Origin of the sequence: Citrobacter sp. C13, from assembly GCF_014596815.2 — a bacterium.
Classification (GTDB): domain Bacteria; phylum Pseudomonadota; class Gammaproteobacteria; order Enterobacterales; family Enterobacteriaceae; genus Citrobacter; species Citrobacter portucalensis.
The window spans coordinates 974,376-1,032,046 of the sequence record NZ_CP115024.1; the positions used below are offsets into that span (position 1 = coordinate 974,376).

The following is a 57,671-nucleotide window of genomic DNA, read 5'->3' on the forward strand; positions in this document are numbered from 1 at the left end:
TTACCGGCCAGGCAGAGCGTGGTTGAGCGGTCAACGAGAACATTAGGGTTAAGATCGAGGCTGATATGGAACCAGAACGTGGAGCCCCGGTTCGGCTGGCTGTGAAAGGAGATATCCCCACCCATTTCGTTGACCAGTTTTTGCGTAATGACCAGGCCTAGCCCGGTTCCGCCATGACGCCGGGAAATACTGGCATCCGCCTGGCGGAAGGCCTGGAACAGACGGGATTGATCGCGCTCAGGAATACCGATCCCGGTATCGCGGATTTGTACTTCAATTTGCACTTTCGTGTTACTAAGGGCTCGCTTCTCGACCAGGATGTCGATGTTGCCGCCTTCGGTAAATTTGATGGCATTGCCGACCAGATTGGTGATCACCTGCTGTAAACGCAACGGGTCACCGATGACGTTGTCCGGTACGTCATTCTTAATATTCAGCGTCAGCTCAAGCCCTTTATCATGGGATGAATGTGCTAACAGTGTGACGACATCATCCAGCGTGCTGCGCAGCGGGAACGGAATGCTTTCCAGAATCAGCTTGCCCGCCTCAAGTTTGGAGAAGTCGAGTACATCATTGATGATGGCCAGCAGATTGTTAGCTGAGCGTTCAATGGTATTCAGGTGATCGCGCTGTGTGGTGTTGAGTTCGGTTTTTAGCGTCAGACGGGTGAAGCCAATCACGCCATTCAGCGGTGTTCGCAGCTCGTGGGACATGTTTGCCAGAAACTCAGACTTAATACGTGCCGCTTCCTGGGCGCGTTTCTTCGCCAGATCCAGCTCGACGTTCTGAATTTCCATCTGCTCTAGCGTTTCGCGCAGGTCAGAGGTGGCCTGATCGATGTTGTGCTGCATCTCTTCATGGTAAGCCGCGAGAGACATCGCCATCGAGTTGATGCCATTTTTAAGCATATCCAGCTCGCCCAGCATGAAACCTTCCACGCGGCTGTCGAGCTGTCCTCTACGTATTCGGTCAACGGTATTCACCATATTGCGAATCGGGCCGGTCACGTCGCGCATAAGACGCCAGCCGAAAATTAACGCGATACCAATACAAAACAGCATCATTACGCTGGAGATAAAGATCTCTTTGTACTGCTGCAATCGTACGGACTTAAGGTCCAGCTCAAGCGCCACATACCCCAGCATATTTTTGGTGTTTTTGGCGTCGCTTACGGCGGATTCATCCGGTGAATAGCTTTCCGATATAATAGGGGTTCGCAGGATCATGATATCCCCGTGCCGGGTGACGCTCAGCTTACGGGGAAACGGTGAACCGGTCGCCAACTGCATTTCAGACGGATCGAGATGAAAATTAGAGGTGACGAAAAGTCGGTTATTTTCGTCATAAACAGAAATTGCCCGCACGATATCGGAATGGCGACGATGCAGCACGCTGATAAGCTGGCCGATGGATTCCCTGTTTTGCAGGTTCATGCCATATTCGCTGGAGACCGCGAGTGGTTCAATGATGCTGGCACCAGCATCTTCCAGTTGACGCTGCAAGTCGTTATAGCGATGCACAACAAAAAAGATACTGAGCAACAAACCTATCAGGACGGTCGGGGCCAGGATCAGAATCATCATGCGTGCGCGCAGGCTGTAGTTGGTCATGGAGTTCCGTTATGGGACAATTAGGGTCACACTGTTAAATAGAGAAATATCTCGTCGATGGCGCAATTCTACTCTGCAAAACGACGCGTGACGACGCGTCAGATCATAACCGTTACCGTCAATGACCTCGATCCTTTTGGTCAGGGCGTCGCTCGCCATAACGGAAAGGCGTTGTTTATACCGGAATTGCTACCCCAGGAAAGCGCCGAGGTGGTGATTACCGAAGATAAAAAACAGTTTGCCCGCGCGCAAGTAAAACGACGTTTAAACGACAGCCCACAGCGTGAAGTGCCACGTTGCCCGCATTTTGGCGTGTGCGGCGGTTGCCAGCAGCAGCATGCCAGCATCTCATTGCAGCAGCGTAGCAAAAGCGCGGCGTTGTCGCGTTTAATGAAATGTGAGGTGTCGGATGTTATAGCTGATGCCCCGTGGGGCTATCGTCGTCGCGCACGTTTGAGCCTGAACTATCGGCCAAAAGAACAAAAATTGCAGATGGGGTTTCGCAAATCCGGTTCCAGCGACATTATCGATGTCAAACAATGCCCTATTTTGGTGCCCCAGCTTGAGGCGTTATTGCCCCATCTCAGAGCGTGTCTGGAAAGTCTGCAAGGGTTACGCCATCTAGGCCATGTTGAGCTGGTACAGGCGGGAAGCGGAACCCTGATGATTTTGCGCCACACGGCGCCATTGAGTGCTGCGGATAAAGAAAAACTGGAATGCTTTTCGCATTCTCAGGGGCTGTCTTTGTTTCTGGCCCCGCAAAGCGAGATACTGGAATCAATATCAGAAGAATCGCCCTGGTATGACTCAAATGGACTACGGTTAACCTTCAGCCCGCGCGATTTTATTCAGGTCAATGAAGGGGTAAACCAACAAATGGTCGCCCGTGCGCTGGAATGGCTCGATGTACAACCTGAAGATCGTGTACTCGATCTGTTCTGTGGCATGGGCAATTTTACCCTACCGCTGGCAACTCGGGCAGCAAGCGTGGTTGGTGTGGAAGGTGTTCCTGCGTTGGTGGAAAAAGGCCGAGAAAACGCGCTGAATAACGGATTACACAATGTGACATTCTTTCATGAAAACCTTGAGGAAGATGTTACCCGACAGCCGTGGGCGAAAAACGGATTCGACAAAGTATTGCTCGATCCTGCGCGTGCGGGGGCTGCAGGTGTGATGCAACATATTATAAAATTAGAACCTATACGCGTTGTTTATGTATCCTGTAACCCAGCAACGCTGGCTCGTGACAGCGATGCTTTGCTCAACGCTGGATACGCCATACGGCGACTGGCGATGCTCGATATGTTTCCGCACACTGGACACCTGGAATCAATGGTCCTGTTTGAGCGTTTGTAATGAATTTTGTACCCATTGGATTTCGGGTTGTAATGCAGCATGAAAGACAATGGGTAGGGCTTGTCGACTTCGACAGGCCTGGCCCCTTAAGGAGAGGACAATGGTTGCGGTAAGAAGTGCACATATAAATAAAGCTGGTGAGTTTGATCCAAAGAAATGGATCGCGAGTCTGGGGATCTCCAGCCAGCAGTCGTGTGAACGCTTAGCCGAAACCTGGGCGTACTGCCTCCAGCAGACACAGGGGCATCCGGATGCGGATCTGCTGCTGTGGCGTGGCGTGGAGATGGTAGAAATTCTCTCTATGTTGAGCATGGATATCGACACGCTGCGTGCAGCAATGCTGTTCCCTCTGGCTGATGCCAACGTGGTCAGTGAAGACATCCTGCGCGAGAGCGTGGGCAAATCTATTGTTCATCTTATCCACGGTGTGCGTGATATGGCGGCGATACGCCAGCTTAAAGCCACGCATACCGATTCAGTTTCTTCCGAGCAGGTCGATAACGTCCGCCGCATGCTGCTGGCAATGGTAGATGACTTCCGCTGTGTGGTCATCAAGCTGGCAGAGCGGATTGCCCATCTGCGTGAAGTGAAAGACGCGCCGGAAGATGAACGCGTTCTGGCGGCAAAAGAGTGCACCAATATTTATGCGCCGCTGGCCAACCGTTTGGGAATCGGGCAATTAAAATGGGAGCTGGAAGATTATTGCTTCCGTTATCTGCACCCGGCTGAATACAAACGCATAGCCAAGCTGCTGCATGAACGACGTATCGACAGGGAACATTACATTGATGAGTTCGTCGGTCATTTGCGCTCAGAGATGAAAACGGAAGGCGTCAAAGCTGAAGTGTACGGACGTCCGAAGCATATCTACAGCATCTGGCGCAAAATGCAGAAAAAGCAGTTAGCCTTCGATGAACTGTTCGATGTACGCGCAGTGCGTATCGTGGCAGAGCGTTTACAGGACTGCTATGCCGCACTCGGGATAGTACATACTCACTATCGCCATCTGCCGGATGAGTTCGATGATTACGTTGCTAATCCGAAACCCAATGGCTACCAGTCAATCCATACGGTTGTGCTGGGGCCGGGCGGGAAAACCATCGAAATTCAGATCCGTACCAAACAGATGCACGAAGATGCCGAACTGGGCGTCGCGGCGCACTGGAAGTACAAAGAGGGTACCGCTTCAGGCGCGGCGCGTTCTGGTCATGAAGATCGCATTGCGTGGCTGCGTAAGCTGATTGCCTGGCAGGAAGAGATGGCGGATTCCGGTGAAATGCTGGATGAAGTCCGTAGCCAGGTCTTTGATGACCGCGTGTACGTCTTTACGCCAAAAGGCGACGTTGTAGACTTACCTGCGGGCTCCACGCCGCTCGATTTTGCTTACCACATTCATAGCGATGTGGGGCATCGATGCATTGGCGCGAAAATTGGTGGGCGCATTGTACCGTTTACCTACCAGCTGCAGATGGGCGATCAAATTGAAATTATCACCCAGAAACAGCCAAACCCAAGCCGCGACTGGTTGAACCCTAACCTTGGCTACGTAACCACCAGTCGTGGGCGTTCGAAGATCCACGCCTGGTTCCGTAAACAGGACCGTGATAAGAACATCCTTGCAGGTCGCCAGATCCTCGACGATGAGCTGGCGCATTTAGGCATCAGCCTGAAAGAGGCGGAAAAACACCTGCTACCGCGCTACAGCTTCAATGAACTGGATGAACTGCTGGCGGCGATTGGCGGAGGAGACATCCGCCTCAACCAGATGGTGAACTTCCTGCAGGCGCAGTTTAATAAGCCAAGTGCTGCCGAACAGGATGCCGCCGCGCTGAAACAGCTTCAGCAGAAAACGCAGGCACCGCAGAGTCGTCGTAAAGACGACGGTCGTGTGGTGGTGGAAGGGGTAGGTAACCTGATGCACCACATCGCCCGCTGCTGCCAGCCTATTCCAGGCGATGAGATTGTCGGGTTTATTACCCAGGGACGCGGTATTTCCGTGCACCGGGCGGATTGTGAACAGCTGGCTGAGCTGCGCTCCCATGCGCCGGAACGTATTGTTGATGCGGTCTGGGGCGAAAGCTACTCGGCAGGGTATTCGCTGGTGGTTCGCGTCCAGGCCAACGATCGCAGCGGCTTGTTACGTGATATCACCACGATCCTCGCCAACGAGAAGGTGAACGTGCTGGGAGTTGCCAGCCGAAGTGATACCAAACAACAGCTGGCCACCATCGATATGACCATCGAAATTTATAACCTGCAGGTGCTCGGGCGCGTGCTCGGCAAGCTGAACCAGGTACCGGATGTGATCGACGCACGTCGCTTGCACGGTAATTAATGATTTTGTAGGCCGGATAACCTTGTAGGCCTGATAAGACGCGTTAGCGTTGCCATCAGGCATTGCTATGTTGCCGGATGTCGGTTGTCGCGTTATCCGGTCTACTATATTGAAATTTCAGGACATTCCAATGAATCAAATCGACCGACTGCTCGGTATTATGCAGCGCCTGCGCGACCCGGAAAACGGCTGTCCGTGGGACAAAGAGCAGACATTCTCCACTATTGCCCCTTACACCCTCGAAGAAACCTATGAAGTGCTGGACGCGATTGCGCGTGAAGACTTTGACGACCTGCGCGGAGAGCTGGGCGACCTGCTGTTCCAGGTGGTGTTTTACGCCCAGATGGCGCAGGAAGAAGGACGCTTCAACTTTGATGATATTTGTGCTGCGATAAGCGATAAGCTTGAACGCCGTCATCCACATGTTTTTGCTGATGTTTCTGCCAGTAACAGTACTGAGGTTTTGACCCGCTGGGAAAAAATCAAAAGTGAAGAACGCGCCCAGAAGGCACAGCATTCCGCACTCGACGATATTCCCCGCAGTTTACCGGCATTAATGCGCGCCCAAAAAATCCAGAAACGCTGCTCAAATGTTGGCTTCGACTGGAAAACATTAGGACCGGTTGTTGACAAGGTTTACGAAGAGATCGACGAAGTCATGTTTGAGGCTAAGCAGGCTGTTGTCGACCAGGCTAAACTGGAGGAGGAAATGGGCGATCTGCTGTTTGCTACGGTCAATATGGCCCGGCATTTAGGCACTAAAGCAGAGACCGCATTGCAGAAAGCGAACGAGAAGTTTGAGCGGCGTTTTCGTGAAGTTGAGCGAATTGTGGCTTCGCGCGGTCTGGAAATGACTGGTGTTGATCTGGAAACTATGGAAGAAGTCTGGCAACAGGTAAAACGGCAGGAAATTGATCTCTAAGGGATTTCGTCGGTCAAGGGCGATTTGTGTGATTTTTTAAATAACAAGCGCTTGATTTACGTCAAAAACATTTACCCCAAAGGGGCTATTTTCTCACTCCCGATGTTAATGTGAGCCTGGTGAAGAGGAGGAATAATGAAAGTTTGTGGCGCTCGTCATGTTCGGGTATACTACTTTCCCGTCTTGGTAATTCCATCGTTTCACCCTAACTTCTCAGGTCCAGCATGACAACGAACTATATTTTTGTGACCGGCGGGGTCGTATCCTCTCTGGGAAAAGGCATTGCCGCAGCCTCCCTGGCAGCCATTCTTGAAGCCCGTGGCCTCAATGTAACCATGATGAAACTGGATCCGTACATCAACGTCGATCCAGGTACTATGAGCCCAATCCAACACGGGGAAGTGTTCGTTACCGAAGACGGCGCTGAAACCGACCTGGACCTGGGTCACTATGAGCGTTTCATTCGTACCAAAATGAGCCGCCGCAACAACTTCACTACGGGTCGTATCTACTCCGACGTTCTGCGTAAAGAACGCCGTGGCGACTACCTAGGCGCAACAGTTCAGGTTATCCCGCACATCACGAATGCCATTAAAGAGCGCGTTCTGGAAGGCGGTGAAGGTCATGATGTTGTTCTGGTCGAAATCGGCGGAACCGTTGGGGATATCGAATCTCTGCCGTTCCTTGAAGCGATTCGCCAGATGGCCGTAGAAATTGGCCGTGAGCACACGCTGTTTATGCATCTGACGCTGGTTCCGTACATGGCGGCGGCAGGTGAAGTCAAAACTAAACCGACTCAGCACTCTGTAAAAGAGCTGCTTTCTATCGGTATTCAGCCAGATATCCTGATTTGCCGCTCCGATCGCGCAGTTCCGGCTAATGAACGTGCAAAAATTGCATTGTTCTGTAACGTTCCGGAAAAAGCGGTGATTTCTCTGAAAGATGTCGATTCCATCTATAAAATCCCGGGCCTGTTGAAATCTCAGGGCCTTGACGATTATATTTGTAAACGATTCAGCTTGAACTGTCCGGAAGCTAATCTGTCAGAATGGGAACAGGTTATCTACGAAGAAGCGAATCCGGCAGGCGAAGTGACTATCGGTATGGTCGGCAAGTACATTGAACTGCCGGATGCCTATAAGTCAGTTATCGAAGCGCTGAAGCACGGTGGTCTGAAGAATCGTGTCACCGTCAACATCAAGCTGATCGATTCGCAAGATGTCGAAACGCGTGGCGTTGAGATCCTGAAAGGTCTTGATGCAATCCTGATCCCTGGCGGCTTCGGCTACCGCGGTGTTGAAGGTAAAATCGCGACGGCGCGTTTTGCGCGTGAGAACAATATTCCTTATCTGGGCATTTGCCTGGGTATGCAGGTTGCGTTGATTGAGTTTGCACGTAACGTAGTGGGTATGGACAACGCCAACTCCACGGAATTTGTGCCAGACTGTAAGTACCCGGTGGTGGCCCTGATTACCGAATGGCGCGATGAAGACGGCAACGTCGAAGTCCGTACAGAGAAGAGCGATCTGGGCGGCACAATGCGCCTTGGCGCGCAGCAGTGTCAGTTGAGCGACGATAGCCTGGTTCGTCAACTGTACGGCGCGCCGACAATTGTTGAACGCCATCGCCACCGTTATGAAGTCAACAATATGCTGTTGAAACAGATTGAAGCTGCGGGTCTGCGTATTGCAGGCCGTTCCGGTGATGATCAGTTGGTCGAGATCATTGAGGTACCGAATCATCCGTGGTTCGTGGCCTGTCAGTTCCACCCGGAATTTACTTCCACGCCACGTGATGGGCACCCGCTGTTTGCCGGCTTTGTGAAAGCCGCCAGTGAACATCAGAAGCGTCAGGCGAAGTAAGAAGTAAATAAGTTAGAACGGCAATGCACCCATTAGGGTGCATTGTTTGTCTGGAGTTTTAGTTTAACTTGTACTGAGGAAAATCTAATGTCCAAAATCGTTAAAATCATCGGTCGTGAAATCATCGACTCCCGTGGTAACCCGACTGTTGAAGCCGAAGTACACCTGGAAGGTGGTTTCGTTGGTATGGCAGCAGCTCCGTCAGGTGCTTCTACTGGTTCCCGCGAAGCACTGGAACTGCGCGATGGCGACAAATCCCGTTTCATGGGTAAAGGCGTACTGAAAGCTGTTGCAGCTGTTAACGGCCCAATTGCTCAGGCTCTGCTGGGTAAAGATGCTAAAGATCAGGCTGGCATCGACAAGATCATGATCGATCTGGACGGTACTGAAAACAAATCCAACTTCGGTGCAAACGCCATCCTGGCTGTGTCCCTGGCGAACGCCAAAGCAGCAGCAGCTGCAAAAGGCCTGCCGCTGTATGCACACATCGCTGAACTGAACGGTACTCCGGGTAAATACTCCATGCCGGTTCCGATGATGAACATCATCAACGGTGGTGAGCACGCTGACAACAACGTCGACATCCAGGAATTCATGATTCAGCCGGTTGGCGCTAAGACTCTGAAAGAAGCCGTTCGTATGGGTTCTGAAGTGTTCCACAACCTGGCTAAAGTTCTGAAAGCTAAAGGTATGAACACTGCAGTTGGTGACGAAGGTGGCTACGCGCCGAACCTGGGTTCCAACGCTGAAGCTCTGGCTGTAATCGCTGAAGCGGTTAAAGCAGCTGGCTACGAGCTGGGCAAAGACATCACCCTGGCGATGGACTGTGCAGCTTCTGAATTCTACAAAGACGGTAAATACGTTCTGGCTGGCGAAGGCAACAAAGCATTCACCTCCGAAGAATTCACTCACTTCCTGGAAGAACTGACCAAACAGTACCCGATCGTGTCCATCGAAGATGGTCTGGACGAGTCTGACTGGGACGGTTTCGCATACCAGACTAAAGTACTGGGCGACAAAATCCAGCTGGTTGGTGACGATCTGTTCGTAACTAACACCAAGATCCTGAAAGAAGGCATCGAAAAAGGCATCGTTAACTCCATCCTGATCAAATTCAACCAGATCGGTTCTCTGACCGAAACTCTGGCTGCGATCAAAATGGCGAAAGACGCTGGCTACACCGCTGTCATCTCTCACCGTTCTGGCGAAACTGAAGACGCTACCATCGCTGACCTGGCTGTTGGTACCGCTGCAGGCCAGATCAAAACTGGTTCTATGAGCCGTTCTGACCGCGTTGCTAAGTACAACCAGCTGATTCGTATCGAAGAAGCTCTGGGTGAACAAGCACCGTACAACGGTCGTAAAGAGATCAAAGGTCAGGCGTAATCCTGTTCTTTAACTCTTAACGTAAAAACCCGCTGCGGCGGGTTTTTTTATGTCTGTAATTTATTCTTAATTGAAAATTTTGATAAACAATTTGATCTTTCTCACTTTGTTATTATTTTACTAAGAGTAATTTAATGATGTGATTATTTTGTATGTGTTTTTTATATTTATCATTAACAATAATAGAAATATTGAATGAATAACGAATTGGAAGACATACTGGCGAAAGCGGGCATGAAAAAAAAGGATGCTGCTATCCTGATAAAGTTGGCAAAACTGAAAAATATCAGCTTAAGTTGGGCATTTTTTCTCTATGCCTGGACATATTACGCCTGGAGTGCTGCTTTACTATTGGCTGTGATTTTTGCATCGTTTTCTGAGGGGATAGAGTTCTTTATAGTGAACGTTTTCTTCTGTATGGCTGTAGCTCTTGTTTCACTCTTCTTTACGCCCTTTGTCATAAATTTAATTTGGAGCATTAAGATTCAATATAAATTGCTCGGGAAATAACAGGAGGTTATTTTGAGTGGTTATGGATTAATGAATTTGCAACGTGAAAAAGAAAAGATTGACCGACTTGTCTATGATATTAGTTTTCAATATATTCATGATCCGGCTATACGTTCAAAATATATGATTGAGGAACGTAGGGTTACATCACATTACCTTGATGAATATCGGTATGGGAAATTAGATTTCGGCAAGGCATTGGATAGATTACGTGAATATCATATGTCTTTAACTAAACATCAAATGAATTTAAGAATGGGGAGTGTTAAATTATATGCAATAGCTAAGCGTGAAAGAGTAAAACATTCCATTCTAACAATATCATTAAAACAAGTTGGATTCGTTAGTGGGGCAATGCAAGTTATCGGTGGGTTTGGTTTGTGTAAAGCAAGCCTTGGTGCTGCATGTAAAAATTATGGAGTTCCTTTAATGATGCAGGGAAGCGAGAATGTATGGGAAAATGGTTATTATTTACTATATCATGAAGATCCCAAAAAAATGCCTTTGAGGTATGCCTACCGCCAGGCTGCAAAGCTTTTGGGTGGGGATGACAAGGATGGTGATATTGCTTTTTCAACGGGAGATCTTATTCTGTCTTTCGGTTCAGCCTCAACGCGGACGTTGAGAACAGATTCATGGAAATTATTCCACTATATACAGGAAGATTATATTCGCAACTGGAGAACATTGGGAGTTGCCGGGGGCGCTAGTGAGTTAACCGGTGATGCGGCTAGTGGACTCACTGTTTATCAACTTATTGGAGGTAATAGTACTAACTGGACCGAGTTGAGGGAATAAGGAAATGCTCTTCAAAACATATGATCAGAATGATAAGTCTTTAACTGAAAGAATTAAGCTTGCGGGTTTAAGTGAGTATAAGGCACAAAAACTAATTCGCTTTGCTAATGAAAAAAAAGTCAACATACAAAAAGCCTATTTATTAACAGATGCCAGTGTTATTAGAGGCGATATTATCATGGCTTTTGTTATGTCATTCTTTATATTTTCAATTGGACAAGAAGATTTTAGTGAGTTACGGGCACTCTTTTTAATATTCGGGTTGTTGTTTTTTGTTATTGAGTTAACTTGTCGGTTTCACAAAAATTATTTTAAAGTATGGGGAATTTATATCAAGTTACGAGGGATTTAAATGAGAACCGGGAAATCTTACTTTAAACACTCGCAGCGTAAAACCCTTTCCCAGAATCTGTGAGAATTATTGCTTATCTTCATACTGAGAACGCTAGCAGTATTCATTCACGAGATGTTCCAGGCTTAGCAAGAAGAGGGGGCTTTGCCGGCATCCCCACCATTTCTATTTGTAATCCTGTTCTTTAACTCTTAACGTAAAAACCCGCTACGGCGGGTTTTTTTATGCCTTTAAAGCAGTAGAGGAAGGGTTGCGCTGGCGGTTTGCTGGCTTACATCACTGTACTTTTCATCCAGCGCAATCAGCGACGTGGTGAGAAGTTCTACCAACAGCATCACTCCCACCTTGGCGTTTAGCGCGCCAGCACTCAACGGACCTTCTGGTTTGGCTGCGACCAGTTGAATATCGCTCAGCGAAGCCAACGGGCTGCGCGGCGTATTACTTAACGCCAGTACGCGCACGCCTTGCTTACGCGCCAGTTTAACGACATGCAGTAGATCGCGCGTCGAACCTGAACTGGAAATCGCTACCACCAGCGTGTCTTTGTTAAGCGTTGTGGCGTTCATGGCTGCACGATGCATGTCACTGAACAATTGTGCAGGTTTGCCGAGGCGCAGGAGTTTGTAATGTAAATACTCCCCCAGAATAGCGCTGGCCGCTACGCCATAAATCTGTACCGACTGGGCCTGATGCAGTGCCAAAGCGGCGGATTCCAGTAATGTCCTGTCGAGTAATTTTGCTGTGTCCTGCAACGCTTGTACGGATTCATTGACCACATTGTCAATTTCATCCCCGCTGTGCTCTACCGGCTGTCCTTGCTGGAGATCGAGTGCCAGCGCCATTTTGAATTCGTTATAACCCTTACACCCAAGTGCGCGGCACAGACGTGTGACGCTCGCCTCGCTGGTGTCGCTTTCACGCGCCAGTTCGGTAATCGTCAGGTAGACAACTTTTGCCGGATCGCTGAGCACAAACTCTCCCAGCTTCTGCTGTGTTCGGCTATATCCGTCAACGCCCTGGCGCAATCTCAGCAGCAGGTTTTCATTTTCTGACATGCAAAATCCTTAATGCGTTTCTCTGTTGATAGTGTGGCGGAAAGCAGGGGAGAGATGCCAGTCATTTTAAAAAAGTATGATCGGCTTCCTGGATTTTGATGATAATTTTCATTATCTATATTAAATGTGATAAAAATTTTCATCATTAATCGGAGAGATGAAAAAATGATGCAAATGTTTAGCGGCGCTTCATCGGGCGCATGGTTCGAAAAGGCACAGCGGTTCGGCAAATCGTTCATGCTGCCGATTGCGGTACTGCCTGCTGCGGGGCTGTTGTTAGGGATTGGCGGCGCGCTGTCGAATCCAAACACATTGACTGCTTATCCATTTTTGGACGTTGACTGGTTACAGGCAATTTTCACGATCATGACCAGCGCAGGTTCTATTGTGTTTGCCAACCTGTCGGTGCTTTTTGCGGTAGGTGTCGCAGTAGGACTGGCGAAAACGGATAAAGGCACCGCCGGGCTTGCGGCATTGCTGGCATTTCTGGTGATGAACGCCACCATCAACGCTTTATTGACGCTCAACGGAACGCTGGCGCACGAGAATCCCGGTACCGTAGGCCAGGGGATGACGCTGGGTATTCAGACACTGGAAACGGGTGTGTTCGGTGGGGTGGTGATTGGGCTTGTCACCTGCGCGCTGCATAGCCGTTTCAATAAAGTCTCATTACCTCAGTTCCTTGGTTTCTTCAGCGGTTCGCGCTTTGTACCGATTATTAGCTCCCTTGCCGCGATTGTCGTGGGTGCGGTCATGACGGTGGTTTGGCCGCATTTCCAGAAACTCATTTTTGGACTGGGTGGTCTGGTGGATGCGACAGGCCATCTGGGGACGCTGTTGTATGGCTTCATCCTGCGTATGCTTGGCCCACTGGGTTTACACCATATCTTTTATTTGCCGTTCTGGACGACAGCGCTTGGCGGAAGTGAAATCGTCAACGGCCAGTTAGTTGAAGGTACTCAGCGTATTTTCTTCGCGCAACTTGCCGATCCGAATACGCAGCAGTTCTATGCGGGCACCTCGCGTTTTATGTCCGGGCGCTTCATCACCATGATGTTTGGCCTGCTTGGCGCATGTCTGGCGATGTACCGCACCGCCAGGCCTGAGAACAGAAAACTTGTCGCTGGTCTGCTGTTATCAGCAGCCCTGACCTCTTTCCTGACAGGTATAACTGAGCCTATCGAGTTCTCCTTCCTGTTTGTCGCACCCGTGTTATACGTCATTCACGCCTTCTTCGATGGTCTGGCGTTTATGATGGCGCATATTTTACATATCACCATCGGGCAAACCTTTTCGGGTGGGCTTATCGATTTCCTCCTTTTCGGCGTGCTACAGGGGGAAGCTAAAACCAACTGGATGTACGTCCCCATGGTGGGGATCCCGTGGTTCTTCCTTTACTACTTCACCTTCCGCTATTTGATTAACCGCTTTAACTGGTTGACACCAGGTCGTGAAAACGCAGCGCCGACTGAATCCGGCCTGCCGCAGAGTGAGCGAGCAGCGGCAGTGATCGCCGGGCTGGGAGGCAAAGAGAATCTGGAAGAGGTGGATTGTTGCGCCACACGCCTGCGCGTGACGGTGAAAGAGAGCAGCAAGGTCGATGAAGCGGCGCTGAAAGCGACCGGAGCCCGTGGCGTAATTATTCGCGGCAACGGGGTTCAGGTGATTTATGGCCCGCATGTCACCATCATTAAAAACGAAGTCGAAGAGATCTTATCGTAATGAAAACTGTACTGGATTCCCTGAAAGGTAAATTAATTGTCTCCTGTCAGGCGCTGGAAAATGAGCCCCTGCATAGCCCATTTATTATGTCACGTATGGCGCTGGCGGCAGCGCAGGGTGGTGCGGTAGGTATTCGTGCGAACAGCGTGGTGGACATTCGCGCGATCAAAGAGAGCGTCTCCCTGCCGGTGATTGGGATTATCAAGCGTGATTATCCGGGGAGCGATGTGTTTATCACGGCCACTTTACAGGAAGTCGATGAACTGATGACCGTTGAGCCGGAAATTATTGCTCTGGATGCGACAGCGCGCCCGCGCCCCGGTGGGCAATCGCTGGAAGAACTGGTCACGCAAATCCGCGCTCGCTATCCGTCCGTACTGCTGATGGCGGATATTGCCACCGTAGACGAAGCGGCGACCGCCGAGCGCCTGGGTTTTGACTGTGTGGGCACCACGCTCTACGGTTATACCGCTGACACTGCCGGGCATGTGCTGGCGGAAAACGACTGCGGTTTTTTACGTGATGTGTTGGCTGCGGTCAGCGTCCCGGTTGTGGCGGAAGGGAACGTTGATACCCCTGAACGTGCTGCACGATGCCTGGCATTAGGCGCTCATACCGTGGTGGTTGGTGGAGCTATCACGCGCCCGCAGCAGATAACGGCACGCTTTGTCGCGGCGATCGCCTCGTAAAGCATCGATGGGGCATGATACTTTGGCGGGGATCTGCGATAATTATCGTTTATCCCCATATTGAGAGCGCTATGCAGTACCCGATTAACGAGATGTTCCAGACCCTGCAAGGTGAGGGTTACTTTACCGGCGTCCCCGCCATTTTTATTCGTTTACAGGGATGCCCGGTTGGCTGTGCCTGGTGCGATACCAAACACACCTGGGATAAGCTTGAGGATCGGGAAGTCTCCCTGTACAGCATCCTGGCCAAGACCAAAGAAAGCGATAAATGGGGCGCTGCGAGCAGCGAAGATCTGCTGGCGGTCATTTCGCGTCAGGGCTATACCGCCCGTCACGTGGTGATCACTGGTGGTGAGCCCTGCATTCATGACCTGATGCCGCTGACTGACCTGCTGGAAAAGAACGGCTTTAGCTGCCAGATTGAGACCAGCGGCACGCACGAAGTACGCTGTACGCCGAATACCTGGGTGACCGTATCGCCGAAGGTGAATATGCGCGGTGGCTATGATGTGCTGTCACAGGCACTGGAGCGCGCGAATGAAATCAAGCATCCAGTTGGCCGTGTCCGCGATATTGAAGCGCTGGATGAACTGCTGGCGACGTTGAGTGACGATAAACCGCGAATCATCGCCTTACAGCCAATCAGCCAGAAAGAGGATGCAACGCGTTTGTGCATTGATACCTGTATTGCGCGAAACTGGCGTCTGTCGATGCAAACCCATAAGTATCTGAATATTGCCTGATAACTGTGCCGGGGGCGTTTCGCTTACCCGGCCATAGTTTATTGCTCAATGCAGGCCGGAGAAGATGCGTTGCCATCCGGCAAGCCTACAATCACTCGCCGCGATAAACGCAGCCCGCTGTGCAGGTCTCTTTCACCATTACAGCACTCAGCAGAGGGACCACAGGTTTAACCTGATCCCAAATCCATTTGGCCAGCACTTCGCTGGTTGGATTTTCTAAGCCAGGAATATCGTTCAAATAGTAGTGATCGAGTCTGTCGTAAGTCGGCTTAAACGCGGCTTTTAACTCAGCAAAATCCATGATCCAACCGGTATGCGGATCGACTTCACCGGTAATTTCAAGACGCACCATAAATGAGTGACCATGCAGGCGGCCACACTTATGCCCTTCCGGTACATGCGGCAGGTGGTGAGCGGCTTCGAAGGTGAAATCTTTAAACAAGGTGGTGGACATTATTTACTCTCAAGAATGCGAAAAACCGCGGTAGGGTACCGTAAAGAGGAAATTTTATCATTATTTAAAAGGGTGCTGAGTATCAGAACGATTCATTCATGACGTTAATATTTGGTAATTTTTTATATATCAAATGCTTATATAATCTGTTTTGCAGTTAATAACTATAACTAAAACAGGTTAGTCCATTTGGTTATTTGTTATTTCCATCCCTTCTTTAGTTGTTACTATCCCCGCCGTTAACCTTATCTTCAGTTTGGGTTTTATTGCTGAAATCCGCTTTGCTTACTGGAACATGACAACGCATGACGACACAGGCCCCACCTTCTGCTTTGCTACCGCTAAACCCGGAGCAACTGGCACGCCTTCAGGCGGCCACGACCGATTTCACTCCCGCACAGCTTGCGTGGGTTTCTGGCTATTTTTGGGGCGTGCTGAATCAGCAGCCTGGCAGCAACGCGGTGGCGCCTGCGCCTGTCGCTGAAATGCCAGGCATTACGCTTATCTCCGCCTCACAAACCGGTAATGCGCGCCGTGTGGCGGAAGCCCTGCGCGATGATCTGATCGCCGCGAAGCTCAACGTCACTCTCATCAACGCTGGCGACTATAAATTCAAACAAATCGCCAATGAAAAACTGCTGATCGTGGTGGCGTCAACGCAAGGGGAAGGTGAGCCGGCGGAAGAAGCCGTGGCGTTGCATAAATTCCTGTTCTCGAAAAAAGCGCCGAAGCTTGATAACACCGCTTTTGCCGTGTTTGGTCTTGGCGACACCTCTTATGAATTTTTCTGCCAGGCAGGAAAAGACTTCGATGCGAAACTGGCTGAGCTGGGTGGTGAACGTCTGCTCGATCGTGTAGATGCCGATGTCGAATACCAGGCCGCGGCTGCGCAGTGGCGTGCCCGTTTGGTTGATGTCCTGAAAGCGCGTGCGCCTGCGGCACCGTCTGTGCAAGTTGCCGCAAGCGGTGCAGTAAATGAAGTACACACCAGCCCATACACCAAAGAAGCGCCGCTGACGGCGTCGCTTGCGGTGAATCAGAAAATTACCGGCCGCGACTCTGAAAAAGACGTGCGCCATATTGAGATTGATTTAGGCGATTCCGGCCTGCGTTATCAACCGGGCGATGCGCTGGGCGTCTGGTATCAGAATGACCCGGCTCTGGTTAAAGAACTGGTTGAACTGCTGTGGCTGAAAGGTGATGAGCCGGTCACGGTTGAAGGCAAAACCCTATCGCTTGCTGAAGCGTTGCAGTGGCATTTCGAGCTGACGGTTAACACCGGCAATATCGTAGAAAACTATGCCACCTTAACCCGCAGCGAAACTTTGCTGCCGTTAGTGGGTGACAAAGCACAGTTGCAGCATTACGCCGCAACCACGCCCATCGTCGATATGGTGCGCTTCTCTCCGGCGCAACTGGATGCTCAGGCGTTAGTTGATCTTCTGCGTCCGCTGACGCCGCGTTTGTACTCCATTGCTTCTTCCCAGGCGGAAGTGGAAAGCGAAGTGCACGTTACCGTGGGTGTGGTGCGTTATGAGATAGAAGGTCGCGCCCGTGCTGGTGGTGCTTCCAGTTTCCTTGCCGACCGCGTGGAAGAAGAAGGTGAAGTTCGTGTGTTCATTGAACACAACGACAACTTCCGTCTGCCGGCGAACCCGCAGACGCCGGTAATTATGATTGGACCGGGTACGGGGATTGCGCCGTTCCGTGCATTCATGCAGCAACGTGCGGCTGACGGAGCCGAAGGCAAAAACTGGCTGTTTTTTGGTAACCCACACTTTACCGAAGATTTCCTGTATCAGGTGGAATGGCAGCGTTACGTCAAAGAGGGCGTACTGAGCCGTATCGATCTCGCCTGGTCCCGCGATCAAAAAGAAAAAGTCTACGTACAAGATAAACTGCGCCAACAGGGCGCGGAACTGTGGCGCTGGATTAACGACGGTGCGCACATTTATGTCTGCGGCGACGCCAATCGCATGGCGAAAGACGTTGAGCAGGCGTTGTTGGAAGTGATTGCCGAATTCGGTGGTATGGATATCGAAGCGGCGGATGAATTTTTAAGTGAGCTGCGCATTGAGCGCCGTTATCAGCGAGATGTCTACTAATGAGCGAAAAACATCCAGGACCATTGGTGGTCGAAGGCAAACTGTCCGACGCTGAGCGTATGAAGCTGGAAAGCAACTATCTGCGCGGTACCATTGCCGAAGATTTAAACGACGGCCTGACCGGCGGGTTTAAAGGCGACAACTTCCTGCTGATCCGTTTTCACGGTATGTACCAGCAGGATGACCGCGATATCCGCGCCGAACGTGCCGAGCAAAAGCTGGAGCCGCGTCACGCGATGCTGCTGCGCTGTCGTCTGCCGGGTGGGGTGATCACCACCAAGCAGTGGCAGGCGATCGACAAGTTCGCCCATGACAACACTATTTACGGCAGCATTCGTCTGACCAACCGTCAGACCTTCCAGTTTCACGGCATTCTGAAGAAGAATGTTAAGCCAGTACACCAGATGCTGCACTCCGTCGGCCTGGACGCGCTGGCGACAGCCAACGACATGAACCGTAACGTGCTGTGCACCTCCAACCCGTATGAATCTGAGCTGCACGCCGAAGCCTACGAGTGGGCGAAAAAGATCTCCGAACATCTGCTGCCGCGTACCCGCGCCTATGCAGAGATCTGGCTGGATCAGGAAAAAGTCGCGACTACCGACGAAGAGCCGATCCTCGGTCAAACCTATCTGCCGCGTAAGTTTAAAACCACGGTCGTGATCCCACCGCAGAACGACATCGATCTGCACGCCAACGACATGAACTTTGTGGCGATTGCGGAAAACGGCAAGCTGGTGGGCTTCAACCTGCTGGTCGGCGGCGGTTTGTCGATTGAGCACGGCAACAAGAAAACCTACGCCCGCACAGCAAGCGAATTCGGCTATCTGCCGCTTGAGCATACGCTGGCGGTCGCGGAAGCGGTGGTGACGACTCAGCGCGACTGGGGTAACCGTACCGACCGTAAAAATGCCAAAACCAAATACACCCTTGAGCGCGTCGGCGTCGACACCTTCAAGGAAGAGGTTGAGCGCCGGGCGGGGATCAAGTTTGAGCCGATCCGTCCGTACGAGTTTACCGGTCGCGGCGATCGTATCGGCTGGGTGAAAGGGATCGACAATAAATGGCATCTGACGTTGTTTATTGAAAACGGCCGTATCCTCGATTATCCGGGCCGACCGCTGAAAACCGGTCTGCTTGAGATCGCGAAGATCCACAAAGGTGAGTTCCGCATTACCGCGAACCAGAACCTGATCATTGCCGGTGTTCCTGAGAGTGAAAAGGCGAAGATCGAAAAGATTGCGCGCGATCACGGTCTGATGAATGCGGTGAAGCTGCAGCGCGAAAACTCCATGGCCTGCGTGTCGTTCCCGACCTGTCCGCTGGCGATGGCGGAAGCCGAACGTTTCCTGCCGTCATTCACTGACAAAGTGGAATCGATTCTGGAAAAACACGGCATTCCTGAAGAGCACATCGTGATGCGCGTGACCGGCTGCCCGAACGGCTGTGGCCGTGCGATGCTGGCGGAAGTTGGTCTGGTGGGTAAAGCTCCCGGGCGTTATAACCTCCATTTAGGGGGCAACCGTATCGGAACCCGAATTCCCCGGATGTTTAAAGAGAACATCACCGAGCCGGAAATTCTGGCATCGCTGGATGAACTGATTGGGCGCTGGGCGAAAGAGCGCGAAGCGGGTGAAGGCTTCGGCGACTTTACGGTGCGTGCGGGCATTATTCGCCCGGTGCTCGATCCAGCGCGTGATTTCTGGGAATAACCTGAATTGCCGGATGGCGGCATAAATGCCTTATCCGGCCTACAGCCTGCGTAGGCCTGATAAGCGAAGCGCCATCAGGCAAGGCATACAGTGAGGAACTTATGTCCCAACTCGATCTAAACAAGCTAAACGAACTGCCAAAAGTGGATCGCGTATTAGCGCTGGCCGAAACCAACGCCCAGCTGGAAAAATTGAGCGCCGAGGATCGCGTAGCGTGGGCGCTGGAAAACCTGCCTGGTGAATATGTACTGTCATCAAGTTTTGGTATCCAGGCGGCAGTGAGCCTGCATCTGGTAAATCAGATTCGCCCGGATATCCCGGTGATCCTCACCGATACTGGCTACCTGTTCCCGGAAACCTATCAGTTTATTGATGAGTTAACGGACAAGCTTAAGCTTAATCTGCAAGTCTACCGGGCGAAGGAAAGTGCGGCCTGGCAGGAAGCGCGCTACGGCAAACTTTGGGAGCAGGGCGTTGAGGGCATTGAAAAATACAATGACATCAACAAAGTCGAGCCGATGAACCGGGCACTGCAGGAGTTGAACGCGCAGACCTGGTTTGCCGGTCTGCGTCGAGAGCAATCGGGCAGTCGTGCGCATTTGCCGGTGCTGGCTATCCAGCGCGGCGTGTTTAAAGTTCTGCCGATCATCGACTGGGATAACCGTACGGTTTATCAATATCTGCAAAAACATGGCCTGAAATACCATCCGTTGTGGGATCAGGGCTATCTGTCGGTAGGTGATACCCACACCACCCGTAAATGGGAGCCGGGTATGGCGGAAGAAGAGACGCGTTTCTTCGGATTGAAGCGTGAGTGCGGACTGCACGAAGGGTAACAGGAAAGGGGGCCGGTAAGATTTACATCCTACCGGATCCCTTCTTCAGGATTTACCCGCTTTTGCCAGTTCTTTTACCAGTGGCAGCATAATGCGTACCACGTCGCGGCTACGGTGCTCTATCCGGCCCGGTAACGCTTTATCGATATGCTGCTGGTTATCCAGTCGCACATCGTGCCAGCTGTTGCCTGCCGGGAATGAGGCGCTTTTGGCGCGCTGCTGATAGCCATCTTTCTTGCCCAGGTTCCAGTTGGTCGCTTCAACGGAGAGAACGGCAATCCCCGCGTTGTCGAAGACCTCTGCATCGTTACAACATCCAGTGCCTTTCGGATAGCCTTTGTTCAGACCTGGATTGGTGCTGGCAACGATACCGCGGCTGTGCGCGATAGCCAGTGCCCGGTCGCGCGTCAGTTTTCGCACCGCTTCCGGGGTTTTCTTACCGCTATTGAAATAGAGCTTATCGCCGACGATCAGATTATCGAGGTTGATAACCAGCAGCGTGTTTTTCTTCTCGGCGGCGCTCATTCGCTTCAGGATGTTCTCCGCGCCCAGTTTTCCTTCTTCCTCGCCGCTGGTGGCGATAAATCGAATACCGTACTGCGTCGGCACGTTTTTGAGTTTTTCTGCCAGTTCCAGCATTACGCCAACACCTGCGGCGTTGTCATCGATACCTTGCAGGGTTAATCCACCCAGATTGGCATCGGAATCGGCGTCGCTTTGTGCGGCGTAGGTGTCGAGGTGCGCCATAATAATAATCTGCTGCGGCGCTTTGCCTTCATGTGCAGCAATAACGGTGCTTCCCGTTACGTTATGCCAGTTTTTACGGTTATCTTTGGCGGTATAAACATAACGGCTATTAAACGTCCGAATATCGCTGCTATAACCCATCTGCTGAAATTGTTGACGTATATAATCAGCAGACAACATTTCAGCCGGAGATCCCGTCACGCGGCCTGGGAAAAACGTTGCGATATATCGAGCCTGGGTATTTGCGATATCTCCGGGCTTCGAAGATGTTGCCTGTGCGGGAAGGATGAAGCACGCGCCGAGCGCCATGGCTGCAAGAAGGTGGCGCGATGCGAGAAACATGATGAGTCCTTAAATACCAAGCAGAAATTTTTAGCCGCTAGTATGAAACCGTGATCGAGGTAAAACAATTTCATTTGCTCCTAAATGCCCGAATTCCGGTAGCTTAAGCACTTTTTGATATTTGCTTTTCCGGATCGTTATTCCTTTGAGGAACTACTCATTCCAATTCGTAATTTCATTCGCCCTCTTGCCCTCCCTATAGTCAGGTTATCTGAGCATCGTTAGCAAAATAACGGCATTACATAGGAACGGTTATGGATCAAAAACGACTTACCCACCTGCGGCAACTGGAAGCGGAGAGCATCCATATCATTCGTGAGGTGGCCGCCGAGTTTTCTAATCCGGTGATGATGTATTCCATCGGCAAAGATTCCAGCGTAATGCTGCATCTGGCGCGTAAAGCGTTTTATCCGGGCACGCTGCCGTTCCCATTGCTGCACGTTGATACCGGCTGGAAATTCAGCGAAATGTACGAGTTTCGTGACCGCACGGCGAAAGCCTACGGCTGTGAACTGCTGGTGCATAAAAACCCGGAAGGGGTGGCGATGGGCATCAACCCGTTCGTTCACGGCAGCGCCAAGCATACCGACATTATGAAAACCGAAGGGCTGAAGCAGGCGCTGAATAAATACGGTTTCGATGCCGCGTTTGGTGGTGCTCGTCGTGACGAAGAGAAATCACGTGCCAAAGAGCGCATTTACTCTTTCCGCGATCGTTTTCATCGCTGGGACCCGAAAAACCAGCGCCCGGAGCTGTGGCATAACTACAACGGGCAGATTAACAAAGGCGAAAGCATTCGCGTCTTCCCGCTCTCTAACTGGACTGAACAGGATATCTGGCAATACATCTGGCTGGAAAATATCGACATCGTGCCGCTATATCTGGCGGCGGAGCGTCCGGTGCTGGAACGCGACGGCATGCTGATGATGATTGATGACGACAGAATCGATCTGCAGCCCGGGGAAGTGATTAAAAAACGCATGGTGCGTTTCCGTACGCTCGGCTGCTGGCCGCTGACAGGCGCGGTGGAGTCGAATGCGCAAACGCTGCCGGAAATTATCGAAGAGATGCTGGTCTCAACCACCAGTGAACGTCAGGGCCGCGTGATTGACCGCGACCAGGCGGGCTCCATGGAGCTGAAGAAACGTCAGGGGTATTTCTAAGGAGCCGCCATGAACACGACACTTGCACAACAAATTGCTAATGAAGGCGGCGTTGAAGCCTGGATGGTTGCCCAGCAACACAAAAGTCTGCTGCGTTTTTTAACCTGCGGTAGCGTGGATGATGGGAAAAGTACCCTGATTGGCCGCCTGCTGCACGACACGCGTCAGATTTATGAAGACCAGCTTTCATCGCTGCACAATGACAGTAAACGTCACGGCACTCAGGGCGAAAAGCTCGATCTGGCGTTATTGGTTGACGGCTTGCAGGCCGAGCGCGAGCAGGGCATCACCATCGACGTGGCGTACCGTTATTTCTCTACCGAGAAGCGTAAATTTATTATTGCGGACACTCCCGGGCATGAGCAGTACACCCGTAATATGGCGACCGGTGCGTCGACCTGCGACCTGGCGATCCTATTGATCGATGCGCGTAAAGGCGTGCTGGATCAGACTCGTCGTCATAGCTTTATCTCCACGCTGCTTGGGATCAAACACCTGGTGGTGGCGATCAACAAAATGGATCTGGTGGACTTTAGCGAAGAGACATTTAACCGCATTCGCGAAGACTATCTTACTTTTGCTGAACAACTGCCGGGCAACCTGGATATCCGGTTTGTGCCGCTCTCTGCGCTGGAAGGCGATAACGTTGCTTCGCAAAGCGCCAGTATGCCGTGGTACAGCGGTCCGACGCTGCTGGAAGTGCTGGAAACCGTTGAGATCCAGCGCATTGTTGATACTCAGCCGATGCGCTTCCCGGTGCAGTATGTGAACCGACCGAATCTGGATTTCCGTGGTTATGCCGGAACGCTGGCCTCCGGTAGCGTGAAGGTCGGACAGCGCGTCAAAGTGCTGCCGTCCGGCGTGGAGTCGAGCGTGGCGCGGATCGTAACCTTTGATGGCGATTTACAGGAAGCGCATGCGGGTGAAGCGATCACCCTGGTGCTGAAAGATGAGATCGATATCAGCCGGGGCGACCTGCTGCTTGATGCCAGTGAAACGCTGCCGACAGTACAAAGCGCAGCTGTTGATGTGGTGTGGATGGCGGAACAACCGTTGTCGCCCGGGCAGAGTTACGACATAAAAGTCGCAGGCAAGAAGACCCGCGCACGCGTAGATAGCGTGCAGTATCAGGTCGATATAAACAACCTGACCCAACGTGACGTTGAAGCGCTGCCACTGAATGGTATCGGTCTGGTTAATCTGACTTTTGATGAGCCGCTGGTGCTGGATACCTATCAGCAGAATCCGGTTACGGGCGGGCTGATTATCATTGATCGCCTGACTAACGTTACCGTTGGCGCGGGGCTGGTGCGTGAGCCAATCGTCCAGGAGCTTGCCACAGCTTCTCAGTTCAGCGCGTTTGAGCTGGAGCTTAATGCACTGGTGCGTCGCCACTTCCCACACTGGGGTGCGCGCGATCTGCTGGGAGGAAAATAATGGCGCTGCATGACGAAAACGTCGTCTGGCATGCCCATCCTGTTACACCGCAACAGCGGGAACAACGCCACGGTCATCGTGGTGTTGTGCTGTGGTTTACCGGGCTGTCAGGTTCTGGTAAATCCACGGTAGCAGGGGCGCTGGAAGAGGCGCTGCATAAGCTAGGGGTGAGCACCTATCTGCTGGATGGCGATAACGTGCGTCACGGTCTGTGCAGCGATCTTGGGTTTAGCGATGCCGATCGCAAGGAGAATATTCGTCGGGTTGGTGAAGTGGCTAATCTAATGGTAGACGCCGGCCTGGTGGTGTTGACTGCGTTTATCTCTCCACATCGCGCCGAGCGAAAAATGGTTCGCGAGCGCGTGGGCGAAGGGCGTTTTATTGAGGTTTTTGTCGATACGCCATTAGCAACGTGTGAAGCACGCGATCCAAAAGGGCTGTATAAAAAAGCGCGAGCGGGGGAATTGCGTAATTTCACCGGAATTGACTCGGTTTACGAAGCGCCTGAATCGCCAGAGATTCATCTTGATGGTGAACAATTGGTAACAAATTTGGTTCCTCAATTATTAGACCTGCTGAGGCAGGAAGATATTATCAGATCCTGAGACACCCGAGCTTGCATGCCCGGTCAGTCACAGTCACAGGATTAGATATGCGTAACAGCCATAACATTACTATTACAGAGTCAGATACCTTCGCTGCCGACGACGAAACTACCTGGTCACTCCCAGGAGCCGTGGTCGGTTTTATCGCGTGGTTGCTGGCGCTGGGATTCCCGTGTCTGATGTATGGCCCTAACACACTGTTTTTCTTCCTCTATACCTGGCCCTTTTTCCTCGCGTTGTTGCCCGTGGCGATTGTGGCGGGTATTGCCCTGCATTCGCTATTGAAGGGGAGATTGCTGCTGAGTATTGCCTGTACCCTGCTGGTGGTTGGCGCAATGTTTGGCGCACTGTTTCTGTGGCTACTGGGTTAGGCATACGTCCTTTCACGCGATCGCCGCTGTTGTTCACTGTCTGGCCATAATTCAAACCGTAACCAACAATGAGATTATGTTCTCCTTACACGGGGTATACGTAACAACGAGCAAATGTGGTACATTTGCCCGCGTTGTCGCGGCATTCCCGTCCGTTGATGTAAAGTTGTCAGCGGAGTTTATGGGATGTTGATGCCGTTTTTCAGGGGGCAGGATGGGTAAACTTACGTTGCTGTTGCTGGCTTTATTAGTCTGGCTACAGTATTCGCTGTGGTTCGGTAAGAACGGCATACATGACTATAGTCGCGTCAACGATGATGTTGCGGCGCAGCAAGCTACAAACGCGAAACTGAAAGCGCGTAACGATCAGCTTTTTGCCGAAATTGACGATCTCAATGGCGGGCAAGAGGCTATCGAAGAGCGCGCGCGTAACGAACTCAGTATGACTAAGCCAGGCGAAACCTTTTATCGTCTGGTGCCTGACGCGTCTAAACGCGCTCAGACTGCAGGGCAAAACAATCGATAAACCGTCCAGGGATTTAACATGGCAGCCACTTTAATGGACGTTTGCGCCGTGGTGCCGGCTGCCGGGTTTGGCCGCCGAATGCAAACAGAGTGTCCTAAGCAGTACCTCTCTATTGGCAATAAAACCATTCTCGAACACTCGGTTGATGCGCTGCTGGCTCATCCCCGGGTGACGCGAGTCGTCATCGCTATTAGCCCAGGCGACAGTCGCTTTGCCCAACTTCCACTCGCAGCGCACCCGCAAATTACCGTGGTGGATGGTGGCAACGAGCGTGCCGATTCTGTCCTGGCCGGTTTGCAAGCCGCAGGTGAGGCCAGTTGGGTACTGGTGCATGATGCCGCGCGTCCGTGCCTGCATCAGGAAGATTTATCTCGTTTGCTGGCAATAAGTGAAACCAGCCGCATCGGCGGGATCCTTGCTGCGCCGGTGCGCGACACGATGAAACGCGCGGAGCCGGGCCGAACAGACATCGCACATACGGTCGATCGCACCGATTTATGGCATGCGTTGACGCCGCAGTTTTTCCCTCGCGAGCTGTTGCATGACTGTCTGACCCGTGCGCTAAACGAAGGCGCAACCATTACGGACGAAGCCTCGGCGCTGGAATATTGCGGTTTTCATCCGCTGCTGGTCGAAGGACGCGCTGACAACATCAAAGTCACCCGCCCGGAAGACCTGGCGCTGGCGGAATTTTATCTGACCCGAACTATCTAGATACATCATTCTTCAGGCTGCCTGGAGGATGTTGTGTATATCAGGAGAAGGCATAATGCGAATTGGACACGGTTTCGACGTACACGCTTTTGGCGGAGTTGGCCCAATTATCATTGGTGGTGTGCGCATCCCGTATGAAAAAGGATTGCTGGCGCATTCTGATGGCGACGTGGCGTTACACGCGTTAACCGATGCTCTGCTGGGCGCGGCTGCGCTGGGGGATATCGGTAAACTCTTCCCGGACACCGACCCGGCCTTTAAAGGTGCAGATAGTCGTGAATTATTGCGTGAAGCCTGGCGGCGTATTCAGGCCAAAGGCTATACGCTTGGTAATGTGGATGTGACGATTATTGCTCAGGCGCCGAAGATGCTGCCGCACATTCCGCAAATGCGCGTGTTTATTGCCGAAGATCTCGGCTGCCATATGGATGATGTTAACGTGAAAGCGACCACCACGGAAAAACTCGGTTTTACCGGGCGTGGGGAAGGGATTGCCTGTGAAGCGGTGGCGTTACTCATTAAGGCAACGAAATGACTGCGTTTGAAGATCTGACGTATCTCCATGGCAAACCACAAGGCCATGGCGTTCTGAAAGCGAATCCGGAAGACTTTGTCGTCGTCGAAGATTTAGGCTTCGAACCGGATGGCGAAGGCGAGCACATTTTGGTGCGTATCCTGAAAAACGGCTGTAATACCCGTTTTGTGGCTGACGCGCTGGCGAAGTTCCTGAAAATTCACGCCCGTGAAGTGAGCTTTGCTGGCCAGAAAGACAAGCATGCAGTCACGGAACAGTGGCTGTGCCCGCGCGTGCCGGGCAATGCAATGCCTGATTTAAGCAAATTTGAACTCGAAGGCTGTAAAGTGCTGGAGTACGCGCGCCACAAGCGTAAGCTGCGTTTAGGGGCGTTGAAAGGTAACGAATTTACGCTGGTGCTGCGTGAAGTGAGCCAGCGAGAGGACGTTGAAGCGCGTTTGCAGGCGATTAGCGAGCGCGGCGTACCGAACTATTTTGGCGCTCAGCGTTTTGGTATTGGCGGCAGCAACCTGCAAGGGGCGCTGCGTTGGGCGCAAAGCGATGCGCCGGTGCGCGATCGCAATAAGCGCAGTTTTTGGTTGTCGGCGGCCCGTAGCGCGTTGTTTAATCAGATAGTCAGTGAACGCTTGAAAAAAACAGACTTTAATCAAGTTGTTGACGGCGATGCGCTACAATTGTCGGGACGCGGAAGTTGGTTTGTCGCCACGCAGGAAGAACAAACCGAATTACAGCGTCGCGTCGATGATAAAGAATTGATGATTACAGCGGCATTACCGGGCAGCGGTGAGTGGGGAACTCAGCGCGACGCGCTGGCGTTTGAAGAAGCCGCTATTGCTGATGAAACCGCGCTGCAGTCGCTGTTATTGCGCGAGAAAGTCGACGCATCGCGTCGTGCTATGTTGCTGTATCCACAACAATTAAGCTGGAACTGGTGGGATGACGTAACCGTTGAGTTACGTTTCTGGCTACCGGCAGGTAGCTTCGCCACCAGTGTTGTAAGGGAACTTATTAACACAATGGGTGATTATGCGTATATTGCTGAGTAACGATGATGGGGTCCACGCACCCGGTATACAAACGCTGGCGAAAGCGCTGCGTGAGTTTGCTGACGTACAGGTGGTTGCCCCGGATCGTAACCGCAGTGGCGCGTCTAACTCGCTGACGCTGGAATCCTCACTTCGCACGTTCACCTATGATAACGGTGATATCGCCGTACAAATGGGTACACCTACCGATTGCGTCTATCTGGGCGTGAACGCATTAATGCGTCCGCGTCCGGACATTGTCGTGTCTGGTATTAACGCAGGTCCTAATCTGGGCGATGATGTTATCTATTCCGGTACCGTTGCGGCGGCGATGGAAGGTCGTCACCTGGGCTTTCCTGCGTTGGCGGTCTCACTTGATGGGCATAAACACTACGATACTGCTGCCGCAGTAACCTGCCGTATCTTACGGGCGCTGAGTCGTGAACCGCTGCGCACCGGGCGAATTTTGAATATCAACGTGCCGGATTTACCGCTGGATCAGATTAAAGGTATCCGCGTCACCCGCTGCGGTAGCCGCCATCCTGCGGATCAGGTGATCCCACAGCAGGACCCGCGCGGTAATACGCTGTACTGGATCGGGCCGCCGGGCGAAAAGTGCGACGCCGGACCGGATACAGATTTTGCCGCCGTCGATGAAGGCTATGTTTCCATTACGCCGCTGCATGTCGATTTAACCGCCTACGGCGCGCATGAAGTTGTTTCTGACTGGTTAGACAGCGTGGGAGCCGACACGCAATGGTAAGCAGACGCGTACACACTCTTCTTGAACAATTACGTGCGCAGGGCATCAGAGATGAGCTTGTTCTCGATGCACTTGCCGCCGTGCCGCGTGAAAAATTCATTGATGAGGCGTTTGAACATAAGGCCTGGGACAATATTGCTCTGCCGATTGGTCAGGGGCAGACTATTTCGCAGCCCTATATGGTTGCGCGGATGACCGAGCTGCTTGAGTTAACGCCGCAGTCCCGGGTGCTGGAAATTGGTACCGGCTCTGGTTACCAAACGGCGATTCTGGCACACCTGGTGCACCATGTATGCTCTGTTGAGCGCATTAAAGGTTTGCAGTGGCAGGCGCGTCGTCGACTTAAACAGCTTGATTTACATAATGTTTCTACCCGTCATGGTGATGGATGGCAGGGCTGGCAAGCGCGAGCCCCGTTTGACGCTATCATTGTTACGGCAGCGCCGCCTGAGATCCCAACCGCATTGATGATGCAGTTGGATGAAGGCGGTATTCTCGTCTTACCCGTGGGCGACGAGCACCAGTTTCTGAAACGGGTGCGTCGTCGGGGAGGCGAATTTATTATCGATACCGTGGAGGCCGTACGTTTCGTTCCCTTAGTAAAAGGGGAGCTTGCGTAGATACAGGCTCTGAATACCTGGAGTTTTCCTGGATATTCTGGAATTAGTAAGCGTATCGTGGTCACGTTTCCAGTGCCCAGTCCGATGCCTTGCACGGTGATTACGTCACTGGTTTTAACCAAATTTTCCTGGGGGATAAATGAGCGCGGGAAGCCACAAATTTACCGTTCGCCGCATTGCGGCATTGTCACTGGTTTCATTATGGCTGGCAGGTTGTTCAAATACCTCGAATCCACCAGCGCCGGTCAACTCGGTTGGTGGCAGTGCATCAACGAACACCAATTCCGGCATGCTGATTACGCCTCCACCAAAAATGGGCTCGACGTCGACAGTACAGCAAACGCCACAGATCCAGCCGGTGCAGCGTCCGACCACACAGTCAACACAGATCCAGCCTGTCGCGGAACAGCCTGTGCAGATGGAAAACGGTCGTATTGTGTACAACCGTAAGTATGGGAACATTCCGAAAGGTAGCTATACGGGCGGCAGTACCTATACTGTTAAGAAAGGCGATACCCTTTTCTATATTGCCTGGATTACCGGGAACGATTTCCGTGATCTCGCACAACGCAATAACGTTCCGGCCCCGTATGGCCTGAATGTCGGTCAAACTCTGCAAGTGGGCAACGCGTCGGGTACACCGATTACTGGTGGTAATGCTATTACCCAGGCGGATGCAGCACAGCAAGGAGTTGTGACCAACCCTGCACAAAATTCCACCGTTGCTGTTGCTTCGAAACCAACAATTACGTATTCTGAGGATTCAGGTGAACAAAGTGCTAATAAAATGTTGCCGAACAACAAGCCTGCTGGGACCGTTGTCACAGCGCCTGTAACGGCTCCAGCAGTTAGCGCAACCGAATCAACTGCAAGCTCAACGTCAACCAGCTCGCCAATCTCTACCTGGCGCTGGCCGACTGACGGCAAAGTAATCGAAAACTTTGCGGCTACTGAAGGTGGCAATAAAGGGATCGATATTGCAGGCAGTAAAGGACAGGCTATTGTCGCGACCGCAGATGGACGCGTCGTATATGCCGGTAACGCACTGCGCGGTTACGGTAATCTTATTATCATCAAACATAACGATGATTACCTGAGTGCCTACGCCCATAACGATACAATGCTGGTCCGGGAACAACAAGAAATCAAGGCGGGGCAGAAAATAGCTACCATGGGTAGCACCGGAACCAGTTCAACACGCTTGCATTTTGAAATTCGTTACAAGGGGAAATCCGTAAACCCGCTGCGCTATTTACCGCAGCGATAATTCGGCGGAACCAGGCTTTCACGTGCTAGTTCCGTTAGGGATCACGGGTAGGAGCCACCTTTATGAGTCAGAATACGCTGAAAGTTCATGATTTAAATGAAGATGCGGAATTTGATGAGAACGGAGTAGAGGCTTTTGATGAAAAAGCCTTGAGTGAAGAGGAACCCAGTGATAACGACCTGGCTGAAGAAGAGCTGTTATCGCAGGGGGCCACACAGCGTGTGTTGGACGCGACTCAGCTTTACCTTGGTGAGATTGGTTATTCACCACTGTTAACAGCCGAAGAAGAAGTTTATTTTGCGCGTCGCGCACTGCGTGGGGATGTCGCATCCCGCCGTCGCATGATTGAAAGTAACCTGCGTCTGGTGGTGAAAATTGCTCGTCGTTATGGCAATCGTGGTCTGGCATTGCTGGACCTGATTGAAGAGGGCAATCTGGGACTGATCCGTGCAGTCGAGAAGTTTGACCCGGAACGCGGGTTCCGCTTCTCAACATACGCAACCTGGTGGATCCGCCAGACGATCGAACGGGCGATTATGAACCAAACCCGTACGATCCGACTGCCAATTCACATTGTAAAAGAGCTGAACGTCTATCTGCGTACCGCGCGTGAGTTGTCGCATAAACTGGACCACGAACCGAGCGCAGAAGAGATTGCTGAACAACTGGATAAACCGGTTGATGACGTCAGCCGTATGCTCCGACTCAACGAGCGTATTACCTCGGTAGACACCCCGCTGGGTGGCGATTCCGAAAAAGCGTTGCTGGATATTCTGGCCGATGAAAAGGAAAACGGCCCGGAAGACACCACGCAAGACGATGATATGAAACAGAGCATCGTCAAATGGCTGTTCGAACTGAACGCCAAACAGCGTGAAGTGCTGGCACGTCGTTTTGGTCTGCTGGGGTACGAAGCTGCGACACTGGAAGATGTGGGCCGTGAAATTGGTCTCACCCGTGAACGTGTTCGCCAGATTCAGGTTGAAGGTCTGCGTCGTCTGCGTGAAATTCTGCAGACTCAGGGACTGAATATCGAAGCGCTTTTCCGCGAGTAAGCACAAGTTATATCAAGAAAGGCCAGTCTCATTGAGACTGGCCTTTTTCTATGTTTGTTGCCTGATGGCACTGCGTTTATCAGGCCTACGGGGAGCAGGACTTTGTAGGCCGGATAAGACATTTATGTCGCCATCCGGTAGATTAGTTCATCATCTTACGCACCAGACGTGTGAACTGCTCACGTTCTTCATCAGATAATCGCCCCAGAAACTCATCATCCACGCTATCGCCTAACGGGGTTGCGCTGGCCAGTAATGCTTCTCCTTGCGCGGTCAAATAAACAAACCGCCGACGCTTGTCTGCCGGGTCGTGTTCGCGTCTGACCAGCTCCCGTTTTTCCATCCGGCTCAGCATTTCCGCAAGCGTTGCCTTGGTACAGACTGCGGCTTCGGTCAGGGCGACCTGCTCAATGCCGGGATGCTCGGCAATGGCACGCATCACTGCATACTGCGGTTTGGTCAGGTCCGGTAATTCATGTTGCCAGCGGGACGTATGCTGCTGGAAGAGCTGACGTAAAAGGTGAAATGCTTTATTTCGTAACGGCATGAGCGCTCCGGAATTCCTGTCAGTCTCTATCATAGCGGGTTACGCATCTTTTTTTAACAATTGCGGCTTTAGCGATCTGTGCGCGATGGCCTTGCCCGAAATGTTATGTGAGAGTATTTTAATCAAAATGTTCGTACACGAACAAAAATTGAGAAACTAAATGAGATTAATTGTCGGAATGACCGGGGCAACCGGCGCACCGCTTGGCGTGTCGCTATTGCAGGCGTTGCGGGAAATGCCCGAAGTGGAAACCCATCTGGTGCTGTCAAAGTGGGCCAAAACCACTATTGAACTGGAAACGCCGCACAGCGTCCGTGATGTGTCTGCGTTGGCCGATTATTGCCACAACCCGGCGGATCAGGCGGCGACCATCTCCTCTGGATCGTTTCGCACTGACGGCATGATCATTATCCCCTGCAGTATGAAAACCCTGGCCGGTATTCGTGCAGGCTACGCGGAAGGGCTGGTGGGTCGCGCTGCTGATGTGGTGCTGAAAGAAGGGCGCAAGCTGGTTCTGGTACCGCGTGAAATGCCGCTTAGCACGATTCATCTGGAAAACATGCTCGCGCTTTCCCGCATGGGCGTGGCGATGGTCCCGCCGATGCCCGCGTATTACAACCACCCGCAAACGGTCGATGACATTACGCAGCATATCGTTGCGCGTGTGCTCGATCAGTTTGGTCTGGAACACCCCAACGCCCGTCGCTGGCAGGGTTTACGGCAGGCGCAGAATTTTTCACAGGAGAATGAATAATGGCATTTGATGATTTGCGCAGCTTTTTACAAGCGCTGGATGACCAGGGGCAATTGCTGAAAATCAGTGAAGAAGTTAACGCCGAGCCGGATCTGGCTGCGGCAGCCAATGCGACCGGACGCATTGGTGATGGTGCGCCAGCGCTGTGGTTTGACAATATTCGTGGTTTTACCGATGCCCGCGTGGCGATGAACACTATTGGTTCGTGGCAGAATCACGCCATCTCTTTAGGCCTGCCGCCAAATACCCCGGTGAAAAAACAGATTGATGAGTTTATTCGCCGTTGGGATAAATTTCCGGTTACGCCGGAGCGTCGCGCCAATCCGGCATGGGCTGAAAACTGTGTTGATGGTGATGAGATCAACCTGTTTGATATTCTGCCGCTGTTTCGCCTGAACGATGGCGACGGCGGTTTCTATCTTGATAAAGCCTGCGTGGTGTCGCGCGATCCGCTGGATCCGGACAACTTCGGTAAACAGAATGTCGGCATTTATCGTATGGAAGTGAAGGGCAAACGCAAGCTTGGCCTGCAGCCGGTACCGATGCATGATATCGCGCTGCACCTGCATAAAGCCGAAGAGCGCGGTGAAGATCTGCCGATTGCCATCACGCTGGGTAACGATCCGATCATTACCCTCATGGGGGCCACGCCGCTGAAGTACGATCAGTCGGAATACGAAATGGCGGGAGCGCTGCGTGAAAGTCCGTATCCGATCGCTACCGCGCCGCTCACCGGCTTTGACGTGCCATGGGGTTCAGAAGTGATCCTCGAAGGGGTCATTGAAAGCCGTAAGCGTGAAATCGAAGGGCCGTTTGGCGAGTTTACCGGGCACTATTCCGGTGGACGTAATATGACGGTCGTGCGTATCGATAAAGTCTCTTATCGCACCAAACCGATTTTTGAATCGTTATATTTGGGGATGCCGTGGACGGAGATTGACTACCTGATGGGTCCGGCAACCTGCGTACCGCTTTATCAACAGCTGAAAGCCGAATTTCCGGAAGTGCAGGCGGTGAATGCCATGTATACCCACGGTTTGCTGGCGATTATCTCCACCAAAAAACGCTACGGCGGCTTTGCCCGCGCGGTGGGGCTGCGCGCAATGACGACGCCGCATGGCCTGGGTTACGTGAAAATGGTGATTATGGTTGATGAGGATGTTGATCCGTTCAACCTGCCGCAGGTGATGTGGGCGCTGTCTTCGAAGGTCAATCCGGCGGGCGATCTGGTGCAATTGCCGAATATGTCGGTGCTGGAGCTTGATCCGGGTTCCAGTCCGGCGGGGATTACCGACAAGTTAATTATTGATGCGACTACGCCGGTTGCGCCGGATAACCGTGGGCACTACAGCCAGCCGGTATGCGATTTACCGGAAACGAAAGCCTGGGCAGAAAAACTGACCGCCATGCTGGCCAACCGTAAATAAGGAGTAGCAGATGATTTGTCCACGTTGTGCCGATGAACATATTGAAGTGATGGCAAGCTCGCCAGTAAAAGGTGTCTGGACGGTATATCAGTGCCAGCATTGTCTATACACCTGGCGTGATACTGAGCCTCTACGCCGTACCTGCCGCGAGCACTACCCGCAAGCGTTTCGCATGACGCAGAAGGATATTGATGACGCACCGATGGTGCCGAGTATTCCACCGCTGCTGGCAGAAGATAAGCGCTAATCAACACGCCGGGTGCGGCTTCGCCTTACCCGGCCTACATATAGCGATATTTTGCAGGCCCGATAAGCGTATCACTATCGGGCATTACGGCGTTACACCAGACTCTTCAACCGGTAGATCCACTCCAGCGCCTGACGAGGCGTTAGCGAATCCGGGTCGAGGTTTTCCAGGGCTTCAACGGCGGGCGACGTTTCTTCCGGAGCTGACAGTAGCGACATCTGTGTGCCATCGACCTGAGTCGCAGCAACATTCGGCGCGATGCTTTCCAGTTCGCGCAGTTTTTGCCGCGCGCGTTTAATAACCTCTTTTGGTACACCTGCCAGGGCAGCTACCGCCAGACCATAGCTCTTGCTTGCCGCACCATCCTGTACGCTGTGCATGAAGGCGATGGTATCGCCGTGCTCTAACGCATCCAGATGCACATTCGCGACGCCCTCCATTTTCTCCGGTAACTGAGTCAGTTCGAAATAGTGGGTGGCAAACAAGGTTAATGCTTTGATTTTATTAGCCAGGTTTTCCGCGCACGCCCACGCCAGCGACAGGCCGTCGTAGGTGGAGGTGCCGCGTCCAATCTCATCCATCAGCACCAGGCTGTTCTCGGTGGCATTATGCAGAATGTTGGCGGTTTCAGTCATTTCTACCATGAAGGTAGAACGACCGGAGGCCAGATCATCCGCCGCACCGACGCGAGTAAAGATCCGATCGATCGGGCCTATTTCCACTTTCTGCGCCGGAACGTAGCTGCCGATGTAGGCCAGCAGCGCAATTAACGCAGTCTGGCGCATATAGGTACTTTTACCCCCCATATTCGGGCCGGTGATGATCAGCATCCGTCGCTGAGGCGAGAGGTTAAGCGGGTTGGCGATAAACGGCTCGGTCAGCACCTGTTCAACCACCGGATGACGTCCCTCGGTAATACGAATACCAGGCTTGTCGGTGAAGGTCGGGCAGGTGTAATTCAGGGTATAAGCGCGTTCCGCAAGGTTGACCAGTACGTCCAGTTCTGCCAGCGCGCTGGCGCTTTGTTGCAAATCAGCCAGGTGCGGCAGCAGCATGTCGAACAGCTCATCGTACAACTGTTTTTCCAGCGCCAGCGCTTTGCCTTTTGATGTCAGAACTTTGTCTTCGTACTCTTTCAGCTCCGGAATAATGTAGCGTTCGGCGTTTTTCAGCGTCTGGCGACGCACATAGTTAATCGGCGCCAGATGACTTTGCCCGCGACTGATCTGAATGTAGTAGCCGTGAACGGCGTTAAATCCAACCTTCAGCGTATCAAGGCCGGTGCGCTCGCGCTCACGGATTTCCAGTCTGTCCAGATAGTCAGTTGCGCCATCAGCCAGCGCTCGCCACTCGTCCAGTTCTTCGTTATAGCCCGGGGCGATGACGCCACCGTCGCGAACCAGCACAGGTGGAGCTTCCACTACGGCACGTTCCAGCAGTTCACGCAGGTCAGCAAACTCACCCATTTTCTCGCGCAGCATCTGTACGGGGGCACTGTCTACGCTTTCCAGTTGCGCGCGCAGTTCCGGTAATTGCTGGAAGGCATGACGCATACGGGCCAGATCGCGCGGGCGCGCAGTACGCAGGGCCAGGCGCGCCAGGATACGTTCAAGATCGCCGACCTGACGCAGCACGGGTTGCAATTCACTGGTGGAATCCTGTAGCGCGCCGATGGTCTGTTGGCGCTCAGTGAGGACTTTGGTGTCGCGGACCGGCATATGCAGCCAGCGCTTGAGCATACGGCTGCCCATCGGCGTCACGGTGCAGTCGAGTACCGAAGCCAGCGTGTTTTCAAAGCCGCCTGCCAGGTTCTGGGTAATTTCCAGATTGCGGCGCGTGGCGGCATCCATAATGATGCTGTCCTGCTGACGTTCCATGGTGATGGAACGAATATGCGGCAGCGAGGTACGCTGGGTATCTTTTACGTATTGCAGCAGGCAGCCAGCCGCGCATAATCCACGCGGGGCGTTTTCCACGCCAAAACCAATCAGATCCCGCGTGCCAAACTGCAAGTTTAGCTGCTGGCGAGCAGTATCGATTTCAAATTCCCATAGTGGACGACGACGTAATCCGCGACGTCCCTCAATCAGTGAGGTTTCAGCGAAATCTTCGGCATACAGCAGTTCAGCGGGATTGGTGCGCTGCAATTCTGCAGCCATCGTCTCGCGGTCGGCAGGTTCGCTGACGCGAAAACGCCCGGAGCTGATATCCAGCGTGGCGTAGCCGTAACCTTTACTGTCCTGCCAGATAGCGGCCAGCAGGTTGTCCTGGCGTTCCTGCAACAGCGCTTCATCACTGATGGTACCTGGCGTGACGATACGCACTACTTTGCGCTCAACCGGACCTTTGCTGGTCGCCGGATCGCCAATCTGCTCACAAATAGCAACGGACTCACCCTGGTTGACCAGCTTAGCGAGGTAGTTTTCTACCGCATGGTGAGGAATGCCCGCCATCGGGATAGGCTCGCCCGCAGACGCGCCGCGTTTGGTCAGGGAGATATCAAGCAACTGAGACGCACGTTTCGCATCGTCATAAAACAGTTCGTAAAAGTCGCCCATGCGGTAAAACAACAGTATCTCCGGGTGCTGGGCTTTCAGCTTGAGATACTGCTGCATCATTGGGGTGTGGTTCGTGAAGTCCGTATCAAGTGACTCTTTCATATCGCTTTTGCTCTTTTTTTAATCTTTTTGGGGACCAGGGCAGTCTCACGTGAGCCCCTGGAAACTCACATAAACCCACAAATTTGTCATTCGAAAGCCGCCTGATGGGCAGTAACGACGAGCGTTGGCTCGACCTGAATGGTCTATCTTATCACCGACAACGACTGAGATTCATCCGTAGGTTTTGCCGCCAGAACGCTTATTGATTATTCATTTTCCGGCAAAGCATAATTCTGGCAGTACAGATAGGGGATCCCCTCTTTGGTAATCAGGTATGTCGCGCTGTTCAGCGCAAAAAAATCGACGTTGGATACGCTGGTGTTGGTTAGGAAAAAGTCGGGGAGGAGTTCCTGAATAAGGCTGGCGGGAGCCGTTTCGCGATTGGAAATTTGGATTTTCTGTGAAATCCAAACCGGGCTTGAGCCGTAGCTGGATTGTGTAAAAAGTACCATGCGTTGCACGGTTTGCTCATTATTTTCGGCATCTTTGATAATACCATCAATATTCACAATACCTTTACTGCCCCCGGTTTTAATATCAATAATCCCTCGGAACGAGCTTGTATTGCGTACAATTTCGATGGCAGAGCGGCAAGTGAGATCATGTAACTCGCCATTGTTCTTACTGTACCGATAGACGACAGTAAGAATAAGCGCAGCAAAACAAAGCAGCAGGATAATACCTGTCTGGATGCGGGACGTTCGGGGATATAAGTTCATTAGCTATCATACCGTGGATAATATACCGACTGACAGGCATTTTCTTGCCTGGCTTTTATCGGTGAGCGACACACCAGCACGGACAGTTTCTTAGACTCAGGATAGGTCGTGATATAGATAAATTTATGGCTCTGACACAGTCCTGGGTTTTTGTCGATAAACGCGGTATGCCGGGAGAAATTATTGGCATCGTTATTGAAATAATACTGACAGTCAGTGGGTGCTTTATCCGCAGTGATATAGCCGGAGAAATAATCATCGCTGGCTTGCCACGGATATAATATAAGCACACAAATTATCAGGGTAAGTGCCAACATTACTGTTTCTGCAGCCGTTATCAAAGGTTGACGCGGTGTGTCAGCCAAAAATTCCTCAATGGTGGCATCTGGCGCTAAGGATTCTTCCGCAGAAGCAGAGTTCTCCTCCGGTGTTTCAATGACCTGAATATCAAACTCTTCTTGAATGATCAGCCCTTTGCGGGGGATCGTTGTGATCAGCGGTTGTTCAAGCTCCAGCTGCTGCAAGCTTTTACGCAACGAGAGAATGCTTTGATAAAAGGCGTTGAAACTCACCTGGCGGTGATTTTTACCCCAACCGAATTCCAGTAATTCGTTTTGAGAAACCACTTGCCCGCGATGTTGAATAAGTAATAAAAGACATAACGACGCTGAGTGTTTGAGTTTTATCCGCTGATTGGGGTGATCTACCCGCGCCAGACATTGTGTGGCTGGCGTAAATATTATTCTATTTTCAATCAGATAACTGACATTGCCAGTCTCAGACATATTGTCTCTACTCTTGATGATGCGTCTGGTGGTTGTTTAGTCATGATACCACTGAGCCTATAAAGACCACCAGCATGGACCTGATTCCACAGCGAGAACCGCGAAGTGTTGCAATTTGGTATCATGATATAACAAGAATGATAACTTTTTAATGAAAATAAAACCCATTAAGATCAATTAATTGTATCTTTTTGGCTACTCTGCAAAGAACAGAAAGATGAAAAAATGTCGACAAAGATGATTGCCATTAATTCTTTATGGACAGCGCCATATACTGCCTGGCACCACCACGCGAAAACAGCATGAACCTTAACGCGTCAATGGCACCAGGGAATGCCGGTGGTAGATGTAGATGGGAATAAATGTCAGCTTGTTTGCGAGCTGACATTTATTTTTAGTGCTGAGTAAATTTAACCATCTTTTTGACTAAGCCATAATTTGCGGTAGAGAGTCCCATGTTCCAGAAAGAAATTGAAAATGCTGTAGTGCTCGTTGGCGATGAAATGAAGAAGTCGGATAATGCCTGGCTATCGTTACGTAAAAAACGTCAGCGTATTGATTTGAAGACCGATGGACATATTCTATTTCTGGAGAAAGGGACTGTCTCTGTTTATCGTGTGGAAAACGATTTAGTGACCGTGAGTATTTCTGCACCTGCTATTCTCGGCCTGCCACAAATGCGTACGGAAGTGGCTGGTCACTATTTACGTTGTGATACTGATTGTGAAATGTGGGCGATGAGCGTCCAAAATGCCGATCACCTGTTTACGACCAGAAACTTATGGAAGCAGGCGTTTGATATCTTAACGCATCATCTTCAACGTTATTTCCAGCGTGAGGCGTTGCAGTCGCACCGCACTATACGTGAGCAGATTATTGAACACGTGAAATATATCTGGGCAATGGAGCCAGGGGTTCGTGAGAAAACGTCCGTGTATACTTTTATTTTGACCCGTAACCATATCTCGCGTAGCGCCATCCATAAGGTGTTACAGGAGCTGGTTAATGACGGGAAAATCATCCTGAATCGTGGAAAGCTCTCTTTTTGCACGCCGTTATAAACTCATGCGCTCCCCGGCAAAAATGTAAGGGAGCGCAACCTATCAACGTTCTCTGAGTGCTTCCGCGCGTGCGCGAATAATCGGTTTTAACAGGTAGCTCAGAATCGTTTTCTTGCCGGTGAGAATATCGACGCTCGCCACCATGCCGGGAATGATCAGCATCGGATGCTCTTTTGTTCCCAGATAATTTTTATCCGTCTGCAAACGCACAATATAAAAGCTGCGGCCCTGCTTATCGGTAACGGTGTCTGGGCTTATCTGCACTACTTCGCCTTGCAGACCGCCATAGATGGTGTAATCGTAAGCGGTAAATTTCACCATCGCATGTTGACCCGGATGGAGGAAGGCGATATCGCGCGGCTGGATTTTGGCTTCGATTAACAGTTTGTCATCCAGCGGAACGATTTCCACTAGATCGCTGCCCGGTTGAATGACGCCGCCGATAGTATTCACCATCACCTGCTGGACGATACCCCGCACCGGTGAGGTGACCATGGTACGGTTCACCCGATCCTCCAGTGCTTTAACGCTTGCCTGGGTTTTACTCAGATTGGTGCGAGCTTCATTGAGTTGGGCCAGCGCATCGCTCTGGAAACGGCCACGGCTTTCACCGATTTTATTCTCAATCTCTTTAATTTCTGACGTGGCCTTGGGCAGCGACAGGCTAATAGAATTGAGCTGCCCGGCGGTTTCCACTTCGGTACGACGCAGGCGCAGCAGTTCGACTTTTGAAATGGCACCTGAAGCGAGCAGCGGCTCGGACATTTTGATTTCCTGACGGATTAACCCGAGGCTGTGCTTAAACTGATCCTCCTTTGACTCAAAGTCGCGCAGCTCCTGTTTTTTCTGCACCAGTTGTTCTTCAAGCCCGGAAATTTCGTTGTGAAATTGTTCCCGGCGGCTGTTGTACAGCTCGGTTTCTCCCCGGGCGACATCCGGCGCCTGGCTGGCTATCTCGGGTGAAATCACAAAGTCCCGGTTTTCAACTTCCGCCGTCAGGCGTTCTACCTTGGCGCGCAGACCGAGTTTGTCGGCTTCAGTTTCGCCAACGTTGGAGGCGAAGCGCGTGTCATCGAGGTGCAGTAATGGGGTTCCGGCGTTAACGATTTGCCCTTCATGCACATATAGCTCGGTAACAATCCCCCCTTCCAGGTTCTGGATTTTTTGCAGTTTTGATGAAGGGATCGCTTTGCCTTCACCGCGTGTCACTTCATCAATTTTTGCAAAACCAGCCCAGATGAAGGACAGCAGCACCAGCGCGAGGATCACCCACAGCGTCAGTCGTATCACTCTTGGGGCGTCATCAATTATGGCCTGGCTAACTTCATTAATACTGTCAGTTTGATTTTCATCACGACCGCGAAAATAGTGCTGCATATAGCTGCGGGCACGAGTCAGGAGATCAGCGAGACGCATTAATTTTCCCCTTTTTCAACGCATCCATCACTACCCCTTTCGGACCGTCTGCGATGATGCGACCTTTATCAACAATAATCAGACGGTCAACCAGCGACAGCATGGAAGCGCGGTGCGTGACCAGTAATAACGTTTTTCCCGCAATGCAGGGGGCCAGTGCGTGTTTGATCTTCTCTTCGCTGGTGTTGTCCATCGAACTGGTGGGTTCATCCAGTAGCAGGAGAGGGGGATCAAGCAACAGTGCGCGCGCGAGCGCCACCGCCTGCCGTTGCCCACCGGAAAGCTGGGAGCCGCGTTCGCCGACCTGCAGGTTATAGCCGTCGGGATGCAGGCGTGCGAATTCGTTGACGCCAGCCAGTTCTGCCGCTCGCAGCATGGTTTCGTCATCGACATAGCGCGCTCCGCACAGCAGGTTATCGCGCAGCGTGCCGTTGAATAGCTGGATGTCCTGCGGCACGTAGCCGATGCTGTGGCGCAGATCGTTCACATCCAGCTGACGAGAGTCGATACCGTCGATCAGCAGGTTCCCGGCGCTCGGCTGGTATAAATTGACGATAAGTTTACTCAGTGAACTTTTACCGGAACCGCTGCGCCCGATAATGCCGATGCGCTCACCGGGCTGAATGGTCAGGTTAATTTTGTGCAGCGACAGGTTTTGTTGCTCCGGATAGCTGAAATCCACATCGCGAAATTCAATGCTGCCCTGTAACTGTTCACGCTTGAGTGGATTTTCATCCGCACGGCGCTCCTGCGCCAGCGACATCATTTTCTCAGTATTTTTGATGGTCAGCTTCGCCTGCTGATAGCGGGCGATAAGGCCGGTGAGCTGGCCCAGCGGCATGAGTGCCCGACCGTTGAGCATGTAGCAGGCGATCAAGCCACCCATACTCAGTTTGCCGTCGATAATCATGTACACCCCGACGATGATCATCACCACGCCTGAAATTTGCTGGAACCAGCCGGTGAGATTGCTCGCCAGGCTGGACAAGGTTTTCACCCGCAGTTCGAGACGGCTCAGGCTACCCAGCGTTTGTTCCCACTGGAACTGGCGTTCGCTCTGGGCATTATTCACTTTGATGGCATCCAGACTGCTCAGGGTTTCAATCAGTAGCGCCTGGCGTTCGCTGGCGAGGCTCATGGTTTTTGCCACAGCAGCGTTGACCGGTTTTTGTAGTGCCCAACTGCACAACAGGGCAATCGGTAATGTCAGTACCGGGATCCATGCCAGCGCGCCGCCGATAATGCCAATAACAATCAGCAGTAACAGGGTGAAGGGCAAATCGATAATTGTCGTCAGAGTGAGTGATGAGAGGAAATCACGCAGCGACTGAAACTCGTGAATGTTTTGTGCAAAGCTGCCCACGCGTGCCGGGCGCTCTTTCATCTCCATACCGACAATGCGCTCAAACAGGGTTGAAGAGATGATGAGATCGCTTTTCTTACCTGCAATATCAAGGCAGATACCGCGCAGCATTTTTAAAATCAGATCAAAGACAAAAGCCAGGCAGATGCCGACTGCCAACACCCATAGTGTGACCGTTGCCTGGTTTGGCACGACGCGGTCATACACATTCATGGTAAAGAGCGGTGTGCCGAGCGCAATCAGGTTGATTAACAGACTGGCCAATACCGCATCCATATACAGAAAACGTGACAGCTTCAGCGTGTCTTTAAACCAGGATTTGGTACGCGGCAAAAAGGCCTCTGCCTGCAAATCGAATTCGTGGCGCGGATGCGCAAAAATGACTTTCCCCGCATAGTTTTGCTCAAGCGTGGCGGCATCAACGCAAATTTCCCCACCTTCGCTTTCGCTGGGCATAAAGCGGGCGCTGCCGTCATCGTTCCATGCCAACAACACCCCGGTTCCCCCTGCGTTCAATAACAAGACAGCAGGCAGAGACATTGCCGGAATTTTATCGAGCGTGCGCGTGACGACTCGCGCCTTTAAACCGGCCCTTGCCGCCGCGCGTGGAAATATATTTAGCGTGAGCCGATCGTTTTCTAATGGCAGGCCACTGCTTAATGTTGAACGACTCGCCGGTTTACCGTGCAGAGAACACAGAATCAGTAAGCTATCTAATAACGGGTCGTCATTATGGCTACGTGGGTCGTGATGTTGAGAATTAGGACGAGCGTGATTCTCAGGGACGTCATTTAATAATTCGGCTTGTGCACTCATTTTCGCAACCATTCTGACCGAGCACGGTTAAATAATAGCAAGCTAATTATAAGCGTGCAGGTCAGAGATTTATTGGGGATTAATAATTATTAATGAAGTTCCGGTAAGCTATTTTCTTCTGCTGAATCTACCGGTTGCCCCGATGGCGGAGGTGTAATTTTTAGAATATTCATTAATTCACCGGTGCGTTCGCTAATACGATAGCCACTGGTCATGGCCAGATAACGTAATTCAACAAGACGGCGTTTTGAGGAGAACACTTCATTTTCACTATCGAGTAAATCCAGCAGTGTACGCTCGCCAAGACTAAATTGATCCTGATAAGCCGTGCGCACTTTGACGCTGCGGTCGGCGTATTCTTCCGCCGAAGGAAGCTGAGCGCGTGCGTTTTGCAGTGCGGTCCAGGCCAGGCGCAGCTCCTGATTCAGCTGGCGCAGCGTGTTATTACGTACATCCTGAGCCTGCTTGTGCAGATAAGCACGGGAGTTCATGTTGGCTTTGTCGCTGCCGCCCTGGTACAGGTTGTAATGCAGTTTGACCATCGCTTCCCACTCTTCGGTGTGTGCGCGGGTGGTATCGGTGTTGTTGCTAATTCCGCGTGAAAGCTCAACGTCCACACGTGGATAGAAGGTTGATTTCGACGCTTCATACTGCTGGTGCGCAGCTTCGATATCCGCATTGGCAGACTTCAGTAATGGATTATTTTTTTCCATCCGACTTTTGGCATCTTCCAGCGAGGTTGGCAGCTGAGAGTCAATGCTCTCTGGCTGGCTTAAACCCTGCGGATCCATGCCCGTCACGCTGACAAAGGTAGTTTTCGCGTCTTCAAGGTTAGTCTGCTCGGTCAACAGGTTGTTACGCGCCTGTGCCAGACGCGCTTCGGCCTGCATAAAGTCCCCGGAGCGCCCAACGCCCTGATCGGTACGCAGTTTTATCTGGTCGTAAATGCGTTCGTGGTTCGCCAGATCGTCTTCAGCAAGGCGCACAAACTCTTCGCGTTGCAGCACGTCGAAATAGGCCTGAATCACCGCATAAGCGGTGCTTTCGCTGGTGTTCATCACGCTGTAAGCGCGTGAGTCTACGGTCGCTTTTTGTCGTGCCACTTCGCTGTTGGTCGCAAAGCCGTTAAACACATTTTGCTCAAGGCTGATAGTCGCCTCGTTAGGGGACTGAGTCAGGCCGTTATTGCGACCAGTCGCGCGGGTAGTTGCATCATCAACATTTTTGCGCCCGGCCTCTGCGTTTAAATTTAGTGATGGTAAATAACCACCTTGTGCGGCCCGCAGATCTTGCTCTGAGGAAAAACGGTTATTAATTGCAGCATTAACTTCAGGATGATTGGCTAATGCATCTTTAACTGTATTTTGTAAGTCTTCTGCATTTACTGCATTTATTGAAAAACATGAAAGCAGAAAAACTAAAAGCTTCTTCATGACATGAATGCCCTATATCTCACGGTTATGACATCCAGTTGTCATCGCTATCATCCATTTTTACAAACACGTTATATTAATTAACAAATGTGAATTATCTTAATTGAAGCCTGTAATCAGCTATTCAGCGACATGTTTTGTCACATCGTGTTTTATTTTTGGTTATTTTTTATTATATTCATTTGCCAGTCAAGTCTCATGTAATTGCATTCTATAAAATGTGTTTTTTTCTACATTGAGATATTAATGTTTACATTAATTGAATGTGATATTTGTTCGTTAATATATTAACGAGTTTATAAAAATAATGATGGTAATTAAGTGAGGTTACGGTGAGCAAATTACTCGGTGTGATCAAAGCAATTATTGGACAGGTTTACGTAGTTGATGCCAATGGTGCACAACGACTGGTTCATGAAGGCGACAGGGTATATAGCGGTGAAGAAATTGTGACCGGTGCCAGCGGCGCGGTAAGTATCTCTTTACCAGACGGAAAAACGCTGGATATAGGCCGTAATAGCCATTGGGGTGAGCATGGGCTACAGGTTAGCCATCATCCGGAAAGTAGTGCTCAGGATATTGCCGCCGCACAAAAGGCCATTGCCGATGGCGCTGACCCGACGCAGGTGCTGGAAGCCACCGCGGCGGGTAATGAAGCACCGGTAACATTAGAAGGTGGCGGCGGGGGGCACACTCTGGTTCAGCTTGAATTGACCGGGCAGGTGGTTGATCCGACAGCAGGTTTTAACACCAAAGGTCTGGGAAGCCCGAACTGGGATATCAATCTGCCGATAGGGGGAGTTACCGCAGGTTCCGCGAGTGTTTTCCCGCCTGAGGTACAAATTACCGAGTTTGCCGGCAACGACGGTTTCATTAACAAAAGCGAATTCCATCAGACCCATTTAAGCGGCACCAGTAATCAAAATCACATCACACTCACCTTCACCGATAGCCAAAAAAACACATTTACCGTTACTGTTCCGGTGAGCAACGGGCACTGGAATATTGATACCGATCTGGGGGGACTGGTTCCGGGAAATGTAACAGTGGTGGCAATCGCGACCGATGTGACGGGACGAACGGCAGAAAGTTTTGACCATGCACTGATTGATATTACCGGACCAAACATCGACATTACCGTTGATAACGTCACGCCGGATAACATCATTAACTACGAAGAGTCACGTCAGCCGCAAACGCTGATCCACGGGTCGGTCGGCGGCGATGCTAAACCCGGCGATATCGTTACTTTATTGGTTGATGGTAACGAATATACCGGCGTTGTTACCGACCCCGGTAATGGGACTCTGACTTATACCATCCCGGTACTGACTCAGGGGTTACTGAATGACCCGAATATTCACGCCACATTAACTTCTACTGACGACGCAGGAAACACCACCATTGTTTCCACGGATCATCATGTCGATAACGACCTGTATGCACAAAATGCCGTGACTATTGAAACGGTGGCGAATGATGATGTCGTCAACGCTAATGAGTCTCGTATGCCGACCACTATTTCTGGCATTGCCAGCGGTGATGCGAAAGTGGGTGATCCGGTCACGTTGACCATTCAGGGCAAAGCGTTTCAAGGCACGGTTTTCGACGATCATGGCCAGCTACGCTATGAAATCGTTGTGCCTTCCGCAACTCTCAAAGAGGGGGCTAACGATGTGCAGGTGACGCTGGTAAGCCATGACGCAGTAGGTAATGAAGCCACTGCTGTGACGCACCGCACCGTGGTGCTGGATACCCAGGCACATAACGCCCTCACGATTGATGATGTCACGACAGATAACACCCTGAATCGTGCTGAGCTGTATATGCGTAACCAGGTGATTTCCGGAACCGTCAGCGGAGAAGACGCGAAAGCGGGCGACCCGGTACTGGTAGAGATCAATGGCCACCAGTATAACGGTCAGATCATCGATCTCGGCAATAGCACGCTGGGCTATCGTATTGCGGTGAACGCAGCCGATTTTGCCAACAACGTTGCAAAAGTCGATGGTTATATGGACGTGAAGGTAACGGTCACCTCTCACGATGCGGTGGGCAATCTGGCGATTGCCACCGACACCCACAGCGTGCATGTCGACAACTTCGCGGAAAACACGGTACATATCGATACCGTCGCGGGTGATGACCTTATTAATATTAAGGAATTTTTAGCCGACGGCGGGATCATGCAAATTACCGGTACCGTGGCCGGCGTGGATGCGAAGGTGGGGGATGCGGTTACCCTGGCGCTGAAGGGCGGCGAGGTGATTCACAGTGTGGTTATCGCGCTGGCGGGCGGTGGACTGGGCTATAGCATCCCGGTAAATAGCCATAAGCTGGTAACTCATCCGGAATTTACGGTTTCTGTTACCTCTACGGATCCGGCAGGGAACAGCATCACGCATTCTGAAACCAAAACCATCAGCGCCGATCTGTATACACAGTCGTATATCACCATTGATGACGTGACGGCTGATAACTTTATCAACATCAAGGAATCGACGGACAATCACGGCAAGACCACCATCAGTGGCACGGTGAGCGGAGATGCAAAAGAGCATGACACCGTTCAGCTGGTGATTAATGGTCAACACTATTCGGGGGAAGTGGAGAAGCTGGCGAACGGCAATCTGGTCTACCATATCCCGGTGGATACCCAGAACCTGGTCAACAACCCGGTGATTCATGCCAGCATCCATACCACGGACGAGCATGGCAACGAAATGACGGCGGTGACGAAACACCACGTTGGGCTGGATCTGGACGCCAGCGCCATTATCGAGATCGATACCGTTGCAGGCGATGACATTATCAGTAAGGCAGAGTCCGATCTGCATACCACCACCATCACCGGGCCGGTCGGCGGCGACGCGCATAAAGGCAATGACGTCACCTTAACCTTCAATGGCCAAACCTATCATGGCACGGTATTTGAACGGCCTGATGGCTCTCTGGGCTATAGCATTCCTGTCAGCACCGACAACCTGCAGGATGGCAGCGACCAGAAGGTTTATGTCTCCATCTCAACCGTTGACAAACACGGCAACCCAGCAACGGCAACAGCCGAGCATGCGGTGCATATCGATCTGCACGCTGAGGCAACCATTACGGTTGATGATGTGACTGCCGATAACACCCTGAACCATAGCGAACTGAATATGGCTCAGCAAATCATCTCCGGCACCGTCGGCGGGGATGCGAAAGTTCACGATGTTGTCAGGCTTGAGATCAATGGCCGCACGTTTACGGGTGAAGTCATTACGCTGAATAACGGCAAACTGGGCTACCAAATCCCGGTCGACCCGTCGGCCTTCAGCGACAACCAGGGCGACCAGGATAAATATGTCAACATCAGGGCGACGGTTGTCTCGTATGATGCGGTAGGCAACGAAGTGACGGCGATCAGCGACCACGACGTGCATATCGACAACTTTGCGGTAAACCAGGTGCATATTGATACCGTCGCGGGTGATGACCTTATTAATATTAAGGAGTTTTCCGCGAACGGCGGCTTTACGCAGATCACCGGTACCGTAACCGGCGTGGATGCGAAGGTGGGGGATGCGGTTACCCTGGCACTGAAGGGCGGCGAGGTGATTCACAGTGTGGTTATCGCGCTGGCGGGCGGTGGACTGGGCTATAGCATCCCGGTAAATAGCCATAAGCTGGTAACTCATCCGGAATTTACGGTTTCTGTTACCTCTACGGATCCGGCAGGGAACAGCATCACGCATTCTGAAACCAAAACCATCAGCGCCGATCTGTATACACAGTCGTATATCACCATTGATGACGTGACGGCTGATAACTTTATCAACATCAAGGAATCGACGGACAATCACGGCAAGACCACCATCAGTGGCACGGTGAGCGGAGATGCAAAAGAGCATGACACCGTTCAGTTGGTGATTAATGGTCAACACTATTCGGGGGAAGTGGAGAAGCTGGCGAACGGCAATCTGGTCTACCATATCCCTGTAGAGACTAAGGGTCTGTTAGCCAACCCGCTTATCCATGCGAGCATTCATACCACGGACGATCATGGCAACGAAATGACGGCGGTGACGAAACATGTCGTTGGGCTGGATCTTAACGCCAGCGCCTCTATCGGCATTGATACCGTCGCCGGTGATGACATTATCAGTAAAGCCGAGTCCGAACTGCATAAGACAACCATCACAGGGTCGGTCGGCGGCGATGCGCAGAAAGATGATATCGTCACCTTGACCTTCAATGGCAAACCCTATCAGGGCAAGGTATTCGAACTGCCTGACCACTCGCTGGGCTACAGCATTGAAGTCAGCACCGATAACTTGAAAGATGGCAGTGACCAGAAGGTCCATGTCTCCATCTCAACCGTTGACGAACACGGTAACCCATCAACGGTAACGCACGACCATATGGTGCATATCGATCTGCACGCTGAGGCGACGATTACGATTGATGATGTTACTGCCGATAACACCCTGAACCATGCTGAACTGAATATGGCTAAGCAAATCATCACCGGTACCGTCGACGGTGATGCGAAAGTTCACGATGTTGTCAGCCTTGAAATTAATGGCTACAAGTTTACGGGTGAAGTCCTCACGCTGGGTAACGGTAAGCTGGGCTACCAAATCCCGGTCAACTCGTCGGCATTCAGTGACAACCAGGGCCACCAGGATAAGTATGTCAACATCAAGGCGACGGTTACCTCGCATGATGCGGTAGACAACGAAGTGACGGCGACCAGCAGCCACAACGTGCATATCGATAACTACGCCGAAAACCAAGTGCATATTGGTACTGTCGCTGGCGACAACGTTATCAATATCAAGGAGTTTTCCGCTAACGGCGGCATGACGCCAATCACTGGCACCGTGACTGGCGCGGATGCGAAAGTGGGTGATACGGTGATCCTCAAGCTGGATGGCGTTGCGGTGATGCAAGGTGCCGTCATCACGCTGGCGGGCGGCGGGCTGGGCTTTAGCTTCCCGGTCAATACTCATATGCTGATGACCCATCCGCAAATAACCGTGTCTGTCACCTCCACCGATGTGGCGGGGAACAGCGTCACGCATTCAGAGACGAAAACCATCAGTAGCGATATGTACACGCAGTCGCATATCACCATTGATGGCGTGACGGCTGATAACGTCATCAACATCAAGGAATCGACGGACAATAACGGTAAGACCACCATCAGTGGCTCGGTGAGCGGCGATGCGAAAGAGCACGATACCGTTGAGCTGGTGATTGATGGTCATCCGTACTCTGGTGAGGTGGTGAAGCTGGCTAACGGTGGCCTGGGCTATCACATTCCGGTAGATACCCAGAATCTGGTCAACGATCCGGTGATTCACGCGAGCATTCACACCACCGATAATCATGGCAACGAAGCCACCGCCACCGCTGAGCGTACCGTTGGGTTGGATCTTAACGCCAGCGCCTCTATCGGCATTGATACCGTCGCCGGTGATGACATTATCAGTAAAGCCGAGTCCGAACTGCATAAGACAACCATCACAGGGTCGGTCGGCGGCGATGCGCAGAAAGATGATATCGTCACCTTGACCTTCAATGGCAAACCCTATCAGGGCAAGGTATTCGAACTGCCTGACCACTCGCTGGGCTACAGCATTGAAGTCAGCACCGATAACTTGAAAGATGGCAGTGACCAGAAGGTCCATGTCTCCATCTCAACCGTTGACGAACACGGCAACCCATCAACGGTAACGCATGACCATATGGTGCATATTGATCTGCATGCTGAGGCGAGCATTACGATTGATAAGGTGACTGACGACAACATACTCAACCATTTAGAGTTAGATAAGACCTGGCAGTTGGTTAGTGGCGTTGTCGGTAAAGATGCCCAGGTTAACGATGATGTGAGCGTTGAGATTAACGGTCACACGTATACCGGTAAGGTTCTCGTTCTGGGTAACGGTCAGTTGGGGTATCAAATCCCGGTCCTTTCTTCAGATTTTAGCAACAACCAGGGCAACCAGGACAAAGATGTCACCTTCAAGGCTAGCGTAACGTCGCATGACGCGGTGGGTAACGAAGTTGTCGAGTCCACGACGCATACAGTACATATTGATAACTACGCCCGGGCTGGGATAACCATCGATACCGTGGCGGGCGACAATATGATTAACGGCGCCGAGTCCACAAAACATACTACCGAAGTGATGGGTACCGTTTCTGGTGATGTGCATATTGGCGATAAAGTGACCGTTACCGTCAATGGTCACCACTATGACACAACGGTACAGAAACTCCCTGAGCACAATAATGCGCTGGGCTATAAGCTGGATGTGCTGACGGGCGATCTGGTGAAAGATCCGCATATCGTTGCGCAGGTGGTTGGGGTAGACCGTGCTGGCAACCAGCAGAGAGCCGAAGCCATGCATGATTTGGCGGTGGATTTGCACGCGAAAGCGCTGCTGACTATCGATCCTGTCACCGGTGACAATATGGTTAACGGCGATGAATCCCGCCAGCCATTTACCTTTGTGACTGGCAGAGTCGGCGGTGATGTACACGTCAATGATACCGTTTACCTTACCGTAAATGGTCATACCCTGACCGGGAAAGTCACCGATCAGGGCGGGTATCTCGGGTATAGCATTAAAGTCAGTACCCCCGACCTGCTGGCTGACCCGCATTTAACGGCCACCGTCAGCACCACCGATGTGGCAGGCAACCCGGCAACGGCCAATGCTCAGACCACGGTAGTGATTGATACCCGCGTGGATGCGACGATTACGATCGATTCCGTTACGCCAGACAACACGCTGAATGATGTCGAACAGCATCAGACCACCACCGTTGTCACCGGCACCGTGACCGGCGAGGTTCATCCGGGCGATCCGCTGGTGATGACGATCAACGGCCATTCGTATCCTGGTTTTGTTGAAGTGATTAGCGGCAATCGGTTGGGTTACAAGATGGTCGTATCGACGTCCGACCTGGTGGCTAACCCGCATATTGAAGTGTCAATGGATATCACCGACGCGGCGCAGAACCATGCCCATATTGTGGCGCATCATGACGTTAATCTGGACAATCAGGCTCTTGCCGCGATCACCATCGATCGCGTGACGGGTGATGACGTTCTGAACGGCACTGAACTGCAGGCGCCTAAAACAACCATCAGTGGTACGGTGGGGGGCGATGCGCAGGTGGGGAATACGGTTCATTTGACCATCGGCGGTCATCATGTCGATGCCACTGTGGTTGACCTGCCGAATCTGGGCACATTGGGTTATCACATTAATGTGGATACCCAATGGCTGCAAAACGATCCGCATATCACGGCAACCATTACCACCACCGATCCTTACGGCAATACCGCGAAGGCGGATGCGACAAGCACGGTGACAATTGACGATCGCGCCGAGGCTATCGTCCATATCGACCCGCTGGTGACGGATGATAACGATGCGGTGATCAACTACAAAGAGGCGCATAACCCGCTGACCACCGTGACCGGTAGCGTGGGCGGTGATGTGAAGGTGGGCGATCTGGTTGAACTGACCATTAACCATCAGACCTACTATGCGCAGGTTCATGATGACCACGGTAAGCATGTATTTAGCACCAAGGTTTCAACGCTCGATCTGTTGATGGACCCGAATATCCATGCCGAGGTGACGGCAAAAGATGCGGCAGGCAACGTTGCGCACGGGCATGATGATATGCCGGTAGTGATTGATACTCTTGCTGATGCCGGGATAACTATTGATTCCGCCTCCAGTGGTCGACCACCAGGTAACCCTATTGCGAATAACCTGCTTCCTGGCAGCAGGCCGGACTTTATCGCCATAACCGGACATGTCGTTCCCGATGCGGTTATAGGTGATACGGTGACCATAACGGTGGGACACGGATTTGTCCTGACCACTCAAGTCATTACACTTCCCGATGGTCAACTCGGCTATCAGGCGGATATTGGCTCCGATAAATTCGCAGACAATGGCGATATTCTGGTGTCTATCACCACCCATGATAATCATGGCAACACGGCGACAGCAACAGAGCATAAATTTATCGATCTACCGTGGTTGCACTATACACCCGTGATCGGCAATACGCCTTACGGGTTCACGACGCCGCCAGTGGTCACCCCGCCGACAACGGGGACGGGCGTCACACAGCCGCAGAAGCCGCATGTCCATCTCACGGTCGATCCGGTAACGGGCGATGACATTCTCAACGGCGCTGAAGTGCAAAAAACGACCACGCCGATTCGCGGCCGGGTAACCGGCGATGCCCACGTTGGCGATGACGTGACCGTCACCCTCAATAACCATCACTACACCGGTAAAGTGAGTGAGATTCCGGGACTGCCGGGGGAAATGACCTGGCGGGTTGATGTTCCTTCGTCTGAACTTAAGGCGCATCCGACGTTTGACGTATCCATTACCGTTAGTAACACTGCGGGCAGCGACACCTCGAGCGTGCCGAAAACCATTCAGGTTGATACCAATAACCCGGTCCATATCACCATGGACAAGGTTGCCGGCGATGACGTGATCAACGGCAAAGAAGCGCAAAGCGGTAAAACAACGATTAGCGGTACGGTCAGCGGTGAAGGCATTCATGACGGCAGCGTAGTCTCGCTGCTGGTGAATGGTAATACCTTAACCGCAGTGGTAAATGCAGGCGCCACGGGATGGGTTTGGTCGAAGGAAGTCAGCATCAACGATCTGCGTAATACCCCGGATATTATCGCCTCGGTAAGCGCCACTGATGCTGCCGGGAATCCCGGCACCGGCTCGACGTCAAAGCACGTTGACGTCGATCTCAAAGCCGATGCGGGCGTTACGGTCGATAATATTACCGCCGACAACGTCCTGAACGCACAGGAAACAGGGCTGCCTACGATTGCGGTGAGCGGTTCTGTTTCGGGTGATGTCCACCAGGGGGAAAGCGTGACCCTGAAGGTTAACGGTCAAACTTATACCGCGACGATTGATGCGAATAAGCACTACACCGTTGATATCAATACATCAGATCTGGTGGCTGACCATTCCATCGAAGCTACGGTGACTGGCCACGATAATCACGGCAACGTCCAGGACACCAGTATCACCAAAGCGTTTTCTGTTGATACCACCGCGACGGCTGCGGTAACGGTTAATACCGTGGGCGGCGATGATGTGATCAATGCTGATGAGATAAAAGCCGGTACGGTCGAAGTCAGCGGCACCGTAAATGGTGACGTACACAAAAACGATAAGGTTTATATCACTGTTAATGGCAATCCGGTTGAGGCGACGGTCATTGAACTGCCGCATATGAATGGGCAGTTGGGGTATAAAGCGATCGTCAGCACCGCGGATCTGCAGGCTGATCCTACCATTCACGTCAGCGTGACGGGGCATGATGCGGCAGGTAATAGCCAGCCTGCGACATATGACAAAACCGTGGTCATTGACGATCACGTGGATGCGACGATTGTGCTGGATACCGTATCCAATGATGACGTGTTGAATAACGTTGAAGCCGGGAAGCCGACTACCACCATCACCGGTTCTGTGACCGGTGACGTTGAGGTTGGTGATTTGGTCACCGTCACCGTCAATGGTAAGGATCTGACGGCGAAAGTGATCGACAGCGGCGGCCATAAGGTGTTCCGTGTTGAAGCCAGTACGGTTGATCTGGTTCACGACCAGCATATTACCGCCCACGTTGTCGCCCATGATGATGCCGGTAACCGCCAGCAGATTGATACTGATAAGACGATCACAGTCGATCGCGTGGCTTCTGGCACCGTTAGCGTTGATAGCGTCACCGCGGACAACGTTCTCAACCACCAGGAGTTATCGGGACAGAAGGTCACCATCACCGGCCATGTCGGCGGCGATGCGCAGCTTGACGATCCGGTGACCTTAACCATCGGCAGCACTTCGGTTAATGGCAAAGTCATTACGCTGAGCAACGGTGATTTGGGTTATCAGATTGACGTGGATTCTGCCGTTCTGCGCGCCAACACATCGATTGATGTGAAGGTTACCGGGCATGACGCGCCGGGAAACCCGTTCACCGCAACATCGACGCATACCTATTCTGTTGATGAGCAGGCCAACGGTGCAATTACCATTAATGACCACATCGCAGGTGACAACGTCGTTAACCTGAATGAATCGAAGTCAGATACGGTGATTAAATTTACGGTTTCCGGCGATACGCACCCGACCGATGTCGTTGAAGTGAGTATCAACGGCAACAATATGAAGGCTACGTTGGTGCCTGGCTCCTCGACGGTTTATCAGGTTGCGGTTCCAGGAACGTACCTGAATGAGGGCGACAATAAGGTTGAGGTGAAAACGACGTTACACGATGATGCAGGCAACACGTTAGAGGTGCACGATCAGAAAAACGTGGTGCTGGATACGCATGCTGACGGCACGATTACCATCACTGATGGTATCGCTGGCGACAACGTTGTGAACCAGAAAGAATCGCTAACGGATACCGTGATTCGCGGAACGGTCACGGGCGATGCGCAGGCGAGCGGAACGGTCACGGTCAGCGTTAATGGCCATGACACCATTGCTACAATAGTTGCCGATCCTGCGACCCATACGCTGGGTTACCAGGCGGCGATATCGAATGCATATCTGAACGAAGGCAACAACGACGTTCAGGTGAAGACGACGTTACGTGATGCGGCGGGCAATACGCTAGACGTGAGCGATCACAAAAACCTGATCCTCGATACTCACGCCGATGCCAGCATCGTGGTCGATAAAATCACCGGGGACAACCATATTTCACGTGCCGAATCACAGGATGCCGTCACGCATATTACCGGCAGCGTGAGCGGTGATGTACAGGACGGCGGTCATATTAAAGCGCTGGTAAATGGTCATCAGTATGATGCCATTCTACATCAGGGCAATAATGGGCTGACCTATGATATTGAGGTCGAGACTTCCGCATTCCGGGCAGGCCATAACCGCGTGAACGTATTGGTAGAGGCGCATGATGACCACGGAAATACCACACCCTACACGCAAACGCTGAACGTGACGATGGACGATCCCGCGCCAGTAAAAGGACATTCGGTGGATAAAGGGAATCATGCTGCGATGCAGCATGCGCTGCATAACCTGTTCGATGACAACGCATTATCTCTGTCTTACGCACCAGCAGCGACCGGACACGGCCAGGCGACAGCGGTGCTCAGCGCTGACGATAAAGCGAAGGGCGTACTTGAAAAAGTCGATCTTAGCGATCTGGCGCGTGAACTGCATGAAGGCGTGGATATTGCGAAGTACATTCAAAGCGGCGGCGATCATCACCTGATCGCCAGTCCGGCAAAAGTGGCGCATGGAATAGATACCGCGCTGTCGACTCCGACAAGCGGCGATCTGCATTCTCCGACCTACTCGTTGGATCACCTGATAGCCAAACCCGATCAAAATCACACTCACTAACGATTGCCTGTTGCCCTGTATAAACAGGGCAGCAGCGTCATGCAAAATGAAAAGGCACTGATATGAATTCTGATTCATCTGCTGCAAACGTGCAGACAGAAGGCGTGGCAAAAAGTCCTGAAAATGACAACCAGCAGGCTTTAGCGATGCTGCAAAAAAGCGACCTGGAGATGGTTCGCGTGCTCGACGATTTGATTTACCTGTTGATCCGTAAAGGCGTGATTGCCATTACCGATCTTCCGCCGATGGCGCAGGTTAAATTAATGAATCGCGCGAATGCGCGCCAGGAACTTGGCGGGTTAGAACAACTGCTTGGCAACGATGATCGTATATTTTAGCTGATGCAGGCAATTTGTAGGCCGGATAAGCGCAGCGCTATCCGGCTATACAAAGGCGTATCAAGACGCCAGTTTTATCACAATGGCGCGGGCTCACCTAATAATTGCCCCATTGCTCCATCAATCCCTAATTCTTGCAGCACCATAAGCTCACCTTCCGTTTCAACACGTTCGGCAATGAGCGGCAAATCAATACTGCGCGTGGCACTGCACAATACTTCAATAAACAAACGCTTATCATTTTCCTCATCAATTTTGCGGATATAGCTGCTATCGATTTTCAGATAGGCAAGACCCCATTGCGACAGATGACCGATCATATCGAAACGGCTACCGAAGTGTTGCAGTCCCAGCGCGCAGCGATGCTGACCTACGGCTTTAACAAATGCCGCCATCTGATGGGGGCCTGGTAACTGATTTTCATCCAGTTCCAGTATCAGCTTGCTGGCTAATTTCGGTGAGTACCGTAACGGATTGAGCAGGTCTGCAATGGCGGTCGCGCTGGCGACAGAACTGCCAGAAATACTCAACGCTAGTTTTCCAGGCGCGGTTTTCAACTGGTTCAATGTGAGCTTCAACATGACTTTATCGAGTCGATGACTCCAGCCAAAGCGGTGGATCCAGGGCAAGAACCGCCCCGCGGTAATAGCGTTACCCTGCTCATCAATAATGCGCGACAGCACCTTGTAATGCAGGATTTTATCCGGCTGGCGGCAATCGACCACCGGCTGATAAACCAGCTGGAACTGTTGATTTGCCAGCGCATGCTCCAGACGAACAAACCACAAATGCTGATCTTCTGTAGCCGCAGGTATTTCAGTGGTTGGAACGACCTGATGGTTGGTGTGTGTTTCCGCTTCAACCAGCAGGCGATCGGCCTGGATCAGCAATGACTGAGCATTTTCTCCGGCGCTGAATGGCACCATGCTGGTATAGGCAACCGGCTGTTGGTCTGACATTCCGGTGGCGTAAAAGGCCGTGAGTTTTTGGCACAGCGAATTGCATAAATCCAACATCTCACCATGTGTGACGCCAGGGCAGAGTAGGGCGAACTCA

44 protein-coding genes (2 of these 44 cut by a window edge) are annotated in these 57,671 nt (G+C 51.9%); 32 read left to right on the forward strand and 12 right to left on the reverse strand.

The genetic code is table 11. The features are described 5' to 3' along the window. On the reverse strand, nt 1-1,610 hold the 5' portion of the coding sequence (gene barA, locus IB222_RS04710) for a two-component sensor histidine kinase BarA (protein ID WP_126317476.1). 1,147 nt of this gene lie to the left of the window's left edge; the window shows 1,610 of its 2,757 coding nt (coding positions 1-1,610); it begins with the start codon at nt 1,608-1,610; its stop codon lies beyond the left edge, outside the window. A gap of 57 nt (nt 1,611-1,667) precedes the next feature. Between barA and rlmD the strand changes: the two genes are divergently transcribed. From rlmD to IB222_RS04750, 8 genes are all read left to right on the forward strand, one after another. After that, nucleotides 1,668-2,966 (forward strand): 23S rRNA (uracil(1939)-C(5))-methyltransferase RlmD, encoded by a 1,299-nt coding sequence (rlmD, locus tag IB222_RS04715; RefSeq protein ID WP_008785684.1) that lies wholly within the window; start codon nt 1,668-1,670, stop codon nt 2,964-2,966. Nucleotides 2,967-3,066: 100 nt separating this feature from the next. Next, nucleotides 3,067-5,301 carry a GTP diphosphokinase gene (gene relA, locus IB222_RS04720; protein WP_003825690.1) on the forward strand — a complete coding sequence of 745 codons (2,235 nt, stop codon included), beginning with the start codon at nt 3,067-3,069 and terminating at the stop codon, nt 5,299-5,301. A gap of 130 nt (nt 5,302-5,431) precedes the next feature. After that, a complete protein-coding gene (gene mazG / locus IB222_RS04725) occupies nt 5,432-6,223 on the forward strand; it encodes a nucleoside triphosphate pyrophosphohydrolase (protein ID WP_003825693.1) in 792 nt (263 codons plus the stop codon). Between the two features lie 224 nt (nt 6,224-6,447). After that, nucleotides 6,448-8,085 (forward strand): glutamine hydrolyzing CTP synthase, encoded by a 1,638-nt coding sequence (gene pyrG, locus IB222_RS04730; RefSeq protein ID WP_003034127.1) that lies wholly within the window; start codon nt 6,448-6,450, stop codon nt 8,083-8,085. 87 nt (nt 8,086-8,172) lie between these two features. After that, a complete protein-coding gene (gene eno / locus IB222_RS04735) occupies nt 8,173-9,471 on the forward strand; it encodes a phosphopyruvate hydratase (RefSeq protein WP_003034129.1) in 1,299 nt (432 codons plus the stop codon). A 195-nt stretch (nt 9,472-9,666) separates the two neighbouring features. Then, on the forward strand, nt 9,667-9,981 hold the full coding sequence (locus IB222_RS04740) for a hypothetical protein (protein ID WP_126317479.1): 315 nt from the start codon (nt 9,667-9,669) through the stop codon (nt 9,979-9,981). 12 nt (nt 9,982-9,993) lie between these two features. After that, nucleotides 9,994-10,779, forward strand: coding sequence for a DUF4225 domain-containing protein (locus IB222_RS04745; RefSeq protein WP_149384700.1), 786 nt, complete (start codon nt 9,994-9,996; stop codon nt 10,777-10,779). Between the two features lie 4 nt (nt 10,780-10,783). Continuing rightward, nucleotides 10,784-11,131, forward strand: coding sequence for a hypothetical protein (locus tag IB222_RS04750; RefSeq protein WP_148361524.1), 348 nt, complete (start codon nt 10,784-10,786; stop codon nt 11,129-11,131). Between the two features lie 230 nt (nt 11,132-11,361). Here the strand turns inward: IB222_RS04750 and IB222_RS04755 are convergent, their stop codons facing one another. Further along, nucleotides 11,362-12,186: a MurR/RpiR family transcriptional regulator gene (locus IB222_RS04755; RefSeq protein ID WP_063940947.1), complete on the reverse strand. Its 825-nt coding sequence runs from the start codon at nt 12,184-12,186 to the stop codon at nt 11,362-11,364. A gap of 165 nt (nt 12,187-12,351) precedes the next feature. Between IB222_RS04755 and IB222_RS04760 the strand changes: the two genes are divergently transcribed. From IB222_RS04760 to queE, 3 genes are all read left to right on the forward strand, one after another. After that, nucleotides 12,352-13,908: a PTS transporter subunit EIIC gene (locus IB222_RS04760; RefSeq protein WP_149384699.1), complete on the forward strand. Its 1,557-nt coding sequence runs from the start codon at nt 12,352-12,354 to the stop codon at nt 13,906-13,908. Then, nucleotides 13,908-14,597, forward strand: a complete 690-nt coding sequence (locus IB222_RS04765) for an N-acetylmannosamine-6-phosphate 2-epimerase (RefSeq protein ID WP_126317481.1) — start codon at nt 13,908-13,910, stop codon at nt 14,595-14,597. The genes IB222_RS04760 and IB222_RS04765 overlap by 1 nt, the downstream gene beginning before the upstream one ends. Nucleotides 14,598-14,668: 71 nt before the next feature. Next, nucleotides 14,669-15,340, forward strand: a complete 672-nt coding sequence (gene queE, locus IB222_RS04770; RefSeq protein WP_003034139.1) for a 7-carboxy-7-deazaguanine synthase QueE — start codon at nt 14,669-14,671, stop codon at nt 15,338-15,340. A gap of 91 nt (nt 15,341-15,431) precedes the next feature. On the opposite strand, the gene queD is transcribed toward queE, so the two are convergent. Continuing rightward, a complete protein-coding gene (queD, locus tag IB222_RS04775) occupies nt 15,432-15,794 on the reverse strand; it encodes a 6-carboxytetrahydropterin synthase QueD (protein WP_003825707.1) in 363 nt (120 codons plus the stop codon). A gap of 305 nt (nt 15,795-16,099) precedes the next feature. Between queD and cysJ the strand changes: the two genes are divergently transcribed. From cysJ to cysH, 3 genes are all read left to right on the forward strand, one after another. After that, a complete protein-coding gene (gene cysJ, locus IB222_RS04780; protein WP_149281297.1) occupies nt 16,100-17,899 on the forward strand; it encodes an NADPH-dependent assimilatory sulfite reductase flavoprotein subunit in 1,800 nt (599 codons plus the stop codon). After that, entirely contained in the window at nt 17,899-19,611 is a 1,713-nt protein-coding gene (gene cysI, locus IB222_RS04785; RefSeq protein WP_149384698.1) for an assimilatory sulfite reductase (NADPH) hemoprotein subunit, read from the forward strand. Before cysJ ends, cysI begins: the two co-directional genes overlap by 1 nt. 101 nt (nt 19,612-19,712) lie before the next feature. Then, the gene (gene cysH, locus IB222_RS04790; RefSeq protein ID WP_003825712.1) at nt 19,713-20,447 is read left to right on the forward strand and encodes a phosphoadenosine phosphosulfate reductase; all 735 of its coding nucleotides are present in this window, start codon (nt 19,713-19,715) and stop codon (nt 20,445-20,447) included. A 45-nt stretch (nt 20,448-20,492) separates the two neighbouring features. Here the strand turns inward: cysH and IB222_RS04795 are convergent, their stop codons facing one another. After that, nucleotides 20,493-21,536: an aminopeptidase gene (locus IB222_RS04795; protein ID WP_149384697.1), complete on the reverse strand. Its 1,044-nt coding sequence runs from the start codon at nt 21,534-21,536 to the stop codon at nt 20,493-20,495. 254 nt (nt 21,537-21,790) lie between these two features. Here IB222_RS04795 and cysD point away from each other — a divergent pair, with 254 nt between their 5' ends. From cysD to rpoS, 12 genes are all read left to right on the forward strand, one after another. Beyond that, nucleotides 21,791-22,699 (forward strand): sulfate adenylyltransferase subunit CysD, encoded by a 909-nt coding sequence (gene cysD, locus IB222_RS04800; protein ID WP_003034152.1) that lies wholly within the window; start codon nt 21,791-21,793, stop codon nt 22,697-22,699. A gap of 9 nt (nt 22,700-22,708) precedes the next feature. After that, a complete protein-coding gene (gene cysN / locus IB222_RS04805) occupies nt 22,709-24,136 on the forward strand; it encodes a sulfate adenylyltransferase subunit CysN (protein WP_149384696.1) in 1,428 nt (475 codons plus the stop codon). Continuing rightward, nucleotides 24,136-24,741 carry an adenylyl-sulfate kinase gene (gene cysC / locus IB222_RS04810; protein ID WP_003034157.1) on the forward strand — a complete coding sequence of 202 codons (606 nt, stop codon included), beginning with the start codon at nt 24,136-24,138 and terminating at the stop codon, nt 24,739-24,741. Before cysN ends, cysC begins: the two co-directional genes overlap by 1 nt. A gap of 47 nt (nt 24,742-24,788) precedes the next feature. Continuing rightward, the gene (locus tag IB222_RS04815) at nt 24,789-25,112 is read left to right on the forward strand and encodes a DUF3561 family protein (protein ID WP_003825718.1); all 324 of its coding nucleotides are present in this window, start codon (nt 24,789-24,791) and stop codon (nt 25,110-25,112) included. Between the two features lie 214 nt (nt 25,113-25,326). Next, a complete protein-coding gene (gene ftsB / locus IB222_RS04820; RefSeq protein WP_003034163.1) occupies nt 25,327-25,638 on the forward strand; it encodes a cell division protein FtsB in 312 nt (103 codons plus the stop codon). Nucleotides 25,639-25,656: 18 nt separating this feature from the next. After that, complete coding sequence (gene ispD, locus IB222_RS04825) at nt 25,657-26,352, forward strand: 2-C-methyl-D-erythritol 4-phosphate cytidylyltransferase (protein WP_003825722.1); 696 nt, start codon at nt 25,657-25,659, stop codon at nt 26,350-26,352. A gap of 55 nt (nt 26,353-26,407) precedes the next feature. Then, nucleotides 26,408-26,887: a 2-C-methyl-D-erythritol 2,4-cyclodiphosphate synthase gene (gene ispF, locus IB222_RS04830; RefSeq protein ID WP_003034167.1), complete on the forward strand. Its 480-nt coding sequence runs from the start codon at nt 26,408-26,410 to the stop codon at nt 26,885-26,887. After that, entirely contained in the window at nt 26,884-27,933 is a 1,050-nt protein-coding gene (gene truD / locus IB222_RS04835; protein WP_149384695.1) for a tRNA pseudouridine(13) synthase TruD, read from the forward strand. The genes ispF and truD overlap by 4 nt, the downstream gene beginning before the upstream one ends. After that, on the forward strand, nt 27,914-28,675 hold the full coding sequence (surE, locus tag IB222_RS04840) for a 5'/3'-nucleotidase SurE (RefSeq protein WP_003825728.1): 762 nt from the start codon (nt 27,914-27,916) through the stop codon (nt 28,673-28,675). Before truD ends, surE begins: the two co-directional genes overlap by 20 nt. After that, the gene (locus IB222_RS04845; RefSeq protein WP_003034172.1) at nt 28,669-29,295 is read left to right on the forward strand and encodes a protein-L-isoaspartate(D-aspartate) O-methyltransferase; all 627 of its coding nucleotides are present in this window, start codon (nt 28,669-28,671) and stop codon (nt 29,293-29,295) included. The genes surE and IB222_RS04845 overlap by 7 nt, the downstream gene beginning before the upstream one ends. A 184-nt stretch (nt 29,296-29,479) precedes the next feature. Further along, nucleotides 29,480-30,562: a murein hydrolase activator NlpD gene (gene nlpD, locus IB222_RS04850; protein ID WP_223240872.1), complete on the forward strand. Its 1,083-nt coding sequence runs from the start codon at nt 29,480-29,482 to the stop codon at nt 30,560-30,562. A 62-nt stretch (nt 30,563-30,624) separates the two neighbouring features. After that, a complete protein-coding gene (rpoS, locus tag IB222_RS04855) occupies nt 30,625-31,617 on the forward strand; it encodes an RNA polymerase sigma factor RpoS (protein ID WP_000081498.1) in 993 nt (330 codons plus the stop codon). 142 nt (nt 31,618-31,759) lie between these two features. Here the strand turns inward: rpoS and IB222_RS04860 are convergent, their stop codons facing one another. After that, complete coding sequence (locus tag IB222_RS04860) at nt 31,760-32,164, reverse strand: MarR family transcriptional regulator (RefSeq protein ID WP_148361530.1); 405 nt, start codon at nt 32,162-32,164, stop codon at nt 31,760-31,762. Between the two features lie 160 nt (nt 32,165-32,324). Between IB222_RS04860 and IB222_RS04865 the strand changes: the two genes are divergently transcribed. The 3 genes from IB222_RS04865 to IB222_RS04875 are packed head-to-tail and all read left to right on the forward strand — an operon-like array spanning nt 32,325 to nt 34,592. Then, on the forward strand, nt 32,325-32,918 hold the full coding sequence (locus IB222_RS04865) for a non-oxidative hydroxyarylic acid decarboxylases subunit B (RefSeq protein ID WP_063940954.1): 594 nt from the start codon (nt 32,325-32,327) through the stop codon (nt 32,916-32,918). After that, a complete protein-coding gene (locus IB222_RS04870) occupies nt 32,918-34,345 on the forward strand; it encodes a non-oxidative hydroxyarylic acid decarboxylases subunit C (RefSeq protein ID WP_003825816.1) in 1,428 nt (475 codons plus the stop codon). The genes IB222_RS04865 and IB222_RS04870 overlap by 1 nt, the downstream gene beginning before the upstream one ends. A gap of 10 nt (nt 34,346-34,355) precedes the next feature. Beyond that, nucleotides 34,356-34,592: a non-oxidative hydroxyarylic acid decarboxylases subunit D gene (locus IB222_RS04875; protein ID WP_148361532.1), complete on the forward strand. Its 237-nt coding sequence runs from the start codon at nt 34,356-34,358 to the stop codon at nt 34,590-34,592. 92 nt (nt 34,593-34,684) lie between these two features. Here IB222_RS04875 and mutS read toward each other — a convergent pair whose 3' ends face one another. The 3 genes from mutS to IB222_RS04890 form a co-directional block, all read right to left on the reverse strand. After that, nucleotides 34,685-37,252, reverse strand: coding sequence for a DNA mismatch repair protein MutS (gene mutS, locus IB222_RS04880; RefSeq protein WP_148361533.1), 2,568 nt, complete (start codon nt 37,250-37,252; stop codon nt 34,685-34,687). 206 nt (nt 37,253-37,458) lie between these two features. Then, nucleotides 37,459-37,971, reverse strand: coding sequence for a hypothetical protein (locus IB222_RS04885; RefSeq protein ID WP_003825820.1), 513 nt, complete (start codon nt 37,969-37,971; stop codon nt 37,459-37,461). After that, complete coding sequence (locus tag IB222_RS04890) at nt 37,971-38,756, reverse strand: winged helix-turn-helix domain-containing protein (RefSeq protein WP_149384694.1); 786 nt, start codon at nt 38,754-38,756, stop codon at nt 37,971-37,973. The genes IB222_RS04885 and IB222_RS04890 overlap by 1 nt, the downstream gene beginning before the upstream one ends. A gap of 455 nt (nt 38,757-39,211) precedes the next feature. On the opposite strand from IB222_RS04890, the gene IB222_RS04895 reads away from it, so the two are divergent. Continuing rightward, nucleotides 39,212-39,817, forward strand: a complete 606-nt coding sequence (locus IB222_RS04895; RefSeq protein ID WP_149384693.1) for a helix-turn-helix domain-containing protein — start codon at nt 39,212-39,214, stop codon at nt 39,815-39,817. A gap of 42 nt (nt 39,818-39,859) precedes the next feature. On the opposite strand, the gene IB222_RS04900 is transcribed toward IB222_RS04895, so the two are convergent. The 3 genes from IB222_RS04900 to IB222_RS04910 all read right to left on the reverse strand — a co-directional run bounded on the left by IB222_RS04900 (nt 39,860) and on the right by IB222_RS04910 (nt 44,845). Then, entirely contained in the window at nt 39,860-41,233 is a 1,374-nt protein-coding gene (locus IB222_RS04900) for an HlyD family type I secretion periplasmic adaptor subunit (RefSeq protein ID WP_149384692.1), read from the reverse strand. After that, nucleotides 41,220-43,412: a type I secretion system permease/ATPase gene (locus IB222_RS04905; RefSeq protein ID WP_223240873.1), complete on the reverse strand. Its 2,193-nt coding sequence runs from the start codon at nt 43,410-43,412 to the stop codon at nt 41,220-41,222. Before IB222_RS04905 ends, IB222_RS04900 begins: the two co-directional genes overlap by 14 nt. Nucleotides 43,413-43,501: 89 nt before the next feature. After that, nucleotides 43,502-44,845, reverse strand: a complete 1,344-nt coding sequence (locus IB222_RS04910; protein ID WP_149384690.1) for a TolC family outer membrane protein — start codon at nt 44,843-44,845, stop codon at nt 43,502-43,504. A gap of 332 nt (nt 44,846-45,177) precedes the next feature. Here IB222_RS04910 and IB222_RS04915 point away from each other — a divergent pair, with 332 nt between their 5' ends. Continuing rightward, nucleotides 45,178-56,277 carry a retention module-containing protein gene (locus IB222_RS04915; protein WP_188238262.1) on the forward strand — a complete coding sequence of 3,700 codons (11,100 nt, stop codon included), beginning with the start codon at nt 45,178-45,180 and terminating at the stop codon, nt 56,275-56,277. Between the two features lie 62 nt (nt 56,278-56,339). After that, on the forward strand, nt 56,340-56,615 hold the full coding sequence (locus tag IB222_RS04920; protein ID WP_008785658.1) for a hypothetical protein: 276 nt from the start codon (nt 56,340-56,342) through the stop codon (nt 56,613-56,615). A gap of 77 nt (nt 56,616-56,692) precedes the next feature. Here IB222_RS04920 and lapD read toward each other — a convergent pair whose 3' ends face one another. Beyond that, nucleotides 56,693-57,671 carry the 3' portion of a cyclic di-GMP receptor LapD gene (lapD, locus tag IB222_RS04925; protein WP_149281309.1) on the reverse strand. Its footprint extends 956 nt past the window's final position, so the window shows 979 of its 1,935 coding nt (coding positions 957-1,935); its start codon lies beyond the right edge, outside the window — the gene reads right to left on this strand; it ends in the stop codon at nt 56,693-56,695.

Coding starts and splice junctions, on each gene's coding strand:
- rlmD (WP_008785684.1), top strand. CDS start 1,668: ATGGCGCAATTCTACTCTGCAAAACGACGCGTGACGACGCGTCAGATC.
- relA (WP_003825690.1), top strand. CDS start 3,067: ATGGTTGCGGTAAGAAGTGCACATATAAATAAAGCTGGTGAGTTTGAT.
- mazG (WP_003825693.1), top strand. CDS start 5,432: ATGAATCAAATCGACCGACTGCTCGGTATTATGCAGCGCCTGCGCGAC.
- pyrG (WP_003034127.1), top strand. CDS start 6,448: ATGACAACGAACTATATTTTTGTGACCGGCGGGGTCGTATCCTCTCTG.
- eno (WP_003034129.1), top strand. CDS start 8,173: ATGTCCAAAATCGTTAAAATCATCGGTCGTGAAATCATCGACTCCCGT.
- IB222_RS04740 (WP_126317479.1), top strand. CDS start 9,667: ATGAATAACGAATTGGAAGACATACTGGCGAAAGCGGGCATGAAAAAA.
- IB222_RS04750 (WP_148361524.1), top strand. CDS start 10,784: ATGCTCTTCAAAACATATGATCAGAATGATAAGTCTTTAACTGAAAGA.
- IB222_RS04755 (WP_063940947.1), bottom strand. CDS start 12,186: ATGTCAGAAAATGAAAACCTGCTGCTGAGATTGCGCCAGGGCGTTGAC.
- IB222_RS04760 (WP_149384699.1), top strand. CDS start 12,352: ATGATGCAAATGTTTAGCGGCGCTTCATCGGGCGCATGGTTCGAAAAG.
- IB222_RS04765 (WP_126317481.1), top strand. CDS start 13,908: ATGAAAACTGTACTGGATTCCCTGAAAGGTAAATTAATTGTCTCCTGT.
- queE (WP_003034139.1), top strand. CDS start 14,669: ATGCAGTACCCGATTAACGAGATGTTCCAGACCCTGCAAGGTGAGGGT.
- queD (WP_003825707.1), bottom strand. CDS start 15,794: ATGTCCACCACCTTGTTTAAAGATTTCACCTTCGAAGCCGCTCACCAC.
- cysJ (WP_149281297.1), top strand. CDS start 16,100: ATGACGACACAGGCCCCACCTTCTGCTTTGCTACCGCTAAACCCGGAG.
- cysI (WP_149384698.1), top strand. CDS start 17,899: ATGAGCGAAAAACATCCAGGACCATTGGTGGTCGAAGGCAAACTGTCC.
- cysH (WP_003825712.1), top strand. CDS start 19,713: ATGTCCCAACTCGATCTAAACAAGCTAAACGAACTGCCAAAAGTGGAT.
- IB222_RS04795 (WP_149384697.1), bottom strand. CDS start 21,536: ATGTTTCTCGCATCGCGCCACCTTCTTGCAGCCATGGCGCTCGGCGCG.
- cysD (WP_003034152.1), top strand. CDS start 21,791: ATGGATCAAAAACGACTTACCCACCTGCGGCAACTGGAAGCGGAGAGC.
- cysN (WP_149384696.1), top strand. CDS start 22,709: ATGAACACGACACTTGCACAACAAATTGCTAATGAAGGCGGCGTTGAA.
- cysC (WP_003034157.1), top strand. CDS start 24,136: ATGGCGCTGCATGACGAAAACGTCGTCTGGCATGCCCATCCTGTTACA.
- IB222_RS04815 (WP_003825718.1), top strand. CDS start 24,789: ATGCGTAACAGCCATAACATTACTATTACAGAGTCAGATACCTTCGCT.
- ftsB (WP_003034163.1), top strand. CDS start 25,327: ATGGGTAAACTTACGTTGCTGTTGCTGGCTTTATTAGTCTGGCTACAG.
- ispD (WP_003825722.1), top strand. CDS start 25,657: ATGGCAGCCACTTTAATGGACGTTTGCGCCGTGGTGCCGGCTGCCGGG.
- ispF (WP_003034167.1), top strand. CDS start 26,408: ATGCGAATTGGACACGGTTTCGACGTACACGCTTTTGGCGGAGTTGGC.
- truD (WP_149384695.1), top strand. CDS start 26,884: ATGACTGCGTTTGAAGATCTGACGTATCTCCATGGCAAACCACAAGGC.
- surE (WP_003825728.1), top strand. CDS start 27,914: ATGCGTATATTGCTGAGTAACGATGATGGGGTCCACGCACCCGGTATA.
- IB222_RS04845 (WP_003034172.1), top strand. CDS start 28,669: ATGGTAAGCAGACGCGTACACACTCTTCTTGAACAATTACGTGCGCAG.
- rpoS (WP_000081498.1), top strand. CDS start 30,625: ATGAGTCAGAATACGCTGAAAGTTCATGATTTAAATGAAGATGCGGAA.
- IB222_RS04860 (WP_148361530.1), bottom strand. CDS start 32,164: ATGCCGTTACGAAATAAAGCATTTCACCTTTTACGTCAGCTCTTCCAG.
- IB222_RS04865 (WP_063940954.1), top strand. CDS start 32,325: ATGAGATTAATTGTCGGAATGACCGGGGCAACCGGCGCACCGCTTGGC.
- IB222_RS04870 (WP_003825816.1), top strand. CDS start 32,918: ATGGCATTTGATGATTTGCGCAGCTTTTTACAAGCGCTGGATGACCAG.
- IB222_RS04875 (WP_148361532.1), top strand. CDS start 34,356: ATGATTTGTCCACGTTGTGCCGATGAACATATTGAAGTGATGGCAAGC.
- mutS (WP_148361533.1), bottom strand. CDS start 37,252: ATGAAAGAGTCACTTGATACGGACTTCACGAACCACACCCCAATGATG.
- IB222_RS04885 (WP_003825820.1), bottom strand. CDS start 37,971: ATGAACTTATATCCCCGAACGTCCCGCATCCAGACAGGTATTATCCTG.
- IB222_RS04890 (WP_149384694.1), bottom strand. CDS start 38,756: ATGTCTGAGACTGGCAATGTCAGTTATCTGATTGAAAATAGAATAATA.
- IB222_RS04895 (WP_149384693.1), top strand. CDS start 39,212: ATGTTCCAGAAAGAAATTGAAAATGCTGTAGTGCTCGTTGGCGATGAA.
- IB222_RS04900 (WP_149384692.1), bottom strand. CDS start 41,233: ATGCGTCTCGCTGATCTCCTGACTCGTGCCCGCAGCTATATGCAGCAC.
- IB222_RS04905 (WP_223240873.1), bottom strand. CDS start 43,412: ATGAGTGCACAAGCCGAATTATTAAATGACGTCCCTGAGAATCACGCT.
- IB222_RS04910 (WP_149384690.1), bottom strand. CDS start 44,845: ATGAAGAAGCTTTTAGTTTTTCTGCTTTCATGTTTTTCAATAAATGCA.
- IB222_RS04920 (WP_008785658.1), top strand. CDS start 56,340: ATGAATTCTGATTCATCTGCTGCAAACGTGCAGACAGAAGGCGTGGCA.